Origin of the sequence: Streptomyces griseoflavus (assembly GCF_014649995.1) — a bacterium.
Taxonomy (GTDB): Bacteria; Actinomycetota; Actinomycetes; order Streptomycetales; family Streptomycetaceae; genus Streptomyces; species Streptomyces griseoflavus.
Genome location: NZ_BMUC01000002.1, coordinates 128,497 through 185,461, shown reverse-complemented (window position 1 = coordinate 185,461; position 56,965 = coordinate 128,497). Strand labels below are relative to the sequence as shown.

The following is a 56,965-nucleotide window of genomic DNA, read 5'->3' as shown; positions in this document are numbered from 1 at the left end:
CTCGATGTTGCCGTCCAGGTAGTGCCGCAGTGACAGCGGTACGAGATGGACGGAGGCGATGCCGACCCGGGTGAACGGTACGTGGACGATCTCGTACTCACCGATGGGTTCGTCGACCTCCGGACCGTGCCGCAGGGACGGATCCATGGATTCCAGGCGGCAAACGAAGAAGTGCTGCACTTTGACGCCGGTGGCGCCGCCGTCCTCGCCGATGTGCTCCACGGTGTCGACGAAGCAGGGCACCACGTCGGCGATCTTCGCGCCGAGTTCCTCGTACACCTCACGGTGCAGGGCGTCCACGACGGTCGAGTCCCCGGGCTCCACCCCGCCCCCCGGAGTCACCCAGTACGGATCCATGCCGGGTTTGGTGCGCTTGATCAGAATCAGATGCTCGCCGTCCAGCAGAACGGCTCGGGCGGTGCGCTTGACCACGGGTCGGACGGTCATGGGGAAAATGTGGCCCGGCTTGTTCCACGTGAAACATCGCATGGTGCCCTGGGCCGGTTTCCCGTGCGAGGAACCTGCCTCGGTGGCTCAGCACCAGTCGTCGGCCGCCCGCTCCAGCCACTCGTGAGCCCGTGCGATGTGGGGCATCGCCAGCGTGCCGGTGCGGACCACCAGGAAATAGGTGCGCAGCGGCGGGATCGCCGGCTCGTGCAGAGCGACCACCTCCCTCCGCTCGAGCGCAGCCGTGCACAGGTAGCGGGGTAGCACCGCAAGCCCCGCCCCCGCGGTGACGCAGGCGAGCACCGCGCGTAGATCCGGCACGACAACGGTGCCCGGGGCGGCCGGGCGGGAGTCGAAGACGGATGCCCAGTAGCGGGAGACGAACGGCAGCGACTCATGGACCTCGACCACCGGGATCTGCTCCAGGGCCGAGGGACCGGTCCCCCGGAACATGCCGGAGCCGATCCGTCCGGCCCAGCGCGGAGCGGCCACCAGGACATGCTCCTCGTCGCAGAGCGCAGTAGCCGAGAGCAGGGCCCCGCGTGGACGTGCCGTGCTGATGGCCAGATCGTGGTGTCCGGCGGCGAGCCCGTCCAGTGTCTCCTCCGCGGTTCCGAAAGAGGCGCGCAGGGCGAAACCCTGTCCTTCCTCCCCGGCCAGCTCCGTCAGCGCGGGAAGCGCCCGCTCGGCGGTGAACTCCGGAGGGCCGGCCAGGTGCAGCGTCCGTAAGGAGAAGTCCTCCTCCACCCCGGACTCCGCTATCTCCACCAGGGCGTCGAGATGTGGGGCGGCCTTGTGGGCGAGCTCGTCCCCGATGGTCGTCGGTGTCACACCGCGCGCCTGGCGCAGGAACAGGGGGCGTCCCAGCTGGCGCTCGAGCGTCCGTATCTGGGAGGTGACGGCCGGCTGGGAGAGACCGAGGAGGGCGGCGGCACGAGTGAAGGAGCCGGCCCGGTGCACGGTCACGAAGGTCCGCAGCAAGGCCAGATCCACGGAACACCCTCCTCGGTTCAACCCTCGCCTCAGGACCGGACCAGACCAACGATAAATAAGTCGATAGGTCGCTGCCGCTACTGTGATTGGACACTGACACTGAGTCAACTAGCCTAGACCGCGCGGTTCTTCGCGCGCGGAACCGAGGACGGTCCGAGCCACGAGGGGGGAGGCTCGGACCGTCCGCCGCCGCACGCCGGCTGACCGGCGTCCGACAGCCGGAAACGTCAGACGGCCGATGCGTCCAGGGCGCGCAGCACGTCCGCCACCAGGTCCGCCGGATCCTCGGCGCCCACGGAGAAGCGGACGAACCCCTCCGGCACCGCGTCCCCGCCCCAGCGTCCGCGCCGCTCCGCCGTGGACCGTACGCCGCCGAAACTCGTCGCGTCGTCCACCAGCCGCAGCGCGTCGAGGAAGCGGTCCGCTCGCGCGCGTGAGGGCAGCGTGAAGGACACCACGCACCCGTAGCGCCGCATCTGTTGCGAGGCGGTCTTGTGCGAGGGGTCCTCGGGCAGGCCCGGGTAGCGCAGGTCCGACACTTCCGGCCGCTCCCGCAGCGCCCGGGCGAGCGTCAGTGCGGTGGCGTTCTGCCGGTCGACCCGAAGCTGGAGCGTGGCGATCGAGCGGTGCGCGAGCCAGGCCTCCATGGGCCCGGGGATCGCCCCGGCGATCTTGCGCCAGCGTCGGACGGCGGCCATGGCCTCGCCCTTGCGGCCCGTGACGTACCCCAGGAGCACATCGCCGTGCCCGGTGAGCTGCTTGGTGCCGCTGGCCACCGAGAAGTCGGCGCCGAGCTCCAGCGGCAGCTGGCCGAGCGGTGTGGCGAGGGTGTTGTCCACGGCGACCAGGGCGCCCTGCGCGTGCGCCGCCTCGGCGAGCCGCCGTACGTCGCACACGTCCAGTCCCGGATTGGAGGGTGTCTCGATCCACAGCAGCTTCGCGCCGTCGAGGACCTCGAGCTGGGCATCGCCGCCCGTGGGCGCGGTGCGTACCTCGATGCCGTACGCCTCCAGCTGGGCGCCTACGAGGGGCAGTGCCTGGTAGCCGTCGTCCGGCAGGACGACCGCGTCTCCGGCGCGCAGCTGGGAGAAGAGCACCGAGGAGATCGCGGCCATGCCCGAGGCGAACACCAGCGTCTCGGCATCGTCCCGCCCGGGCGCCTCCAGCTCGCGGATGGCCCGCTCGAGCAGTGTCCAGGTCGGATTCTCGTCCCTGCCGTAGGTGTAGGGACCGGTCGGGTCGCCCGGCAGATGGAAATGGGCCGCGAACACGGGCCCGGGCAGGGTGGGCTCGTGCTTGACCGGTTCGGGCAGCCCGGCCCGCACCGCGCGGGTGCCGTCACCGGCCCCTCCGGGGACGACCGGGCCGTGGCCCGCGCCCGTCGACGTCGCCTCGTTCATGCAGCCTGTCCTTCCACGTGCCCGCGTACCGCGGCGAGCAGCCCGGTGCTCGCCTCCTCCACCATCTCAAGACATGCGTCGAAACCGTCCGAGCCGCCGTAGTAGGGATCCGGCACGTCGAGGTCGTCACCGGCGGCAGGGTCGTACGAACGCAGCAGGCGCACCTTGTCCGCGTCCCGCTCCGTGGGGGCGAGGCGTCGCAGCGCCCTGCGATGGCCCTCGTCGAGCGCGACCACGAGGTCCAGGCGGGTGAACCAGGAGGGGTCGAACTGCCGGGCCGTGTGGCCGGTGCCGTAGCCGTGCTTCCGCAGCACGGTATCCGTGCGGGGATCGGCGCCCTCGCCCTCGTGCCAGCCGCCCGTGCCGGCGCTGTCCACCTCGACCACGCCGTCCAGTCCGGCCTCCGCCACGCGCGCGCGGAAGACGGACTCGGCCATCGGGGAGCGGCAGATGTTGCCGGTGCAGACGAAACAGACGCGGTAGGTCATCGTGATCAGTCCCCGTCGGGCAGCACGACGTTGAGCGCCCAGGAGACGACGGAGATGATCAGACCGCCGAGTACGGCCGTCCAGAAGCCCTCCACGTGGAAGCTCAGGTCGAGCTGGTCGGCGAGCCAGGAGGTGAGCAGCAGCATCAGGGCGTTCACCACCAGGGTGAACAGTCCCAGCGTCAGTATGAGAAGAGGGAGGCTCAGCAGCTTCACGACCGGCTTGACCAGGAAGTTCACCAGGCCGAAGATCAGGGCGACCAGGAGCAGGGTGGCGATCTCCTTGCCCGTGCTGTCGCCGGTGAGGGTGATCTTGTCGAGCAGCCACACCGCGACGGCCAGGGCTCCGGCGTTGGCGATCGTCTTGACTAGGAAATTCATCATGTGTCTGATCGTGACAGACACGATCGGGCTCGAGGCAGGGGCGGGGACCAGGAGATGAAGGCATTCCGGCTGGACGAACTGGAGGCGGAACGCGCCGCCAACGACGGGGCGTACCTGCAGTTCCTGCGGGAGCGGAACATGTCGGTCGGCCTCTACGCCCTGGACGCCGGGGCCCCGGATCCGCAGGGGCCGCACAACCAGGACGAGGTGTACTTCGTCGTCAGCGGGCGGGCGTCGATCACCGTGGGCCTGGAGACCACACAGGTGGCGCGCGGCAGCGTGGTCTACGTGCCGGCGGGGGTGGCCCACAAGTTCCACCACATCAGCGAGGATCTGCGGGTCCTGGTGGTGTTCTCTCCCCCCGAGAGCTGAGCGGGCACCCGCGGGTTCCCTAGGGGATCGGTCAGGGGAGGACAAGGGGTCGGGAGCCCCCGCAGGACCACCCGCCGCCCTAGCATCAAGTGCAGGACATCATGAACAGGTTCCGGCACCCGACCGGCGGAGAGAGAAGGACAAGGGCGATGCGAGAGATCTTCACGGGACTGCCGTGGTGGGTGAAGTGGATCGCGGTGCCGGTCATCGCCCTGGTGGTGTTCGGCGGACTGATAGCGAGCGTGGTCGGTTTCGTGATCGGTCTGCTGTTCAAACTGCTGGTGTTCGTGGCGCTGGTCGGCGGACTGATCTACGTCGTGCGCAAGTTCATGTCGAGTTCCTCGTCGCGCAGCGACTGGTGAGTCGAGGGGGACCGGTGAGGCGGTAACAGGAATCGCCGGTTCCCTCGGGTGGGGGAAGTTTTCTCCACGGGCCGTATGCGCGCGGTGACAGCCCGTTAGAGTCCGGAACTCGACGCGGGGACGGTCCCCGCGAGCGGCGACCCCCCCACCCCGTGTTCCCGCACGGGCTGCCCCCCTCGCGTTTCGGGAGTGACCCTTGGCCATGACTGGCACCTCCGCCCATCTGACCGCGGTCCCCCCGCAGCCCCGCTCCCCGGCGCCACCACCGGCACCGCCCACCGCGACGCTCATCGGTTCCGTGCAGCGGGCCGTGCGCCTGCTGGAGACCGTCGCCGGACACGCGTACGGGGCCCCCGCCAAACAGCTGGCCCGGGAGACCGGACTCGCCCTCCCCACCACGTACCACCTGCTGCGCACCCTCGTCCACGAGGGCTATCTGCGCCGCGACAAGGGGCTGTTCTTCCTGGGGGACGCGGCCGAGCGGCTGAGCGGCAGCGGAGCCCAGCAGAAACGTCGCAGCAAGGTCGTCGACACCCTCGCCCGCTGGCGGGACGCGATCGGCGTCCCCGTGTACTACGCGGTGTACCGCGAGGGTGAGATCGACGTCCTCTGCGTCTCCGACACCCCGGGCAATCCCGCGGTCGAGGAATGGGCCGACTTCCGGGAGACCGGCCACGCCCACGCCATCGGACAGTGCCTGCTCGCCCAGCTCGACGGGGCGGCCCGCCGCGACCACCTGAGCCGCTATCCCGTGCGGCCCGTCACGCCGTACACCGTCCGCGACGACCACGACCTGCTCAGGCGTCTGGACCGCACCCGGCGCATGGAGCTGGTGACGGAACGCCAGGAGTACGCGCTGGGGACGGTGTGTGCGGCCATCCCGATCACCGTCGGCGCCACGGCGGCGTCGATGGCCATCTCCCTGCCCGCACATCAGGCCGACCGGCTCCTCCCCGCGGCCCACCGCCTCCAGGCCGAACTCGGCCGCATGCTGGGGTCGTTCGCGCTGTCTATCAGTATCTGAAAACTCACTCCTTGTGATCTGCCGTGTACGTTCAGCAAGATTTCATGTGGTGTCAGAGTCCGTGCCCGGCCAGTCCGCGGCGAATGACGGGGTAGGCGATGCGCGAATCCGTACAGGCAGAGGTCATGATGAGCTTTCTCGTGTCGGAGGAGCTGTCCTTCCGCATCCCGGTGGAGCTGCGTTACGACACCTGTGATCCCTACGCCGTACGGCTGACCTTCCACCTGCCCGGGGACGCGCCCGTGACCTGGGCCTTCGGCCGTGAGCTGCTCGTCGACGGCGTGGGCCGACCGTGCGGTGAGGGGGATGTACGAGTTTCGCCGGTCGATCCCGACATGCTGGGCGAGGTGCTGATCCGGCTTCAGGTCGGCACCGACCAGGCCCTGTTCCGCTCCTCGACCGCACCGCTCGTGGCGTTCCTCGACCGCACCGACAAGCTGGTACCGCTGGGCCAGGAGGGTGCGCTCGCCGACTTCGACGCCCACCTCGACGACGCGCTGGACCGGATCCTGGCGGAGCAGAGCGCCGGCTGAAGCACTCCACCGGAGGGCCGGGCCGGTGGCGGAACGCTTCAGCGCGGTTCCGCCCCCGGCTCCTGGGTCTCAGCGCTTACGGCGCCTGCCTCTGCCACCGCGTCCCGCGGCCGGCCGGGCATCCGGAACCCGGCCGCGTACCTGTGCGTACTCCTGGCCCTGCGGCTGCGTCTGCGCGGGTGTCCGTTCCGCCGGGCGGTCGGCGGCGACCACCAGCGCGGCCAGCGCCGTGGTGACCGGCACCGAGGCGACCAGGCCGATCGAGCCGATCAGGGTGCGCACGATCTCCTCCGCCACCAGTTCGCTGTTGGCGACCGTTCCTACGCTGCTCTGTGCGATGGAGAACAGCAGCAGCAGGGGCAGGGCGGCGCCCGCGTAGGCGAGGACCAGGGTGTTGACCACGGACGCGATGTGATCGCGGCCGATGCGGATGCCTGCGCGGTACAACCCGCGCCGCCCCAGCGAGGGGTTGGCCTCGTGCAGTTCCCAGACCGCGGACGTCTGTGTGACCGTCACGTCGTCGAGGACACCGAGCGACCCGATGATGACGCCGGCCAGCAGCAGACCGCTCATGTCGATCCCGGGAAACAGCCCGTGGATCAATCCGGTGTTGTCGTCAGTGTTGCCGGTGAGCGCGGCCCAGCCGATGAACACCGACCCCAGCACGCCGATCAGCAGCAACGAGATGAGTGTGCCGAGCACCGCCACCGAGGTGCGCGCGGAAAGCCCGTGGCAGAGGTACAGCGCGAGCAGCATGATCACGCTCGCTCCCACCACCGCCACGACCAAGGGGTTGGAGCCTTGGAGGATGGCCGGCAGGATGAAGAAGTTGAGCACCAGGAAGCTGACCGCGAGGGCGATGAGGGCCATGACACCGCGCAGCCGTCCCACGGCCACGACGGCGAGTGCGAAGACGCCGGCGAGCAGTGCCAGTGGGAAGCGCCGGTTCACGTCGGTGACCGAGTACTGCAGGTCCGCGGGCGCCGAGGGCTCGTAGGCGACCACGACCTCCTGACCTTGTTCCAGCTGACGCGACTGGTCCGGCTGCACGATCTCATGGAACGTACGGCCCTTGTCGTCGCCGGTGTCGACCCGGATCGTCGCCTTCTTGCAGTCGCCCTCGGCCTGTTGCTGGGCGGAGGAGCCCTCGGCGGTGGAGGTGTCACCGGTCGGGACGCCTCCGGAGGCGTTCACGGACTGGCAGCTCACCTCGACCACCTTGGTGACCGTGGCGTGCTCCGTCTGCCGGTCGAAGCCGACACCGGTGCGTTCGTGAGCCGGTGCACCGCCCGGCCACAGCACGGCGAGCGCGATCAGCACCGCCGCGGCGAACGGGATGAGGATCGCCGCGATGACCTTGCGCAGGTGCTGGGAGACGGGCGCCGCCGGGCCGTGGCTGTGGCTGTGCCCATGGCCGTGCGCGTGCCCCTGTCCAGGACCGTGCCCGTGTCCGGCGCCGGCGCCGTGCGGTGGTTCGGGCGGTGGATACGGGGGAGGCTGAGTCGGGGTCACCGCTCGATCATCGCAAGAACGGCGGGGGCCCTCTGTTCACCGCGCCAGGAAGGGCGCTAGCGTGGTGGCACCTTTTGTACACGCGGGAGCTCGGAGCACCGGGCTGAGAGGGCGCTGACCTCCGTCCCAGCGACGTTTCACATGAAACATCACCGAAGTCGAGTGATGTTTCACACGGGAACGTCGGCGGACGGAAACCGCTGCGTCGACCGCTGAACCTGTTACCGGGTAATGCCGGCGTAGGGAGTAGGTCTCATGACCAACAAGGACGCACGCACGCCTGCCTCCACGCAGGACCCGACGGAGACGTCGGCGGACGGGGAGGCCGGGAAGTCCATCGGCTGGCACAAGGCGTACGTCGGCGGTGGCACCCGCGCCGACCTGCGGGTGCCGGTCCGTCAGGTGCACCTCACCAACGGGCGGTCGGTCACGCTGTACGACACATCGGGCCCGTACACCGACCCACTCGTCGACACGGACGTCCGCCGCGGACTCGCTCCGCTGCGGGAGAACTGGATCGTCGCCCGGGGCGACACCGAGGAGTACGCGGGCCGCCCCGTCCGTCCCGAGGACGACGGGATCAAGCACACCTCGCCGCGCGGCGGCCTGCGCAACCTCGACGCCGTCTTCCCCGGCCGGCCGCGCCTGCCACGGCGGGGCCGTGCGGGCGGGGCGGTCACCCAGCTGGCGTACGCGCGCCGTGGTGAGATCACGCCCGAGATGGAGTTCGTGGCGATCCGGGAGAACGTCTCGCCCGAGGTGGTCCGTGAGGAGATCGCCGCGGGCCGGGCGGTGCTGCCGGCCAACGTCAACCACCCGGAGATCGAGCCGATGATCATCGGCAAGCGGTTCCTGGTGAAGGTCAACGCCAACATCGGCAACTCGGCCGTGACGTCCTCCATCGAGGAGGAAGTGGAGAAGATGACCTGGGCGACCCGCTGGGGCGCCGACACCGTCATGGACCTCTCCACCGGCCGCAACATCCACACCACCCGCGAGTGGGTGCTGCGCAACTCGCCCGTCCCCATCGGCACCGTGCCGCTGTACCAGGCCCTGGAGAAGGTCGACGGCCGGGCCGAGGAACTGACCTGGGAGATCTACAAGGACACCGTCATCGAACAGGCCGAGCAGGGCGTGGACTACATGACGGTCCACGCGGGTGTGCGCCTCGCCCACGTACCGCTCACCGCTCACCGCAAGACCGGCATCGTCTCCCGGGGCGGCTCGATCATGGCCGCGTGGTGCCTGGCGCACCACAAGGAGTCGTTCCTGTACGAGAACTTCGAGGAGCTCTGCGAGATCCTCGCCGCGTACGACGTCACCTACTCGCTGGGTGACGGCCTGCGGCCCGGCTCCATCGCGGACGCCAACGACGACGCGCAGTTCGCGGAGCTGCGCACGCTCGGAGAGCTCAACACGGTCGCGAAGCGGCATCACGTACAGACCATGATCGAGGGACCGGGTCATGTCCCGATGCACAAGATCAAGGAGAACATCGACCTCCAGCAGGAGATCTGCGAGGAAGCCCCGTTCTACACGCTCGGCCCGCTGACCACCGACGTCGCGCCCGGGTACGACCACATCACCTCCGGCATCGGCGCCGCGATGATCGCCTGGTGGGGCACCGCCATGCTCTGCTACGTCACCCCCAAGGAGCACCTGGGCCTGCCCGACCGGGACGACGTCAAGACCGGCGTGATCACCTACAAGATCGCCGCTCACGCCGCGGACCTCGCCAAGGGGCACCCCGGCGCGCAGGAGTGGGACGACGCGCTCTCCGACGCCCGCTTCGAGTTCCGGTGGGAGGACCAGTTCAACCTCGCTCTCGACCCGGCCACGGCCCGGGAGTTCCACGACGAGACCCTCCCGGCGGAACCCGCCAAGACGGCCCACTTCTGCTCGATGTGCGGCCCGAAGTTCTGCTCGATGAAGATCAGCCGCGACATCACGGAGCGGTTCGGCGGTGACCAGGGCTCGACCCCTGAGGAGATCGAGGCGGGGATGCTGGAGAAGTCGAAGGAGTTCGCGGCGAGCGGGAACAGGGTGTACCTGCCGATCGCGGACTGAGCGCCCGCTGCGGGAGCGGTGGTCCCGGTGGATGCCGCTCCCGCCGGAGGTCTCCTCGTGTTCGGCGCGGCGGGTGGGCAGACTGGGCTCATGACAGCGAGTCCGATGAGCAAGGGGTCCAATCTTCCCGTCGACGCCTCCGTGGTGCGTGCCGAGCTCACCTGGGGGGCCGGGGCCGGCGTGCCGGACATCGACGCCTCGGCGTTGCTGCTCACGGAGGCGGGGCGGGTGCGGGACGACGGCGACTTCGTCTTCTACAACCAGTCGCGGCACACGTCCGGTGCCGTGACGCACCTGGGCAAGCGCAGTGCGGCCGGTACGTCGACCGACACCCTGGAGGTGAACCTGGGCGCGGTCGAACCGGCCGTCGAACGGATCGCGTTGTGCGCGTCGGCCGACGGCGGGACGTTCGGGCAGGTGCCGGGGTTGGTGCTCCGGCTGCTCGACGCGGGTACGGGGAGCGAGATCGCCCGGTTCGACATGGCCGCCGGGACCGAGACCGCCTTCATCGGCGGTGAGCTGTACCGGCGGCAGGGGAAGTGGAAGTTCCGTGCGGTGGGGCAGGGGTACGCCGCCGGGCTCGCCGGGCTGGCCACGGATTTCGGCATCACCGTCGACGAGCCGGCCCCGGCCGCCCCGACGGCCTCCGTGACCGCGGCCCCGCCGGCCGCTCCTCCCCCGCCCGCCGCCCCGGCGCCTGCGGCCGGCGCCCGGCTCTCCAAGGGCGAGGAGCACCTGCCCGTCGACATGCGCAAGCGGTTGTCGCTGCGCAAGGAACAGGTGGCGGTCAGTCTGCGCAAGCACGGCGCCGCCCATGTCACCGCCCGCGTCGTCCTCGTACTGGACGCCTCCGGGTCCATGTCCTTCCTGTACTCCAAGGGCATCGTGTCCGACGTCGTCGAGCGGATGGCCGCGGTCGCGGCGCAACTGGACGACGACGGGGAGATGCAGGCCTGGACGTTCGCCTCGAATCCGGCCCGGCTGCCCGATCTGCGGCTCGGCGAGCTTCCCGAGTGGCTGCGGCTGCACGTGCGGGTGGGGGAGGTGGGCCTCTTCCGGCGCGGGCGGAAGAAGGGGCTGGACCCCAGCCAGGTCGACATGCGGGACGTCGGGATCCAGAACGAGGAGCAGAAGGTCATCGCCGAGGTGCGCGCGTTCGTGCGCGACCATCCGGCGTCCGCCCCGACGCTCGTGCTGTTCTTCTCGGACGGCGGGGTCTACCGCAACAAGGAGATCGAGCGGGAGCTGCGTGAGGCGGTGGAGGAGCCGGTCTTCTGGCAGTTCGTGGGGCTGGGCAAGTCCAACTACGGCGTGCTGGAACGCTTCGACACGCTCCCCGGACGCCGCGTCGACAACGTCGGCTTCTTCGCCGTCGACGACATCAGCACCGTGCCGGACCCGGAGCTCTACGACCGTCTCCTGTCCGAGTTCCCGCTGTGGATCACTGCCGCGGGGCGTGCGGGCATCCTCTGAGAGCCGGCACGTGGGGAACCTGAGGGGCCCGGGGCGGCCGGTGTCCGGACCGTCCACCGGGCTCGCGCCCCCGGATCGGGGAGCGCAAGCCGACGGACGGGCCACCGGCGGCCCGGGTCACTCCGGCTGGTGCTCCGGGCCCCCGAAGTCCGGGCTCGAGTAGTCCGGACTGGAGTAGCTCGGCCGCGTACCACGGGCCGAGCCCTTGTCAGGGCTGGAGAAGCCCGGACGGCCGTATCCGAGGTGCGGCATGCGACCGGCCGGCGCCGACGGTGCCGTGTGCTGGAGCGTGTCGGCCACCTCCGGGTCGTTGAGGGCGTCCCGCAGGAACGGGACGATTCCCCGCTCCAGCAGGGCGTCCCGCCAGACGTCCCTGGCCCGGGTCACTTCCTCGTCGAGCTCGCGGTACGCGCCGCCGAGGGCCGAGGGCTTGTTGCGCAGCGCGGTGAGCAGCAGTCCCACGGCGGCCACGAGGATGGCGACCGCTGTCACCGCGCCGAACACCCACCCGGTGGTGAGCATGGTGCGGGCGAACGCGGCTTCGGGGTCGAGCATCCGCAGGATGTAACCGACGAGCAGGAAGATCGCGGCGGCCGTCCCGGCCAGGACGGGGGCCAGGACGGCGACCACGGCCACGGCGCCGGCCCCGGCCGTCTCGGCGACCTCGCCCATGGTGGCGGCGAGCCCCGACGCGCCCGTGCCCGGCTCGGCGGAGCCGGAGTCGTGGACGGCCGGGGCGGACGGTGCCGGTGGCCGGCGCAGTTCCTCGCGGACCTTCACGTAGTGCTGGTACTCGGTCGCCGCGGCCGCGGTGATGAGCGCGGTGGCGCTGAGCGCCATCGTGCGCAGCTGTTCCGAGTTGAGCCGCTGTCCGACCGCGGCCAGTTCCGGGTTGTGTGGTGCGGAGCGCAGCGCCTCATCGAGAATCCGCTCGTATTCCTGGCGGTCCTCGTTCAGCAGGTGCTGCGGAACGCTGTTCATGTGCATCCCCCGATGCTCCGTAGGGCTTGGGGCTCGGCATGCTGACGAGCCGTCGGGCAGAAACGGAGGGGAGCCTGCTACGGATAAGCCGATGGTAGAGCGGCGACGGCGCGTGGTGACAGGGGGTTTACCGAAATTGGCGTCCACGCGGTGCGCCGGCGGGCCGTCCGGACACGGCCCGCGGAACGCTCAGTCGCCCAGGGGCAGTTGCTGGACCAGCAGTTTTCCGGCCATGGTGACCCCGCCGTCCATCGCGATGGCGAGTCCGTCGGCGTAGACATGAGGTGCGGCGATCGCCGGAGTGCTGTCGTCCTCGCCGTCCTCCGAGCCGACTTCGCCCAGCAGGTACGGAATGGGGCTGTGGCCGTGAACGACCCGGGTGCCGCCGTACGTGTCCAGCAGGGAGCGCACCGCGTCGGCGCCGCCCTCGTCGCGGAAGGAGAACCGCTTGGTCAGCTTGCGGAACAGGTCCCAGACCTCGTCGGCGTCGTTGCGGGTGAGCGTCTCGCGGACGGTGTCGTTGACCTCCTCGATGGAGCGGCCGTAGTCGAGGTAGGCGGTGGTGTCGGAGTGGAGCAGCAGGTGGCCGTCGACCTCCTCGACGGCGTCGAGACGGGCCATCCACTGCAGGTGGTGGTCCTGGAGGCGGTCCATGTCGGTCTTCTGGCCGCCGTTGAGCAGCCAGGCCGCCTGGAAGGTGGCGGTGCCGGCCCCGGAGTTGACGGGGGTGTCGCCGAACCGCTTGGCGCCGAGCAGCAGCAGCTCGTGGTTGCCCATGAGGGCCTTGCAGTAGCCGCCGGCCGCGGCGGCCTCGGCGGACAGCCGCATCACGAGGTCGATGACGCCGATGCCGTCCGGACCGCGGTCGGTGAAGTCGCCGAGGAACCACAGCCGCGCGGTGCCGGCGCACCACTGGCCCGCCGAGTCGACGAGGCCCTGCTCCCGGAGGGCGGCCAGCAGCTCGTCGAGGTAGCCGTGGACGTCGCCGACCACGTACAGCGGACCCTTGCCGGTGGCGGCCTGCGGGACGGGCGCCGGATCGACGGTCACCTGGACGGTGTCACCCCGATTGATGACGGGGAGGTCCCGCTGGGTGGGGGTGTACCCCTCCGGGTGGGTCTTCTCGGAGGGTGGGACGACGTCACCGGGGTGCGTGCTCTGGGCGTACGGGCCGGTCTCGTGGACGTAAGCGGGCACCCGGAAGTCGCGCAACGTCGCCGTCCGCTCCACCTCGGGTCCCTGACCGGCCCCCTGAGTCATCGACCCCTCCACCATCGCGCCGCTTCTGCACCGCATCGGACTGCCTGGTCGCAGCGGCCCGCGGTGTCGTGGGCCCATCATAGGAATGCGGATCGCTCTGTGTGATGACCCAGGGGTGGTGAATCGGAGCGAGACTCCGGTTGACCGCGGCTTTCGCCCTGTTTGAACCGTTATGCGGCTGCTCCGTGACCGCCCGGGCCGCGCGCTCCCCGCCGTGACCGTTCCTGCCGTGTGTCCTTGCCCGGAGGTCTCCCGGCGGCCGTACCGCCGCCGGTGACCTGCCCACCCCTTCCCGGGGCCGCCCGCACCCTCGGAGGGCCGGAGTGCAGCGTCTTCCGCTTCCCCCCTCCGGAAGCGGGGTGTCCGCACCCCGGGCCCTCCTCGGGTCCCGCCCGGCCCTCGCGCCTCACGACCCCTTCGGCGATCTCGGCGGGCTGACCGTCGTACGGGGCGGGCGGCGCTGCGAGGAGGTGCGCACGATCAACTCGGTCGGTATGACCTGCTCGACCGGATGGTCGGAGTCGACTCCTTCGATGGCGTCGATCAGCAGCTGGACCACCGCCGTGCCGATGCGGCGCGGCTTCAGGGAGAGCGTCGTGACGGGCGGCTCGGTGCTGGCGTAGACGGTGGACTCGCTGCAGCACACGAGCAGCAGGTCGTCCGGGACGCGCAGGCCGTAGCGGCGGGCGGCGGCGAGCAGGTCCGTGCCGTTGGGGTCGAAGAGGCCGTACACGGCGTCGGGGCGGTCGGGGCGGGCGAGCAGCCGGTCGGCGGCGACGGCGCCCGCGCACGGATCGTGCGCCGGGTAGGCCTCGTACACCGGATCCTGGCCCACGCGCTCGCACCAGCGCAGGTAGGCGGTGGTCGACAGGTGGGTGTAGGTGTCGGTGGTCGTGCCGGTGAGCAGGCCGATCCGGCGGGCGCCCGCGTCGGCGAGGTGGTCCAGGATGCCGAGGACGGCGGCCTCGTGGTCGTTGTCGACCCACGCCGTGACCGGCAGTGACCCGGCCGGGCGGCCGTCGGAGACGACCGGTAAGCCCTGGCGGACGAGCTCACTGACCACGGGGTCCTGGTCGGAGGGGTCGATGACGACCGTGCCGTCCAGGGCGACGTTGGACCACACGTCGTGGCGGGAGGTCGCGGGGAGGATGACGAGGGCGTAGCCGCGGGCGAGCGCGGCGGAGGTGGCGGCGCGCGCCATCTCGGCGAAGTACGCGAACTCGGTGAAGGTGAAAGGTTCATCCCCGTAGGTCGTCACGGTCAGTCCGATGAGCCCGGACTTTCCGGTGCGGAGCGTACGGGCGGCGGCCGACGGGCGGTATCCCAGTCTGTCGGCCACCTCGCGGACGTGGCGCCGGGTGGCGTCCGGGAGCCGCCCCTTGCCGTTGAGGGCGTCGGAGACGGTCGTGATGGAGACTCCGGCGGCGGCGGCCACGTCCCTGATGCCCGCCCGACCCGGCCGGCTGCCTCGGCGTGAGGTTTCCGCGCGACTCACCTGGTGCTTCCCTGCTGCTGTCATGGCGAGCCGATAGTAGGGCTCATGCGGTGGGGTAGGGCGGACGCATATGCACTCATTGACAGGCACGTTTCTGCAAGATCATTAACGGGCAAACTCCTTGGAAATAAAGGGTGTTGAACGTTCCAATGGCAGGACCTGACGTGTCGACGCATGCGGACCTGGCGAGGGTCCGATGTTGCGAAGAGGTCTCAACTCACCTGCACGAGGGATGCGCGCCACGGCGCGAACTACCGGCGCGTAGATATATGTGCGGCGCGCCCCTTGCTCGCGCGCCGTTCGTACCCCTTCGGGTGATGTTGCCCCTGTTGCTCCTGTGGCCGATGGGACGGTGACGGGCCGGCTCCCTCAGGAGCCGCCCCACTGCCATCCCTATACGCAGCGGCGCCGAATCCTCATAAGGTGAGCAGTATTGGATGTCGGCGGCGGTCATGGGCCGCCGGTCTTCGCGAGGAGGACTGCGGTGAGCGAGACGAGCCCCAAGCTGCGCGCCGAGCTGGAGGGGATCCCCACGTACAAGCCGGGCAAGCCGGCGGCGGCCGGTGGCCCGGTGGCGTACAAACTGTCCTCCAACGAGAACCCCTATCCGCCGCTGCCGGGCGTGATGGAGACCGTGGCGGCCTCTGCCGCCACCTTCAACCGCTACCCGGACATGGCCTGTACGGGTCTGATGGCCGAGCTGTCCGAACGGTTCGGCGTGCCCGCCTCCCACGTGGCCACCGGCACCGGTTCGGTCGGTGTCGCCCAGCAGCTGCTGCAGGCGACCGCCGGGCCGGGCGACGAGGTGATCTACGCCTGGCGGTCGTTCGAGGCGTACCCGATCATCACTCAGATCAGCGGTGCCACGTCGGTCCAGGTGCCGCTGACCCCGGGCGATGTGCACGACCTGGACGCGATGGCCGACGCGATCACCGACCGGACCCGGCTGATCTTCGTCTGCAACCCGAACAACCCCACCGGCACGGTGGTGCGGCGGGCCGGGCTGGAGCGTTTCCTCGACCGGGTGCCCGGCGACGTCCTGGTGGTCCTCGACGAGGCCTACCGCGAGTTCATCCGCGACACCGAGGTGCCGGACGGGGTCGAGATCTACCGGGAGCGGCCCAACGTCTGTGTCCTGCGGACCTTCTCCAAGGCGTACGGCCTCGCGGGGCTGCGGGTCGGCTTCGCCATCGCGCACGAGCCGGTGGCCGCGGCGCTGCGCAAGACGGCGGTGCCGTTCGGGGTGAGCCAGATCGCCCAGGACGCGGCGATCGCCTCGCTGCGGGCCGAGGACGAGCTGATCGGCCGGGTCGGCTCGCTGGTGTGCGAGCGGAACCGGGTGATGGACGGGCTGCGGGCCCAGGGGTGGACGGTGCCCGAGACGCAGGCCAACTTCGTGTGGCTGCGGCTGGGGGAGGCCACCGTGCCGTTCGCGCAGGCGTGCGAGCAGGCGGGTGTGGTCGTCCGGCCGTTCCCGGGGGAGGGGGTGCGGGTCACGATCGGGGAGACCGAGGCGAACGACATCTTCCTCAAGGTGACGGAGGGCTTCCGCAAGGAGGTCTGACCGGCACGGACGCTGCGATCGGGAAGGCGCCGTGATCGGCGGGCAGGAACTGAACGGCGCGCGCTTCCGGGCGGCCGGCGGGCATCCGCCGGCCGCTCCCGTGTGTGCCCGGACGGGTCCACAAAGGGGTTGACGTCACAGGGGACCCCCCTTCCGGGTCTGAAAAGCGGTAGGTCATAATTGCTTGTGAATGTGAACGCGTTCACAAGCGCATCCCGTTTTCCCGAGATGCGGCGGGACGAACGGGATCAAGCGGTCGCTGTGACCACCGCTGAGTAAGGAGCGACGACGTGGATCTGGCTCTGGCGCCGGAGACCCTGGCGCGATGGCAGTTCGGCATCACCACCGTCTACCACTTCCTCTTCGTTCCCCTGACGATCTCGCTGGCCGCCCTTGTCGCCGGGCTGCAGACCGCCTGGGTGCGCACCGGGAAGGAGAAGTACCTCGGGGCGACGAAGTTCTGGGGGAAGCTCTTCCTGATCAACATCGCGATGGGTGTGGTCACCGGCATCGTGCAGGAGTTCCAGTTCGGCATGAACTGGTCCGACTACTCGCGATTCGTCGGTGACGTCTTCGGCGCCCCGCTCGCCTTCGAGGCCCTGATCGCGTTCTTCTTCGAGTCCACCTTCATCGGCCTGTGGATCTTCGGCTGGGACAAGCTGCCCAAGAAGATCCACCTGGCCTGCATATGGATGGTCTCGATCGGCACCCTGCTGTCGGCGTACTTCATCCTCGCCGCCAACTCCTGGATGCAGCACCCGGTCGGCTACCGGATCAACGAGGAGAAGGGCCGTGCCGAGCTCACCGACTTCTGGCTGGTGCTCACCCAGAACACCACGCTCAACCAGGTCTTCCACAGCTTCTCCGCGGCCTTCCTGACCGGTGGTGCCTTCATGGTGGGCATCGCCGCCTTCCACCTCATGCGCAAGAAGCACATCCCCGTGATGCGGACCTCCCTCCGCCTCGGCCTGGTCACCCTCGCGGTCGGCGGCCTGTTCACCGCGGTCAGCGGCGACACCCTCGGCAAGGTCATGTACGAGCAGCAGCCGATGAAGATGGCCGCCGCCGAAGCCCTGTGGGACGGTGAGGAGCCGGCACCCTTCTCCGTCTTCGCCTACGGGGACGTCGACGAGGGGCACAACAAGGTCGCCCTGGAGATCCCCGGACTGCTCTCCTTCCTCGCCCACAGCGACTTCGAGTCGTACGTGCCCGGCATCAACGACACCAACGAGGCCCTGCAGGAGAAGTACGGTCCCGGCGACTACAAGCCCATCGTGCCCGTCGCCTACTGGGGCTTCCGCTGGATGATCGGCTTCGGCATGGCCTCCTTCTCGCTCGGCCTGCTCGGGCTCTGGCTCACCCGCAAGAGGTTCCTGCTGCCGGCCGCCCACCGCACCGGGGACGACGAGGTCCCGCGCCTGGTGCTGCTGAGGAATCCGCTCGGCTCCCGGCTCACCCGGCTGTACTGGCTGCTGGCGCTGTGGACCATGGCCTTCCCGCTGATCGCCAACGCCTGGGGCTGGATCTTCACCGAGATGGGGCGGCAGCCCTGGGTGGTCTACGGCGTGATGCGGACCGAGGACGCCGTCTCCCCCGGTGTGTCCACGGCCGAGGTCATCACCTCGATGTCCGTCTTCACCCTGCTCTACGCCGTCCTGGCCGTCATCGAGGTCAGGCTGCTCGCCAAGTACGTCAAGGCCGGCCCGCCGGAGCTCAGCGAGTCCGACCTCAACCCGCCCACGAAGCTCGGCGGCGACCTCCGTGACGCCGACAAACCGATGGCCTTCTCGTACTAGGCCGAGGGAGCCCCACTGTCATGGAACTGCACAACGTCTGGTTCGTACTGATCGCCGTCCTGTGGATCGGCTACTTCTTCCTGGAGGGCTTCGACTTCGGGGTCGGCATCCTCACCCGGCTGCTCGCCCGCGACCGTGCCGAGAAGCGGGTGCTGATCAACACCATCGGCCCCGTCTGGGACGGCAACGAGGTGTGGCTGCTCACGGCCGGCGGCGCGACCTTCGCCGCCTTCCCGGAGTGGTACGCCACCCTCTTCTCGGGCTTCTACCTGCCCCTGCTGCTCATCCTGGTCTGCCTGATCGTGCGCGGTGTCGCCTTCGAGTACCGGGCGAAGCGGCCGGAGGAGAACTGGCAGCGCAACTGGGAGACGGCGATCTTCTGGACCTCGCTGCTCCCGGCGTTCCTGTGGGGCGTGGCCTTCGGGAACATCGTCCGCGGCGTGAAGATCGACGCCGACTTCGAGTACGTGGGCACTGTCGGGGACCTGCTCAACCCCTACGCGGTACTGGGCGGCCTGGTCACCCTGACGCTCTTCACCTTCCACGGCGCGGTGTTCACGGCCCTCAAGACGGTCGGTGAGATCCGTGAACGCGCGCGGACGCTCGCCCAGCGCGTGGGTCTGGTCACCGCCGGACTGGCGCTGGTCTTCCTGCTCTGGACCCAGGCCGACAAGGGGGACGGTGCCAGCCTGGTCGCGCTGGCCGTGGCGGTCGGCTCCCTGGTCGCCGCGCTGCTGACGAACCGGGCGGGGCGTGAGGGATGGTCGTTCGCCCTGTCCGGCGTCACCATCGTGGCCGCCGTGGCGATGCTCTTCCTGACGCTGTTCCCGAACGTCATGCCGTCCACGCTCGACCCGGACTGGAGCCTGACCGTCACCAACGCCTCCTCCGGCCCCTACACGCTCAAGATCATGACCTGGCTCGCGGTGATCGCCACGCCGATGGTGATGGCCTACCAGGGCTGGACCTACTGGGTGTTCCGCAAGCGGATCGGTACCCAGCACATCGCCGACCCCGTGCACTGAGGTGTGTTTCACGTGAAACCAATCGATCCGCGACTGCTCCGGTACGCCCGTGCCACCCGGGGCTTCCTGGTGGCGGTCGTCGGCCTGGGCGTCGTCGGCGCGGTGCTGGTCATCGCCCAGGCCATGCTCATCGCCGAGATCGTGGTGGGCGCGTTCGAGGACGGCCTGTCCGCCGGTGAACTCGCCACTCCCCTGCTGCTGCTCGCCGTCGTGGCGGCCGGCCGCGGGCTGGTCGGCTGGCTGACCGAACTGGCGGCGCACCGGGCGAGTGCCGCGGTGAAGTCGGAACTGCGGGGGCGGCTCCTGGACCGGGCGACGGCGCTGGGCCCGGAGTGGCTGGGCGGACAGCGCACCGGATCGCTGGTCGCCCTGGCCACCCGGGGAGTCGACGCGCTCGACGGTTACTTCTCGCGCTACCTGCCCCAGCTGGGGCTCGCGGTGGTCGTGCCGGTGGCGGTGCTGGCGAGGATCGTCACCGAGGAGTGGGTCTCGGCGGCGATCATCGCGGGAACCCTGCCGCTCATCCCGGTCTTCATGGTGCTGATCGGCTGGGTCACCCAGTCCCGGATGGACCGTCAGTGGCTGATGCTGTCCCGGCTGTCCGGCCACTTCCTGGACGTCGTCGCCGGGCTGCCCACGCTCAAGGTGTTCGGGCGGGCCAAGGCCCAGGCGGAGTCGATCCGGCGGATCACCGCCGACTACCGGCGGGCGACCATGCGGACGCTGCGGATCGCCTTCATCTCCTCCTTCGCGCTGGAACTGCTCGCCACGCTCTCGGTGGCGCTGGTCGCCGTGACGATCGGCATGCGGCTCGTGTACGGCCACATGGATCTCTACACCGGCCTGCTCATCCTGATCCTGGCGCCGGAGGCCTATCTGCCGTTGCGGCAGGTCGGTGCCCAGTACCACGCCGCCGCGGAGGGCCTCGGGGCGGCTGAGGACATCTTCTCCGTGCTGGAGACACCCGTTCCCACGACCGGAACAGGAACGGTTCCCCAGGGCGCCGTCTCCTTCGAGGACGTGACGGTCCGGTACGCGGGCCGGTCCACGGATGCCGTGGCGGACGTGTCCTTCACCGTCGCTCCCGGTGAGACGGTCGCCCTCGTCGGTCCGAGCGGTGCCGGAAAGTCGACCCTGCTCAACGTGCTGCTGGGGTTCGTCCGTCCCACGGGGGGCGCGGTGCGGATCGGCGGAGCCGACCTCCGCGGACTCGACCTCGCCCAGTGGCACCGGCACGTCGCCTGGGTGCCCCAGCGTCCGCACCTGTACGCGGGGACGATCGCGGAGAACGTACGGCTGGCCCGGCCCGGCGCGGACGACGACGCCGTGCGGCGCGCCCTGCGGGACGCGGGCGCGCTGGAGTTCGTGGACGCCCTGCCCGAGGGCGCCGACACCGTGCTGGGCGAGGACGGAGCGGGTCTTTCGGCCGGGCAGCGGCAGCGGCTCGCGCTGGCCCGGGCGTTCCTCGCCGACCGGCCCGTTCTCCTGCTCGACGAACCGACGGCCGCGCTGGACGGCGCCACCGAGGCCGAGATCGTGGCGGCGGTACGCCGGCTGGCGGTCGGCCGGACGGTACTCCTCGTCGTGCACCGTCCGGCGCTGCTGGCCGTCGCGGACCGGGTGGTTCGGATCGCGGAACCGGTCTCCACCGGCGGTCACGAGGAGTCCGCGGTCCGGACGGCCGGACCCGTACCGGCCGCCGAGGCCGGCCCCGCACCGGAGGGCGGACCCGCCCGGTCCGACGACGCGGAACCGGTCCGGGGCGGTGTGCTCACCCGGGTCCGTGCCCTGTCCGGCGCACGCCGTGGGCGGATCACCCTCGCGCTGCTGCTGGGCACCCTCGCCCTCGGGAGTGCGGTCGGGCTCATGGCGACGTCCGGCTGGCTCATCTCCCGGGCCTCCCAGCAGCCGCCCGTGCTGTATCTGATGGTGGCCGTGACGGCGACCCGGGCCTTCGGTATCGGCCGGGCCGTGTTCCGGTACGCCGAACGGCTCGTCTCGCACGACGCCGTCCTGCGCATGCTGGCCGACACCCGGGTCGCGGTGTACCGGCGCCTCGAACGGCTGGCGCCCGCCGGACTGCGCGGTGCCCGCCGGGGCGACCTCCTTTCCCGGCTGGTCTCGGACGTGGACGCACTCCAGGACTACTGGCTGCGCTGGATGCTGCCGGCCGGCGCGGCCGTCGCCGTCTCCGCGCTGTCCGTCGGCTTCACCGCATGGCTGCTGCCCGAGGCCGGTGCCGTGCTCGCGGCGGGGCTGCTGGCGGCGGGCGCCGGTGTGCCCCTGCTGACCGGTGCGGTGGCCCGCAGGGCCGAGCGCAGGCTGGCTCCGGCCCGGGGCGTGCTGGCGACCCGGGTGACCGACCTGCTCACCGGCACCGCCGAGCTGACCGTCGCCGGTGCCCTGCCCTCCCGGACCGCCGCGGCACAGCGGGCCGACGCCACGCTCACCCGGATCGACGCGCGCGCGGCCACCGCCACCGCGCTCGGCGACGGGCTGACCGCGCTGATCTCCGGTCTGACCGTCGCGGCGGCCGCGCTCGTCGGCGTCGAGGCGGTGTCCTCCGGCCGGCTGGACGGTGTCGCGCTGGCTGTCGTGATCCTCACCCCGCTCGCCGCGTTCGAGGCTGTTTCGGTGATGCCGCTCGCCGTGCAGTACCGGCAGCGGGTGCGCCGCAGCGCGGAGCGCGTGTACGAGGTACTGGACGCCCCGGCGCCCGTGCGGGAGCCCGGGACGCCGCGCCAGGCGCCCGTCTCGCCGTTCCCCCTGGTGGTCAAGGGGCTGACCGCGCGGCACGCCGGGCAGGAACGGGACGCGCTCGCCGGACTTGACCTGACCGTGGAAGAGGGCCGTCGCATCGCGGTGGTCGGCCCTTCCGGATCGGGCAAGACGACGCTCGCGCAGACGCTGCTGCGGTTCCTGGACCCGGCTGCGGGCTCGTACACGCTGGCCGGAGTGGACGCCCGTGCCCTGGACGGCGACGACGTCCGGCGGCTGGTCGGACTGTGCGCGCAGGACGCGCACCTCTTCAACAGCTCGATCAGGGAGAACCTGCTTCTGGCCAGGAAGGACGCCACCGAGGACGAACTGCGCGACGCGCTCGGCCGGGCCCGGCTGCTGGACTGGGCCGACGGCCTGCCCGACGGGCTCGACACGCTCGTCGGTGAGCACGGGGCGCGGTTGTCCGGCGGGCAGCGGCAGCGGCTGGCACTCGCCCGGGCACTGCTGGCGGACTTCCCCGTCCTGGTGCTGGACGAACCGGCGGAACACCTCGACCTGGCGACCGCCGACGCGCTCACCGCCGATCTGCTGGCCGCCACGGAGGGGCGCACGACGCTGCTCATCACCCACCGGCTGGCCGGTCTCGACGCGGTGGACGAGGTCGTCGTGCTGGAGACGGGGCGGGTGGTGCAGCGCGGACCGTACGCCGAACTCGTCGCCGCCGAGGGACCGTTGCGCGCGATGGCACGGCGGGAGGAGGAGACGGAACTCCTGGTGACGGCCCGTTAGGCGGCGCGCGGGCGCGGACCACGAGGCGTGACGGAGGGTCAACACGGTCGGTGCTTACCACCGTTCGGCGGTATCGGTGGTCCGTCCGGGGGCAGTGCTCGCCCATGTGCACGACGTGAACAGGACCGGAGGCGGGGGCGGGGCCAAGATCGCAGTCATGCGTCTCACCCGCCGCCATCCACGCCTCGTCGCCGTGCTCCTGTGCGCGCTCGCCGTGCTAGCCGCCCGGCCCGCCGACGGCGACGGCTCGCACACCCCCGGCCACGGCTCGGCCTCCGGCGTCGGCGCGGAGGTGGCGCGGCTGTACGAGGAAGCGGCCACCGCGACCGAGCGGTACGAGGCCGGCCTCCGTGCGGCGGAAGGGCAGCGGGCCAGGGCCCGCGAACTCGAGCAGCGGCTCGAGCGGGAGCGGCGGGAGACGGCGGGCCTGCGTCAGGAGCTGGGCCGGATCGCCAGCTCCCAGTACCGGGACGGAGGCGGGCTGCCGCTCACCGCGCACATGCTGCTCGCGGACGACCCGGAGGAGCTGATGCGCGGTCAGCGCGTGGTGCAGAAGGCGGAGGCGACCCTGGACAAGGCCATCGACAGCAGTGAGCGGGCCGAGGCCCGGCTGGCCCGCGACGAGGCCGAGGCCGCCGCGGCGTGGCGGAGGCTGGAGAAGCGGAACACCGAACTCGCCGCTCTGAAGCAGGGCATCGAGGCGAAGCTCGAATCGGCGCGGTGGAAGCTCCAGGGCCAGGCCGACGCCTCGGTCGCGGCCGGTGCCTGCCGCGGCGCGGTCCGGCTGGACCAGCCGGAGACGCGCTTCTCCACCAGCTGGGTGGCGCCGGTGGAGACGTACGAGTTGTCCGCGTCCTACGGCAGCGGAGGCGCACGGTGGGCGAACCGGCACACGGGGCAGGACTTCGCGGTGCCGATCGGCACACCGGTGCGGGCCGTCGGGACGGGCACCGTGGTGAAGGTGTCCTGCGGAGGGCCTTTCGGTGTCGAGATCGTGGTCCAGCACGCGGGCGGGTACTACACCCAGTACGCCCACCTCGCCGCGGTCGCCGTCGACCAGGGCGACCGGGTCACGCCCGGTCAGTGGATCGGTCAGTCCGGCACCAGCGGAAACTCCACCGGACCACACCTGCATTTCGAGGTGCGGGTCACGCCCGAGATGGGGTCGGCGGTGAACCCCGTGTCCTGGCTGACCCGGCACGGGGTGTCGCTCTGAGCGGCTACAGCCGCCCCTCCAGGAGCCGCTCGATCACCACGGCCACCCCGTCGTCGTTGTTGGCGACGGTGTGACCCGACGCGGCGGCGATCACGTCCGGGTGCGCGTTGCCCATCGCGTAGGAACGGCCCGCCCAGCTCAGCATCTCGACGTCGTTCGGCATGTCCCCGAAGGCGACGACCTCCTCGTGCGAGATGCCCCGCTCGGCGCAGCACAGGGCCAGCGTGCTGGCCTTGGACACCTCGGGTCCGCTGATCTCCAGCAGCGCGCTGGGGCTGGAGCGGGTGACGTTGGCGCGGTCGCCGATGGCGAGGCGGGCCAGGGTGAGGAAGGCGTCCGGATCGAGCGTGGGGTGGTGGGCGAGGATCTTGAGCACCGGTTCGCCGGCGGTGGGGGACTCCGGATGCAGCAGGTCCTCGGCGGGCGCGAGGGCGTCCGGGATCTCCATGTGCAGCTTCGGGTAGGCGGGCTCCTGGTGGAAGCCGTAGGTCTGCTCGACGGCGTACACCGTGCCCGGGGCGGCGTCGCGCAGCAGCTGCACGGCGTCCAGCGCGTTCTTGCGGGGCAGCTCCCGCACCTTCACGAAGCGGTGGGCGCCGGGACCGCCGTGCAGGTCGACGACGGCGGCGCCGTTGCCGCAGATGGCGAGGCCGTGGCCGTGGACGTGGTCGCTGACCACGTCCATCCAGCGGGCGGGCCGGCCGGTGACGAAGAAGACCTCGATGCCGGCTTCCTCGGCGGCGGCCAGCGCGGCGACGGTGCGCGGGGACACCGACTTGTCGTCACGCAGCAGGGTGCCGTCGAGGTCGGTGGCGATGAGCCGCGGTGGAAGAGCGGCTGCCTGGGGCTCGGGCTGTCGGGTCGCTGAGATCACGCGGCCATTGTCGCGCATATGCCCGCACGACCGTGCGGGACCGCGCACATCTGAGTGAATACCGTCGTCACTGAGCGTCACGTCGTCGTGGACCCGACAGCGGTCAGCGCAGTTGCGCCGGGGCCTCCATGGCGATCCGTTCGAACACCTTCTGGTCCACGGCGAAGTCCGAGTCGGGGATGGGCCAGTGGATCACGATCTCGGTGAATCCCAGTTCTGCATGGCGCCCCGCGAAGTCGACGAAGGCGCTCAGGGACTGCAGCGGTCGGCTCCGGTCCGGGGTGAAGCCGGTGAGCAGGATCTTGTCCAGTCCGGTCACGTCCCGGCCGAGCTCGGCGCAGGCGTCGGCGAGCTTGTCCGCCTGACGGCGAATGGCCTGAACCGACTGCTCGGGCGTGCCCTTCTCGAACAGCCGCGGATCGCCCGTGGTCACCCAGGCCTGCCCGTGACGGGCCGCGAGCCGCAGTCCGCGCGGGCCGGTCGCCGCCACCGCGAACGGCAGCCGGGGCCGCTGCACACAGCCCGGAATGTTGCGTGCCTCGTGCGCCGCGTAGAAGTCGCCCTCGTACGACACCGAGTCCTCGGAGAGCAGACGGTCGAGCAGCGGGACGAACTCGGCGAAGCGGTCGGCGCGCTCGCGCGGGGTCCATGGCTCCTGGCCCAGTGCGGTGGCGTCGAAACCGGTGCCGCCCGCTCCTATGCCGAGCGTGACCCGCCCGCCGGAGATGTCGTCGAGGGTGACGAGTTCTTTGGCCAGGGTGACCGGGTGCCGGAAGTTCGGAGAGGTCACCAGGGTGCCCAGCCGCATCCGCTCGGTGACCCCCGCGGCGGCGGTGAGGGTGGGGACGGCGCCGAACCACGGGCCGTCCCGGAAGCTGCGCCAGGAGAGATGGTCGTAGGTGTAGCCCGTATGGAAGCCGAGCTCCTCGGCGCGCGTCCAGGCGGTACGGCTGCCCTCGTGCCAGCGGCGGTAGGGGAGGATCACGGTGCTCAGGCGCAGGCTCATGTCACCGAGCCTAAGCGCCGCCACGGGTTTCACGTGAAACGTCCGCCCACGCGCGTCACCGCAGGCGGGAAGGCCGCGTTCTCAGTGGCCGGAGGGGAAACGCAGGTACCGGCTCGGTACGGCCTCGGTCAGCCACACACCGTTCGCACTCAGGTGGAAGACATGGCCGTCCTGGTGCATCGCGCCCGTGTCCACGGAGAGCACGACCGGCCGTCCCCTGCGGGCGCCCACCCGGGCCGCCGTCTCGCGGTCGGCCGAGAGGTGCACGGCGTGCCGGCCCATGGGCCGCAGCCCTTCGGCCCGGATCGCCTCCAGATTGCGGGCGACCGTGCCGTGGTACAGGTACGGCGGCGGAGTGGCCGCGGGAAGTCCGAGATCGACCTCGACGCTGTGTCCCTGGCTGGCGCGGATCCGGTCGCCCTCCACGGCGAAGCGCCGCTTGTCGTTGGTGGCGACGACGTGGTCGAGTTCCTCCCGGGTGAACCGGAACCCGTGCGCGGAGGCCGCGGCGATCAAAGCCTCGATCTCGACCCAGCCGCCCTCGTCGAGGGTGAGTCCGATCCGCTCCGGCTGGTGGCGCAGATGCCGGGAGAGGTACGTGGACACCTTGACCGTGCGTCGTTCGTCCATCCGCTCAGAGTGGGTTCGCTCAGAGTGCATCTGTCCAGAGTGCCGGGAGAGACGCGCGTCACGCGATCGATTTCCCTCCGGAGGTTTGATCCACAGCCAAGTGTGCTTATCCACAGGCGACTTGGCGTCCGCTGTGGACAACGGGACCGCAGCGGAGAGCCCCGGCTGGACGCGTGCCGCCGCGCCGGACGTCTCACACCGGCGGCTTGATCCGCGCGATCCCGCGCAGCGCACCCGGCATCCACCGCGCCAGCGCGTACGCCGCCCGCGCCTCCGGGGTGACCGGCACCACCGCCTCGTCGCGTACCACCGCCCGCAGGATCGCGGTGGCGACCTTCTCCGGCGGATAACCGCGCAGCCGGTACAGACGCGCCGCCCGCTTCCGCAGCCGCCGCTCCTCGTCGGCGTCCACGCCCGCGAACCGCGCGGTGGAGGTGATGGCGGTGTCCACGAACCCCGGGCACACCGCCGTCACGCCGATCCCGCGTCCCGTGAGCTCCGCGCGCAGGCACTCGCTCAGCATCAGCACCGCCGCCTTGGAGGTGCTGTAGGCCGGCAGTGCCCTGGAGGGCTGGAAGGCGGCGGCGGACGCCACATTGACGATGTGGCCGCCTTGGCCGCGCTCGGCCATCCGCCGTCCGAAGAGGCGGCAGCCGTGGATCACACCCCACAGGTTGACGTCGAGGACCTTCCTCCAGTCCTCGGCGGTGGTGTCGAAGAAGGAGCCGCTCAGCCCGATGCCGGCGTTGTTCACCAGGACGTCCGGCACGCCGTACTCGGTGGTGACGCGCTCGGCGAGCTTCTCCATCGCCTGCTCGTCGGACACGTCCGCCGTCTCCGCCCAGGCCGCAGCCGCACCCCGCCGGAGAGCCTCCCCCGCAGTGGAGACCGCGGCGTCCGCGTCCCGGTCGACCGCCAGCACGCGCGCACCCGCCTCGGCGAACGCGAGCGCAGTGGCCCGTCCGATGCCACTGCCCGCCCCCGTGACCAGGACCAGCCGCCCGCCGAACCGGTCGGCGTACCGGCCCGTCGCCTGCACCTGGTCCCGGCCCTCCTCCACGGACGTCACGAAGTCGGAGATCCACGTCGCCAGCCGGTCCGGGCGGCTGCGCGGCACCCAGTGCTTGGCCCGCAGCGTCCGCCGGGTCAGCCGCGGGGCCCAGTGCTCGAGATCGTCGTAGAGCCGCTCCGAGAGGAACGCGTCCTCCAGGGGAGTGATGAGCTGCACGGGCGCGTGCGCGTAGGCGTCGGCGCGCGGGTTGCGCAGCCGGGGACGCACGTTGTCCCGGTAGAGCCAGGTGCCGTGGGCCGCGTCCGACGGCAGGGACGGGGTCGGATAACCGTCGCCGGACACGCCCTCCAGGCGCTCCAGGAGCCGCGGCCAGGCCCTGCCGAGCGGCCCGCGCCACGCCAGTTCCGGCAGCACGGGCGTGTGCAGCAGGTAGATGTACCAGGACTTGGCGCCCTGCCCCAGCAGCCGGCCGACCCGGCGCGGGGTCGGCCGCTTCACCCGGCGGTCGATCCAGTGCCCGAAATGGTCGAGCGAGGGGCCGGATATCGAGGTGAAGGAGGCGATCCGCCCCTCGGCGCGCCGCACCGTCACGAACTCCCAGGACTGCACCGAGCCCCAGTCGTGCCCCACCAGGTGCACCGGGCGGTCCGGGCTCACCGCGTCCACGACCGCCAGGAAGTCGTCGGTCAGCTTCTCCAGCGTGAACCCGCCGCGCAGCGGACGCGGCGCCGTGGACCGGCCGTGGCCCCGGACGTCGTACGCCACGACGTGAAAACGCTCCGCCAGCCGGGACGCGACCGAGGACCACACCTCCTTGCTGTCCGGATAGCCGTGCACCAGGACGACCACCGGCCGCCCGGGCTCACCCAGCTCGGCCACGCACAGCTCGACACCGCCCGTACGCACCCGGCGCTCCCGCGCACCACTCATCCGCGTCACACCGGCGAATGTGGCAGTCGCCGGAGGGCTCGTCAACAGCGCCCCGCATCGCGCGCATGGATCTCAGGCAGGGTCTCCCTTACGGGCCCGTACGACTCCAGGGGGAGCCCAAGACGGCTCTCCGGTCTGACGACCCGAGTGGGACGGGTCACTAACGTCGAGGACGTGACTGTGATCGCGACCGAAAGCCTGAGCAAGCGGTTCCCCCGGGTGACCGCTCTTGACCGGCTCTCCGTGGACGTCGGGCCCGGTGTGACCGGACTCGTCGGAGCCAATGGAGCCGGCAAGTCCACACTGATCAAGATCCTTCTGGGTCTGTCCCCCGCCACCGAGGGCCGCGCCGAGGTGCTCGGCCTCGATGTCGTCACCAAGGGCCCCGCCATCCGCGAGCGGGTCGGCTACATGCCGGAACACGACTGTCTGCCACCGGACGTCTCGGCCACCGAGTTCGTCGTCCACATGGCGCGCATGTCCGGCCTGCCGCCCACCGCCGCGCGGGAGCGCACCGCGGACACCCTGCGCCACGTCGGCCTGTACGAGGAGCGCTACCGCCCCATCGGCGGTTACTCGACCGGCATGAAGCAGCGCGTGAAGCTGGCGCAGGCCCTTGTGCACGACCCCCAGCTGGTCTTCCTGGACGAGCCGACCAACGGCCTCGACCCGGTCGGCCGTGACGAGATGCTCGGCCTGATCCGCCGGATCCACACCGACTTCGGCATCTCCGTCCTGGTCACCTCCCACCTGCTGGGCGAGCTCGAACGCACCTGTGACCACGTCGTCGTCATCGACGGCGGCAAGCTGCTGCGCTCCAGCTCCACCACGGACTTCACCCAGACCACCACCACCCTCGCGATCGAGGTCACCGACACCGACGAGCACCCGGACGGCACCCGCGCGGTGCGCGAGGCGCTCCACGCGCGCGGGGTGAGCGTCACGGACGGCAGCGGACTGCCGGGCGCGGGGCACGTCCTGCTGCTCACCGCCCAGGGCGAGGAGACGTACGACCTGGTCCGCGACGTCATCGCGGACCTCGGCCTCGGACTGGTGCGCATGGAACAGCGCCGGCACCACATCTCCGAGGTCTTCACCGACAGCGACGACCAGCGCGACGAGCAGCGGAAGGAGGCGGTCGGCCATGGCAGCTGAGCAGTCCATGCAGACACCAGCCACTGCACCGGGTGACACCCGTATCCACAACATCGGCTACCGCTCCTACGACGGCCCCCGCCTGGGCCGCGGGTACGCGCGGCTGTCGCTGTACTCGCAGTCCCTGCGCGGCTCCTACGGCCTCGGCCGGTCGGTGAAGTCCAAGGTGCTGCCGATGCTGCTGTTCGTGGTGATGTGTGTGCCCGCCGCCATCATGGTGGCCGTCGCGGTCGCCACCAAGGCCAACGACCTGCCCGTGGACTACACGCGCTACGCGATCGTCATGCAGGCCGTCATCAGCCTGTACGTCGCCTCGCAGGCGCCGACGTCCGTCTCGCGCGACCTGCGTTTCAAGACCGTACCGCTGTACTTCTCGCGTCCCATCGAGACCGCCGACTACGTGCGCGCCAAGTACGCCGCGCTGGCCTCGGCCCTGTTCATCCTCACCGCCGCCCCCCTGCTGGTGCTGTACGTCGGCGCGCTGCTGGCCAAGCTCGACTTCACCGACCAGACCAAGGGATTCGCACAGGGACTCGTCTCCGTGGCACTGCTCTCGCTGCTCTTCGCCGGAATCGGCCTGGTCATCGCGTCGGTCACCCCGCGCCGCGGCTTCGGCATCGCGGCCGTCATCGCCGTCCTGACCATCTCCTACGGGGCGGTCTCCACGCTCCAGGCGATCGCGGACGTCCAGGGCAACGGCGACGCCGGCACCTGGATCGGCCTGTTCTCGCCCATCACCCTCATCGACGGCGTGCAGTCCGCCTTCCTGGGCGCGAGCTCCGCCTTCCCCGGCGGGGTGGGCCCGGACAACGCCGAGGGCGTCGTCTTCGTCCTGTTCACCCTCGGCCTGATCGCCGCCAGCTACGGCCTGCTGGTGCGCCGCTACAAGAAGGTGGGCCTGTGACCACGCTCAGCATCGACCACGTCTCCCGCTGGTTCGGCAACGTGGTCGCCGTCAACGACATCACCATGACCGTCGGCCCCGGAGTCACCGGCCTCCTCGGCCCCAACGGTGCCGGGAAGTCCACCCTCATCAACATGATGGGCGGCTTCCTCGCCCCCTCCACCGGCTCCGTCACCCTCGACGGACAGCAGGTGTGGCGCAACGAGACCATCTACCGGCACATCGGCGTCGTCCCCGAGCGCGAGGCGATGTACGACTTCCTGACCGGCCGTGAATTCGTCGTCGCCAACGCCGAACTGCACGGCCTGGGCGCCAAGGCCGCCCAGAAGGCGCTGGCGACGGTCGAGATGGAGTACGCGCAGGACCGCAAGATCGCCACGTACTCCAAGGGCATGCGGCAGCGCGTGAAGATGGCCTCGGCGCTGGTCCACGAGCCGTCGCTGCTCCTGCTGGACGAGCCCTTCAACGGCATGGACCCGCGCCAGCGCATGCAGCTGATGGACCTGCTGCGGCGCATGGGCGACGAGGGACGCACCGTGCTGTTCTCGTCCCACATCCTCGAAGAGGTCGAGCAGCTCGCCTGGCACATCGAGGTCGTCGTCGCCGGCCGGCACGCGGCCAGTGGCGACTTCCGCAGGATCCGCCGGCTGATGACGGACCGTCCGCACCGCTACCTGGTGCGTTCCAGCGACGACCGCGCGCTCGCGGCCGCGCTGATCGCCGACCCGTCGACGTCCGGCATCGAGGTGGACACGGCGGAGGGCGCCCTGCACATCCAGGCCGTCGACTTCGGCCGCTTCACCTCCCTGCTGCCGAAGGTCGCGCGCGAGCACGGCATCCGGCTGCTCACGGTCTCGCCGTCCGACGAGTCCCTCGAGTCCGTCTTCTCATATCTCGTCGCGGCGTAGGAGGCCCAAGATGTACGACCCCACAGTCGCCCGGCTCACCTACCGGGCCCTGCTCGGCCGCCGCCGGGCCCTCATCCTGGGCGCGCTGCCCCTGCTGCTGATCGCGATCTCGCTGGCGGTGCGCGGCCTCGCCGGCGCCGACGACCAGACGGCCGCCGACGTGCTGGGCGGACTGGCGCTCGCCACCATGGTGCCGATCATCGGCGTCATCGCGGGCACCGGGGCGATCGGGCCCGAGATCGACGACGGCTCGGTCGTGTACCTGCTGTCCAAGCCGATCAAGCGGCCCACGATCATCTACACCAAGCTGATCGTCGCGATCGCCGTCACCATGGTGTTCTCGGCGGTCCCGACCCTGATCGCCGGCTTCGTCCTGAACGGCAACGGCCAGCAGGTTGCCGTCGCCTACACGGTGGCCGCGCTGGTTGCCTCCATCGCCTACGCCGCCCTCTTCCTGCTGCTCGGCACGATCTCGCGGCACGCGGTGGTCTTCGGGCTGGTCTACGCGCTGGTCTGGGAGGCGCTGTTCGGCTCCCTGGTGCCCGGCGCGCGCACGCTGAGCGTCCAGCAGTGGGCGCTGGCCGTGGCGCAGAAGGTCTCCGGCGGCGACCTGGTCACCTCGGACGTGAGCCTGACGACCGCGACGGTCCTGCTCGCCGTGGTCACCGTGCTGGCCACCTGGTACGCCGGGCAGAAGCTGCGTTCGCTGACGCTCGCCGGCGAGGAGTGAGAACGCCCCGCACACCGTCGGGAGTGGCGGCGTCGCCCGGCTGGGCGGCGCCGCCCGCCGTTTTATTCGGTGGCGTCCCGTTCGTCCGGCGGGCAGAGTGAGGACGTCCGCAGCGCCGGAAACCTCCGGCGTCGTGTGCCGGGAGAGGAGCGGGACGATGCCCATGCACGGCAGTGCGTCCGGCTCCCTTCGGGGCAGCCCACGGCGGACTCCGGAGTAATCCCCACTGCTCCGCCGAGTCCGCCCCCTACGGGAGCTGCCCGGGGCGGCCGCTTCGAGCACGCGCGCTCTCGGCGCGTGGGCCGCCCTTCCCGGAGAATCGGCCGCGAGGTGAGGCACCGGCCCGGTTCGGGCCGAGGTCGGGTCACCGGCCCGCGCACGTTCGCTCCGTGCATCCTCCGCGGAACGCCCGGGCGTCAGCCCAGCAACCGCTCCAGCACCACCGCGATGCCGTCCTCCTCGTTGGAGGCCGTCACCTCGTCGGCCACCGCCCGCAGGTCCGGATGGGCGTTGGCCATGGCCACACCGTGTCCGGCCCAGGCGAACATCGGAAGGTCGTTGGGCATGTCGCCGAAGGCGATCGTCCCCGCAGCCTTCGCTCCCAGCCGGCGGGCCGCCAGCGACAGCCCCGTCGCCTTCGACAGGCCGAGCGGGAGCAGTTCGACGATTCCCTCGCCCGCCATGGTGACGGTGACGAAACCCCCCGCGGTGCGGGTGGCGGCCTCGGCGAGCTCGTCGGAGGTCAGCTCCGGATGCTGGATGTACAGCTTGTTCAAGGGCGCCGCCCACACGTCGGCGGCGTCCGTGAACGGGATCGCGGGCAGCGCGCCGTGCACCTCGTAACCGGGACCGACCAGCACCTCGCCGTCCAGCCCGTCGCGGCTGGCCGCCAGGTACAGCGGGCCGACCTCCGCCTCGATCTTGGCCAGTGCCACCCCGGCGAGCTGCCGGTCCAGCGTCACCGACGTCAGCAGCCGGTGGGCTCCGGCGTCGTACACCTGTGCGCCCTGACCGCAGACGGCCAGTCCTGTGTAGCCGAGGTCGTCGAGTATGGGGCGCGTCCAGGGCACCGCGCGGCCGGTGACGACGATGTGGGCGGCGCCCGCCGCGGTGGCCGCGGCGAGCGCGTCACGGGTGCGGGGGGAGACCGAGTGGTCGTCCCGCAGCAGCGTGCCGTCGAGATCGGTGGCGACGAGCCCGTAGGGGAAGGCCGCGCTCACTTGGCGACCGGTTCGAGGAACTCCCGGCCGCCCAGGTACGGACGCAGCACCTCCGGTACGCGGACCGAGCCGTCGGCCTGCTGATGGTTCTCCAGGATCGCCACGATGGTGCGCGGTACGGCGCACAGCGTGCCGTTGAGCGTGGCCAGCGGACGCACCTTCTTGTCCTCGCGGACTCGGATCGACAGCCTGCGGGACTGGAACTCGGTGCAGTCCGAGGTCGAGGTCAGCTCGCGGTACTTGCCCTGGGTGGGGATCCACGCCTCGCAGTCGTACTTACGCGCGGCCGAGGAGCCCAGGTCGCCCGAGGCGACGTCGATCACGCGGAACGGCAGCTCCAGCGAGGTCAGCCACTGCTTCTCCCACTCCAGCAGGCGCTGGTGCTCCGCCTGGGAGTCCTCCGGCGTGACGTACGAGAACATCTCGACCTTGTCGAACTGGTGCACGCGGAAGATGCCCCGGGTGTCCTTGCCGTGCGAGCCGGCCTCGCGGCGGAAGCAGGGCGAGAAGCCCGCGTAGCGCAGCGGCAGCCGGTCGGCGTCGATGATCTCGTCCATGTGGTACGCCGCCAGCGCCACCTCGGAGGTGCCGACCAGGTACAGGTCGTCCTTCTCCAGGTGGTAGACGTCCTGTGCGGCCTGGCCGAGGAAGCCGGTGCCCGCCATGGACTGGGGGCGGACCAGGGCCGGGGTCAGCATCGGCGTGAAGCCGGCCGCGGTGGCCTGGGCGATCGCCGCGTTCACCAGGGCGAGTTCCAGCAGGGCCCCGACGCCGGTCAGGAAGTAGAAGCGCGAGCCGGACACCTTGGCGCCGCGCTCGACGTCGATGGCGCCCAGCATGTGGCCGAGCTCGATGTGGTCCTTGGGCTCAAAGCCCTCCGCGCCGAAGTCGCGGATGCTGCCGTGCGTCTCCAGCGTGACGAAGTCCTCCTCGCCGCCGACGGGCACGTCGGGGTGGACGAGGTTGCTCAGCTTGGACAGCAGGTCCTGCGTCTCGGCGGCGGCGGCGTCCCGGTCGGCGTCGGCGGCCTTCACGTCGGCCTTGAGCTGTTCGGCCTTCCGCAGCAGCTCGGCCTTCTCGTCGCCGGCCGCCTTGGGGATGAGCTTGCCGAGCGACTTCTGCTCGGCGCGCAGCTCGTCGAAGCGGACGCCGGACGACCTGCGCCGTTCGTCGGCAGACAGGAGGGCGTCGACGAGCGCGACGTCCTCTCCACGGGCGCGCTGTGAAGCGCGCACACGGTCGGGGTCCTCACGGAGCAGGCGAAGGTCAATCACGCGGTCAAGGCTACCGGTGCGGGATGACGGCCCACGACTCACTATTGCGGAGGAACACATCACGTTGCGTTATGGGTGAAATGCGCGTTGTGTCCTTTCGGGTCACCTCACAGAGCGCCGCCGCGTGAACGGGTCACTTCGCGCCCTGCGGGTTGACTCGAATCCCTTGCGCGAGGCGGCACTTGGGTGCGGTTGTCCACAGGCGCCCCGTACTCGGAAAAGTTATCCACAGGGTGTGGGGAAGATCTGTGGATGCCGGAATTGATCACTCCAAAACCCGCGGTCCATGCCGGGGATTCCCCGCACAAATCCGCTCCATCTCCACCTTTGAGGGGAAAGGGTTCGCCCCAAAGGGTTGGCCAAAGGAAAAGAATGGACGAAGGGTGATGCTCGGGGTGATGAACGCGATCATGGGCCGAAGAGGGATTTGTCGACCGAACGGCATGTCGGTGTCGACTTGTCCCCAGGTCGAGAAGCGGACCTGTGGATAACTTCTGTGGACAACGGCAGTCGGCAGATCGGACCGGACCTCCGGCCGCCACACCCGGTCTCAGAACCGGCCGTCCTGGCACCGCGCCACCCAGTCCGCCGCCCCGGTGAACTCCTCGTCCGACGTACCGGGGAACGGAGGCCGCACCTCTCCCGGCCGCACGTCCGCACGCGGGTACGAACCGAGATAGCGCACCTGGAGACAGATCCGCTTCAACCCCATCAGCGCCTCGGACATCCGGCGGTCCGAGATGTGGCCCTCGGCATCGACGCAGAAGCAGTAGTTGCCGATTCCGGCGCCGGTGGGCCGGGACTGGAGCAGCATCAGGTTGATGCCGCGCGTGGCGAACTCGCCCAGCAGATCGCGCAGGCCGCCGGGGTGGTCGTCGCGCTGCCACAGCACCACGGAGGTCTTGTCGGCGCCGGTGGGGGCGGCCGGCCGGGCGGGGCGACCCACCAGGACGAACCGGGTCTGCGCGTTCTCCGCGTCGTGGATCCCCGTCTCCAGGGCCTCCAGGCCGTACCGGGCCGCCGCGAACTCTCCGGCGAAGGCCGCGTCGTAGCGGCCCTCCTGGACCAGGCGCGCACCGTCCGCGTTCGAGGCGGCCGATTCCCAGACGGCGTCGGGGAGGTGCGTCTTCAGCCAGTTGCGCACCTGCGGCTGGGCGGCCGGGTGGGCGGTGACCGTCTTGACGTCCGAGAGCTTGGTGCCCGGACGCACCAGCAGCGCGAAGGTGATCGACAGCAGTACCTCGCGATAGATCATCAACGGGGCACCCGCGACGAGCTCGTCGAGGGTGGTGGTGATCCCGCCCTCGACCGAGTTCTCGATGGGGACGAAAGCGGCCTCCGCCTCGCCCACCCGCACCGCGTCGAGCGCGGACTGCACGGACACGTAAGGGATCAGCTCACGGGTCGCCGCCTCGGGAAGGGTACGCAGGGCCACCTCGGTGAAGGTGCCCTCTGGGCCGAGATACGCATAGCTCGCTGGCATGTCCTCACCCTAATGGGCCCTCGCCTACGGCAACTCCCGGAAAGCCCTCAGGGGTGACACGGGGCCGTTCTCACCCCTCCAGCAGAGCCTGACCCACATACTCTCCCTCCGCCGCGCCGCCCGGGACCGCGAACAGCCCGCTCGCCTCGTGACGGATGAACGGAGTCAGCGCGTCCCCCCGGTCCAGCTTGCGCTGCACGGGCACGAAACCGCGCAGCGGGTCCGCCTGCCAGCAGATGAACAGCAGACCCGCGTCCGGGGCCCCGTCCGTGTCGATCCCGTCGTGGTACGAGAACGGGCGGCGGAGCATCGCCGCCCCGCCGTTCTGATCGGGCCGGGTGATCCTCGCGTGGGCGTTGAACGGGACCACCAGAGCGCCCTCGGCGTCGGTCTTCTCCAGGTCCATGGCGGTCGTCTCGGTGCCTCCCGACAGCGGAGCCCCGTCGGACTTCCGGCGCCCGATCACCTGCTCCTGCTCCGAGAGCGACAACTGCTCCCAGTCGTCCAGCAGCATGCGGATACGGCGTACTACGGCGTAGGAGCCGTTCGCCATCCAGGCGGGCTCGCCCTTCTCCGGCACGAAGATCCGCCGGTCGAAGTCGGTGTCGGCCGGCTTGGGATTGCGGGTGCCGTCGACCTGGCCCATCAGGTTGCGGGCGGTCATGGGGTGGGCGGTGGCACCCGGGGACCGGTTGAACCCGTTCATCTGCCAGCGCACCCTGGCCGCCGACCCGGCGTCCTTCTGGACGGCACGCAGGGCGTGGAAGGCCACGAGGGCGTCGTCCGCGCCGATCTGCACCCACAGGTCGCCGTTGCTGCGGGTCTTGTCGAGCCGGTCGGAGGAGAAGTCGGGCAGTGGGTCCAGGGAGACCGGGCGTTGTTTCTCCAACCCGGTACGCCCGAAGAAGCTGTGACCGAAACCGAAGGTGAGGGTCAGCGAGGAGGGCCCGGCGTCACGGGCCACATCGGTATCGCCTTGAGCGGTCGGTTCCCCCGCCATCAGCCGGCGGGCCGTGTCCGACCAGCGGCGCAGCAGAGCGGCCGCCTCCTTGCGGCCGGCGCCGGGGGCGAGGTCGAAGGCGAGGAGATGTCCCCGGGCCTGGAGGGGCTGGGTGATACCGGGCTGGTGTTTCACGTGAAACGACACCCGGCTGTCGCCCACCGACGTCAGCGGAGTGGCTCCGGCGGGCGCCGAGGCGTGTCCCACGGCCCCGCCCGCCGCTCCGAGGACGAGCCCTGTGGCACCTGCCGTGCCGAGGAGCCGGCGGCGGGAGATGCCGTCCTTCGTGGTCCGCTCCGCGGGCTCCTCCTGGAGTGCCTGCGGGGTGCGGACCTGCGGAATGGACTGGTCAGCCATGGTGGTTCAGCCGATCTGCGCGTTCTTCGAGACGGTCACCTGGTCGATGTCGGAGGTGCGCACGGTCACCTCGACCTTCCAGTCGCCCGCCATGGGGAGCTGCACACCGCTCGCCGACCAGTGTCCGGCGGCGACGCGGTCGGGGACGACGGGCAGCGGCCCGATGTCCTGGGCGGAGAGGGTGAAGGCGATGGTCACCTCGGGGATGTCGAGCGGGCGGCTGCCGGCACCCTCCACATAGACGTGCAGGACGTTCTCTCCGACGCGAGCCGGGTCGAGGTCGATCGTGACGACGCCCTTGCCGTTCTCGCCACCGGTGTCGAAGGGCATGTTCAGGGTCGTCGCGCCGGTGCCCTGGCCGGTCGAGGAGGACGCCGAGGAGACGGCACCGGCCGCCTTGGCCTCCTGCTCCGTGCGTCCGGGCTCGGTCTGCGTGAGCACGGTGGTGACGGCGAGCAGGACGACGGCGATGCCCGCCTCGACGAGCACAGAGCGGCGCAGACCCGAACGGTTGGGGTCGGCGTCCCGCAGGCGCTTCTGCCGGGCGCTCTCCACCGCGGCCCGCTGCCGGGCGAGCTGAGCGGCCCGCGCGGATGCCGCCCCGTCGGCCCCGGCCGTCGCCTCCGCGGTGTCCGTGGGCTTCCCGGTCCGTCCGGCAGCGACCACGTCCTCAGGAGCACCGTCCTTACGGGCACCGTCCTCGCGGGCGCCGGACGTGCGGGTGCCGGAACCTTCCACATCGGCTGAGCCCGTGCCCGCCGTCGCGGCGGGCACGGCCCGCTCGGCGGACACGGCTTCCTCGGCGGGCGCGGCCTCCGCCGGGGCCTGGGCCAGCCGTGCCGTCCACCGCCGTGAGACGGAGGCGACGCCGACCAGCACCGCCACGAGCCCGAGCTTGGCGAGGAGCAACTGCCCGTAGCGGGTGTCGGTGAACGCCGACCAGGAGCCGAGCTGCCGCCAGCTCTGGTAGACCCCGGTGACGACCACCGCGATCACGCTGCCGAAGGCGAGCCGCGAGAACCGCCGGACGGCGTCCCGGTCGACCGGCGTCTCGGCGGGCGCCCGGAAGAGCGCGACGAGCAGGGCGGTGAGCCCGCCCAGCCAGGCGGCGACGGCCAGCAGGTGCACCACGTCGACCGGCATGGCGATGCCGGGCTGAAGCCCCTGGGAGGCGTGCTCGGACATCGCCCAGCTCGCGGCGAGTCCGGCCGCCACGACCGTCCCGCCGATCGCGAGGCCGAAGGTCAGATCCCGCTTCTCCTGGTCGTCCCGCTCGTCGTGGGAGCCGAACAGCACGGCGATGAACAGCGCCGCCGCGGCGAGCAGCAGCAGCCGGGAGATCAGCGCCGCGCCCGTCTTGGTCTGGAGCACGTCTCCGAGGAGGGAGAGGTCGAAGATGTCGCCGACCTCGCCCGAGGTGGTGTAGGAGCCGCGCAGGAGCAGCAGCCCGAGCGTGGCCGCGGTGAGCGCCATCCACCCGGAGACGACCAGCCGCTGCACCGCCCGCACCCCGGAACCGCGCGACCAGCAGGCGAGGACGAAGGCGGCACCGCCGGCCATGACGACGAAGCCGGCGTAGGACACGTACCGGCCGAACCCGTACAGCCAGCCGACCGGGCCGTCGTCGGACCCCTGCGCGGAGACCGAGACGGACGTCTCGGACGGTGCGCCGATGGAGAAGGTGAAGGCGCCGGCGACCGGATGGCTGTCCGCCGAGACCACTTGGTAGGCCACGGTGTAGGTGCCGTCGGGCAGCCCGCTGAGCAGTCGCACGGTGTAGGTGTTGCCGCTCGTGTCGGCCGGGTCGCCCTTGTCCACCCGCGTGCCCTTGGGATCGAGCACCCGCACGGCGTCGTCGCTGACCGCGACCGGCTCGGAGAAGGTGAGCGAGACCTGGGTGGGGGCCGTGTCGACCACCGCCCCCTGCCCGGGGTCGCTGCCGGTCAGCGCGGCGTGCGCGGACGCGGGAGCGGCTCCGGCGAGGAGCGCGCCGGTGACGGCCAGGAACAGCAGCACCAGGGTCCGCACGCGGGGGGCGATGGTCTGGGTCACAGGGGTGTCTCCCTCAGTGTCCGGTCTTCGGGTTGTAAGTGGCGGGCTTCACCGGGATCTCGACCGTGACGGGATCGGAGTGGTCGAAGCGCAGTTCGACGGAGACCTTCTGGCCCTGCTTCGGCCGCTGCTTCAGCTGCTCGAACATCAGGTGGTTGCCGCCGCTCTCCAGCACCAGGCTTCCGTTGGCCGGGATGTCGAGTGCCTCGACCTGTCGCATGGCACCGTCCACGGTCTCGTGCACGGTGACCTCGCCGACGTCGCTGGTGACCGAGGTCAGCCGGTCCGCGGTGTCGCCGTCGTTGGTGATGGTGAGGAAGCCGGCGGCCATGTCCGAGACCGGCTGCGGCATGTACGCGGAGCGCACGGACAGGTCCGCCCCGCCGTCGCCGGACCCCGATCCGCCGCACCCGGCCAGCGTCAGGGCACCGGCGGCGGCCAGGGCCGCCACCGCCAGGCGCCTCACGGCTTCGCGCCCTTGATGAGCTTCGGGAGGTCCTTGGTGTAGTCGTCGACGGTGGCGTCCTCGCCGTAGAGGACGTAACCGCCGTCCGTCTCCGGGGAGAAGGCGATGACCTGGGTGCCGTGGTCGGAGACGGTCTTGCCCTGGTCGTCCTTGCGCGGCGGGTCGATGGTGATGCCGAGGGTGCGGGCACCGGCCTGGATGGTGGCGAAGTCGCCGGTCAGGCCGACGACCTGGGAGTCGATGCCCTTGAGCCACGTACCGAGTGCGGCGGAGGTGTCCCGCTCGGGGTCGGTGGTGACGAACACGATCCGCAGCTTGTCCTGCTGGTCCTGGGGCAGCTGCTTCTTGGCCACGGCGAGGTTGTTCATCGTCAGCGGGCAGACGTCGGGGCAGTGCGTGTAGCCGAAGTAGATGAGGGTGGGCCGGCCCGCGGTCTCCGCGCGGAAGTCGTACTCCTTGCCCTGGGTGTCGGTCAGGACGAGGTCGGGCTTCTCGAACGGCTTGTCCAGGACGGTGGCCGCCTTCTCGGCGCCGGGCTCCTCGGACACCACGGCCACGGGGTCGCCGCCGGCGTTGTCGCCGCTGCCGCAGGCGGTGAGGGTGAGGGATGCGGCGGCGAGCAGGGCGGCCGCCGCGAAGGTCTTCTTGCGCATGGATGGTTCCTGGGAGTGAGTGCTGGGGCGCGCACCGGGCCGCCGCGGAGCGGCGGACGGCCCGGTGCGCCGGGTGGGGAGGGGCGGGGTCAGGCGGTGGTGCGCCGGCGCCCGGCGAGCACGCCGTAGGCGACGCCCGCCACGCCGATCACGATGCCGACGACGCCCAGGACACGGGCGGTGGTGTCCGTGCCGCCGGAGTCGCCTTCGTCGGAGGCGGCGGAGGTCCGGGTGGACGCCTTCTCGGCCGAGGCGGAGTCGGAGCCGGACGCCTTGTCGTCGCCGGAGGCGCCGTGGTGGTCCCCGGTGGCGGCGGAGAGGGCGAGCACCGGAGCCGGGTGGTCGGGCTCCTCCTGGCCCTTCTGCGGCACCTCGATCCAGCGGACGACCTCCTTGTTGGAGTACGTCTGCAGGGCCTTGAAGACGAGTTCGTCGGCGTCCTCGGGAAGGGTGCCGACGGACACCGGGAACTTCTGGAAGAAGCCGGGCTCGATGCCCTCGCCCTCGGCGGTCCAGGTGACCTTGGAGACCGCCTCGTTGATCTTCTTGCCGTGCATCTCCAGCGGCTTGTCCAGCTTGGACTTGGTGACCTGGATGTCCCAGCCCTCGACCGGCTGCGGCATCACGGAGGCCAGCGGGTGGTCCGTGGGGAAGCTGATCTCGAGCTTGGTGGTCGAGGCGTCGTCCCGCTCGTTGGGGACCTTGAAGCCGAGGACCGCGTAGCCGCCCTTGGCGGCCTCGGTCTCGGGCTGCACGCCGACGTGCGCGAGGGCGGGGGAGGACAGGGCGAGGACGGTGGCACCGGCGACGGCGACGGTGGCGGCGATACGAGAAGCCTTCACGGCAGAAGCACTCCGCTTCGATGAGGTTTCGCTGACGGTGAGGGACACGCCGGGGTGCGGCCGGCGGGCCGCCTTCACGACGGGGCCCCGGGCGCACACGGGCGACGGACGCGCACGCGCGGGCCGCACGCGGGCGTCCCCTCTCCCCACCGGAAGCCCGGAAACCGGAAGCCCGGAAACCGGAGGCCCGAAAGCCCGGAGGCCCGAAGACCTCGCTGACCCGGAGGTGGCGGAGTGGCGGTCGCCTCGCGTCAGGCGGCGAGAGCGAGTGCGGTGACGGCGGCGGCGGGCGGCCCCCGGCGGATCACCGTGTGCTGGAGTGCGGGGCTCCGGGGCACGGGAGCCGCGGACGGAGCGGTACGGCCCCGTCGCGGAACCTCCCGCGGCGTTCCCGGAAGTCCGGCGCGCAGGGCGCGCACCAGGGCGAGCGCCGCACGGAGCGACCGTACGAGGGCGCCCTCGGCGACACCGTGCGCCGACAGCTCGGTCAGCCGCAGCAGGGCCAGGTCGCCGCGGCGCAGCAGCCATCCGGCGGCCACCGCCGCGAGGACGTGGCCGAGCAGCATCGGCAGCGACGGCAGCAGGGCCGCGGGCGAACCCGGGCCGGCCGCCACGGCGTCCGCCGCGTGCGCGCCCGCCCCGCCGGGATGGATCCGGGCGTCGGTGAGGATCTGCTCGGCCCGCGCGGGGCTGATCCCCGCCGCGGTGGGTCCGCACAGCAGCCGCGCGGCCCGCTCGACCAGCGCGGCGTCGGACAGCGCGGACGACGGGCCCGTGGCGGGTGCGCCGTGCTGTCCCAGCCCGAACAGGGTGTGCAGCGCGGTCTGGCCGAGCGTGAGCGTCGCCGCGATCCCGGCCAGGGAGCGCGCGCGTCCGGCGAGCGGCACGGCGATTGCGACCGCGCCGAGGAATCCCGCGCCCAGCGTCCACAGGGGGACGGCGGCACCGGAGGCGAGGGTGTGGCCTGCCCCGGCCAGCACGACGCAGACCGCGGCGAACACCGCGGCCCGCAGGGTCCGGACGCCTCGTCCGGAGCGCACCGTGTGCGGATGGGGGGCAGACATGGCGGCCTCATCATCGCACCGGCCCCGCGCTCGCCGTACGGCAGGTCCGCAAGATGAGGTACGACCGTAAGATCACTTCTGCCACGAGCCGCACCACATGCACGGTTCGGTACCACGTCACACCCGCCATATGGGCGGCATCACGTCAACTTCACGCTTACAAGTGAGCACTCAGGGCAATACGTAACGGTATGTCGAGCCGCAGCCAGGAGGCTGGAGCATGAGCATCTGGTGGTCACTCCATCTGCGGCGCGATGCCGCCAGTGTGCCGCTCGCCCGGCGCCTGTTGCTCGGCACCATGGAGACCGCGGGCGTCGACCCCGACGTCTCCTACGACCTCTCCGTCGCCCTCAGCGAGGCCTGCGCGAACGCGGTCGAGCACGGTGGGGACGCGGCGCGGGGCCGCACCTCCGAGGCGTACCGGGTGACCGCCTATCTCGACGGGGAGAAGTGCCGCATCGAGGTCACCGACGCGGGTCCCGGATTCCCCGCCGCGGCCGCCGGCGGCCGCCCCCGGCCGCCGGTCCGCCCGGCGCCGTCCGAGGCGGAGAACGGCCGGGGTCTGTGTCTCATCCAGGAACTGGCCGACCATGTGCACTTCGGCAACAAGCCGGGCCGGGGCGGCGCGGTGGTCAGCTTCGACAAGATCCTCAAGTGGCGCGAGGACGCCCCGCTGGTCGCCGTGTAGCCACGGGCTCCCGGTGCGGCGACGGCCGGGCACGCGAGCGCGTACCCGGCCGTGCCGTCGTCGTGCGGTGGGTCAGCCCTTCAGGCCGGCCATCCACGCCTCGACCTCGTCCGACCGCCGGGGCAGCCCTGCGGACAGGTTCCGGTTGCCGTCCTCGGTGACGAGGATGTCGTCCTCGATGCGGACGCCGATGCCCCGGTACTCCTCGGGCACGGTCAGGTCGTCGGCCTGGAAGTACAGGCCCGGCTCGACGGTGAGCACCATGCCGGGCTCCAGGGTGCCGTCGACGTAGGTCTCGGTCCGCGCGGCGGCGCAGTCGTGGACGTCCATGCCGAGCATGTGACCGGTGCCGTGCAGGGTCCAGCGGCGCTGCAGCCCGAGCTCCAGCACCCGCTCGACCGGTCCCTCGACCAGACCCCACTCGACGAGCCGCTCGGCCAGCACGCGCTGCGCGGCGTCGTGGAAGTCCCGGTACTTGGCACCCGGCTTCACGGCCGCGATACCGGCCTCCTGGGCGTCGTACACGGCGTCGTAGATCTTCTTCTGCAGCTCGCTGTAGCGGCCGTTGACCGGCAGCGTGCGGGTGACGTCGGCCGTGTAGTACGTGTGCGTCTCCACGCCCGCGTCGAGCAGCAGCAGGTCGCCCGAGCGGACCGGACCGTCGTTGCGGACCCAGTGCAGCGTGCAGGCGTGCGGGCCGGCGGCGCAGATGGAGCCGTAGCCGACGTCGTTGCCCTCCACGCGGGCGCGCAGGAAGAACGTTCCCTCGATGTAGCGCTCGCTGGTCGCCTCGGCCCTGTCCAGGACCTTCACGACGTCCTCGAAGCCGCGCACGGTGGAGTCGACGGCCTTCTGCAGCTCGCCGATCTCGAAGTCGTCCTTGACCAGCCGCATCTCGGAGAGGAAGACGCGCAGTTCCTCGTCGCGTTCGGCGGTGACCTTGTCGGTCAGCGCCGCCTCGATCCCGGCGTCGTGGCCGCGCACCACACGCACCGGGCCGGTGGCCTCGCGCAGCGCCCCGGCGAGCTCGCGCACGTCGGAGGCGGGGATGCCGTACAGCGTCGCGGACTCGGTGAGGGAGTGGCGGCGGCCGACCCACAGTTCGCCCTGGCCGTCCAGCCAGAACTCGCCGTTCTCGCGGTCGGAGCGGGGCAGGAGGTAGATCGTCGCCCGGTGGCCGTCGGCCGTGGGCTCCATGACGAGGACGCCGTCCTCCGTCTGGTTGCCGGTGAGGTAGGCGTACTCGACCGACGCGCGGAAGGAGTACTCGGTGTCGTTGGAGCGGGTCTTCAGGTTGCCCGCGGGGACGACCAAGCGCTCACCCGGGAAACGGGCGGACAGCGCCGCGCGGCGGGCGGCGGCCTCGGCGGCCTGCGGGATCGGCTCCAGGTCGTGCAGCTCGGTGTCGGCCCAGCCGCTCCTCATGCTCTCGGCCAGTTCGTCGGACACGCCCGGGTACAGGCCGTTCTTGCGCTGCTTGACGGGCTCTTCCTCGGCAGTCTCCGGGGTCTCCGGCAGCTCCTCGGCCACGGTCATCCTCCTCGATACGGCACTGGACCACCCCCATCGTACGGTCGGGCGGAAACGGACGAACCGGCGCAGCACCTCTTACCGGCGACGCGGCACGGAGGGACGGTCCCGCGGCGTCCCGTGCCGTCAGTCGAAGCGAGCCGCCAGCAGCACCACGTCCTCCGCGGAGTCCGCGGTGCCGGACCCCTCCGGCAGCACCGCGCGCAGGACGTGGTCGGCGACGGCGCCGGGGTCACGGCGCAGGGCCGTGGGCACTCCCGCCGCCGCGGCGTGCAGCCGCGCGAAGGCCCGGTCGGTCGGATCGCCGGTGCGGTGCAGCAGGCCGTCGGTGTAGAGCAGCACCGTCTCCCCCGCCTCCGCCTGGACCTCCACGCTCGGCGCCTCCCAGCAGGCGAGCATGCCCAGCGGGGCGGAGACCGAGGTCTCGACGAACTCCGTGCGGCGGTCCCCGAGCAGCAGCGGCGGGCTGTGCCCGGCCCCGGCGAGCGTGATCCGGCGCAGGGCGGGCTCGCAGTAGCCGAACAGGGCGGTGGCCGACCGGGCGGGCTCGGTGAGCCGCAGCAGCAGCTCCAGGTCGGACAGGACGGCGACCGGGTCCTCCCCCTCCATCACGGCGTACGCCCGCAGCGACGCCCGCAGCCGGCCCATCGCCGCGACCGCGCTGGGCCCCGACCCGGTGACGGACCCGACGGCCAGGCCGAGGGCGGCGTCCGGCAGCGGCAGCGCGTCGTACCAGTCGCCGCCGCCGTGCGGGGACGTGCGGTGCCGCGCGGCGAGCCGCACGCCGGGAACCCGGGGGAGGCGGGAGGGCAGCAATTCCTCGGCCATCGTGGCCATGGACACGCGCGTGCGTTCCAGCTCGAGCAGCCGGCCCAGGTACGGGGCGGCCTGACGGAGGTAGAGGCCGACGAGATGGCGCTGCCGTCCCGACGGTTCGGCCGGCTCGTCGTAGAGCCACACCGCCGCGCCCAGGCGTCCGCAGGTCCCGGAGGCCAGGGGGAGGGCGAAGCTGGCGGCGTAGCCGAGGCGGGCGGCGACGTCCCGGTGCCGGGGGTCGAGCCCTTTCTCGGCGAACAGGTCGGGCTCGCTGATGCCGTCGTCGGCACCGGGCAGACCGTCCAGGATCCTGCCGTACGAGAGGGAGCGTCGCGGCACCGTCTCGATGTGGCCGAGGTCCGAGCGGGCCAGGCCGAGGCCGACGGTGGTGGCCGGTCCGAGTCCGTCGGCGGGCTCCAGGGCGACCAGGCCGCGCCGCGCGCCGACCAGCGCGGCTCCCGCCCGGAGCAGTTCCCGGAGCGCTTCGTCGAGGGTGTCCGTGCGGACCAGGCGTTCGGTCAGCTCGTGGAGGGTCGTGAGGTCGGAGACCCAGCCGGCGAGACGGTCCTGGAGCAGCGCGCCCGGCGCGTTCCGGGGGTTTGCCACCGGGGCCGGAGAGGTACTCGTGACGGGCGCGACAGTGTGTGCCGGTGCGGGAACCGTTGAATCGATTCCGGCCACTTTCGGCGGGTGCGGGGCGTTCATGGCGTCCGGCTTTCCGACCGGTACGTACTGCTCGAAAGCATCGCGAACCCCCATGTCATTCTGCGTCGCCGGCAGTGTCTCCACATGTACACGTACTCGTGAGGAGATGTCCAGCATTGTCCTGCTGGGATTCCTGGTGTCCGTGAGACTGAAGGGAACTCCCCGCAGACCCCTTGCCGAAAAGCGAAGTTGGCTTGAAACTGCCTCAGGGGGAGGCATATTGCGGTCGACTGGCCTTGCTCGACGGAAGCGTCACAGCGGTCGTGATGGGTACGTACTCGGTGAAGGCCAGGAGTGGTGGGGAACCGCTCGGGAACCTGGCGACGGACCCGGGCGTCTTAACCACCGACGACCGTGCCCCATCCTCCCGTGGCGGAGGCGAAGAGAACCACGCGCGACAGCAAACGCCAGACTTCGCCACCCCCACGCCACGCCCGTACTTCTGATAGACGCGGTACGGGTGGAGCGGCCGCGGAGGCAGCCCATGCTCGGCCCGGAGGGGTTACCCCTGCCCGGCGCGGGGGTGTGATGCGCCAACAGGTACGCACAGTGAAGTGATCGACACATGACGTGATCTGGACCACGGTGTTGCCAGGCGTGCAACGGAAAGGAACGAGCGCTCATGCGCGAGATCCTCGGAAGGCGACGCAGGCTCCTGTCCCGGCGCGGTGACGGCGGGCCCGAGCTGATCGGCGCGGCCCTGACCTACGCCGCGCAATGGCAGTGGCCCGTACTCCCCGGCGTGGCGGCCGACCCGCAGGGCCGGTCCCGCTGCGGCTGCCCCGACCCCGAGTGCACAGTGCCGGGCGCCCACCCGTTCGATCCCGGTCTCCTCGCCGCCACCACCGACGCGCGCATGGTGCGCTGGTGGTGGGGCAACCGGCCCGCGGCGCCGATCATCCTCGCCACCGGAGGCAGGGCCCCGTGCGCGGTGTCCCTGCCCGCCGTGCCGGCCGCCCGCGCCCTCGCGGCCCTGGACGAGCGCGGTATGCGGCTGGGGCCGGTCGTCGCCTCGCCCGGCCGCTGGTCGATCCTGGTGCAGCCGTACTCCATGGAGCAGCTGGGCGAGCTGCTGTACGCCAAGGACTTCGTCCCCGGCTCCCTCCGTTTCCACGGTGAGGGCGGCTATCTCGCCCTGCCCCCGTCCGAGACCGCGCAGGGCGGAATCCGCTGGGAGCGGGCGCCACTGCCCGGTTCCGCCTCGCCCTGGGTGCCCGGCGTCGAGGCCGTGGTGGACGCCGTGGTCGAGGCCCTCACCCGTACGGGCGTGAGCGCGCCCGAGATGTGACCCGTACCGGCGCGCGTGGCGTCGGCCGGCCGCCCCGGGGCGCTAGGTTCCCGGGGCATGTCGCGTCATGCCGGGGAGCGCGTCCGGGCCGGCCGAAGAGCTTCCCTCACCGCCCTCGCCGGCGTCGTCCTGGGCGCCGTCGCGGCCTGCGCGGTCGCACCGCCCCCAGGGGCGGAGCCCTCAGGCGGCGCCCGCCGGCCGCACGACTCCGGACCCTCCTCGCCCGGTGCCTCCGGGCCCGCCACGGGACGAGGTGCCCCCGGCGACGGCGCGGTGCGGACGCCGGACGCCGCGGACCCGTCACCGCCCGGCCCGCACGGGTCCACCGCCGTCCGCTGTGGTCCCGCGCTCTCCTCCCCCGACGGCATCGAGGCACAGACCTGTGTGGTGGCTCAGGGCGACACCGTCCGCGCGCGGACCTACTACCGCAACGCCAGCGGTGAGGAACGGTCCCTCGCCCTGAGCCTCATGGGGCCGGACGGCAGGACCGTGCTGACGCGCTGCGCCCTGGACGCCGGGGACGAACCCGCCCAGTGCGAGACGCCGCGCGGACGCGGAACCGGAGGTCTCGCGCGGTACACGGCGATCGCGGAGTTCGCGGACCGCGCCGCGGGAGGGCGCCTGCTGCTGCGCTCCGGGAGCAACTGACCTGATCGGTCGGCCGGTTGGCGGTGGAGGCGGCCGGTGCACCGGCGGGGACGAGCGGTGGGCCGGCGGTCGCGCTGCGTGAGCGGCGACCGGCACGCAAAGACCCGGTTGCTGGCGACGGGGGATGCACCAGCAACCGGGCTAATGGAACGGTAACAAGAGATCGGCGGTTCGCAAATTCGAACTCGGCTTTCCGGTCACCGACTGGCTTGTCCGCGAGGGGAGTTGTGCCCGGGCCGCTGACGTGCGACCCGGCGGGTTCCGCCGGCCGGGCCGCCGGCGGAACCCCTCGGTGCGCCGGTGTCTCAGCTGAGGGTGACCTGGCGGTTCGTCAGACCACCGCGGGCACGGCGCTCGTCGGCGGTGAGCGGCGCGTCCGCGGCGAGCGCGCCGGTGAGCCGCTCGGCGAACTCGGCGGCCGGCTTCTCCACGTCGTCGGCACCGACCCCGCTGGGCAGGTCCCAGACCGGCACGGTGAGCCCGTGAGCGCGGAAGGAGCCCACGAGACGGGTGCCCTCACCGAGGGAGGAACGGCCCGCCGCGTGCAGCCGCGCGAGAGCGTCCAGAAGCTGCTCCTCGGGGTACGGCATGACCCACCGCAGGTGGTTCTTCTCGGGGGTCTCGCACCAGTACGCGGAGTCCACGCCCGACAGCTTGACGGTCGGGATGGCCGCGGCGTTGGCCCGCTCCAGGGAGGCGGTCACGTCCGGCGTGGCGTTCTCCGGGTCCGGCACCCAGAACTCGAACCCGCTGTGCACCACCGGCTCGAACGCGCCGTCGGGATCCAGCAGGTCCTGCAGCCGGGGGCCGTCGGCGGGCGCGCGCCGGGCCTGCACCGGCGTGCCCGGGTCGGCGGCGAGCGCGCGCTGCAGGGTGTCGGCCAGATCGCGGCTGATGTCCCCGGAAGAGGTGTCGTTCTGCAGGCCGAGCAGGACCGAGCCGTCGTCGCGGCGCAGCGCGGGCCAGGCCATCGGCAGCACGGTGGCCAGGGTCACCGACGGGACGCCCTCGGGCAGGCCGTCCTTGAGCGTCAGCGCGACGGTGGCGGCCGGCACCAGCTCGCGCAGCGCCACCCAGTCGCACTCGCCGGACAGACCCTCGAACGGGCGGTGCACCAGCTCGGTCACGGCGTGCGCGGCGGCACGGCCGTGGCACGCCTTGTAGCGGCGGCCGCTGCCGCAGGGGCAGGGCTCGCGGGCGCCGACGACCGGGATCTGCCCGTCCGTGAGCTGCGGGCGCTTGGCCTTCGTCTGGGGTCGCTTCTTGGCCATCGTGGGTGTCTCCCGGTTACGGCTCGTCTGGTACGGGCGCGAGCCTAGCCGCTCGCGCCCCGACCGGCGGGAACCTGTGGACAACGGGCCGGGCCGCGGTCGTCCCGCTCCCCGGTCGTCCCGCTCCCCGGTGGAAGCCTGTGCCCCGTGGAGGTCCGCGTCCGTCGAGGTCCTTCCTCGGTGGAGGTCCGTGCCCCGTGGAGGCGTGCCCGGCGAAGACCCGTCCTCAGTCCAGGCCGTCGAAGACGTCCGCGAAGTCCAGCCCGGTGATGCGGGTGACCGGCGGGGCCGTCACGCGTGCCGCGAAGTCCTCGCGCCGGTGCGCGGCTCCCGCGTCCGGGTCGTACACGTCGTCGTGGACGACGACCCACACCGTGACCTCGCCCGGTACCTCGTCGCGCACGCCCCAGTCGTCGGCCAGCGCGGTGATGATGTTCAGCCCCCGGCCGCCGTGCGCCGTGACCGACGGGGTCGCGGGCGCCGGACGGGTCGGACCGCCGCCGTCCGTGACCTCGACGACGAGCCGGCCGCACGGGTCCACCCGCCACGCGGCGCGCACGTCGCCGTCCCCGGCCGGCACGTCGCCGAGTGGCCGGCCGTGCTTGCACGCATTGCTCAGCAGTTCGGAAAGGATCAGTACGGCATCGTCGATGACCGTGTCCGCGACGCCCCCGTCGCGCAACTGCGTGCGCATGCGGTGCCTCGCCTTCCCCACGCCCGCAGGGCCATGGGGAACGGCCATGCTCGACGACGTGGGCACCTCCTGTGCCACCACCAACGCCACCCCCGAGACCTCCTTCGCCCCACGCCACGGAGTGGATGCCCCATCGGCCTGAACCGGAAACCGGCCGAACCATGAGGGGTGACGCACTCGAAACGATCGAACACGCACCGAACGCGCCGGAGCACTCCCCGTAACCGGGTGGCTGGAATTCATCGGTGTGGCCGAGATGTGAGGATGCGCCCGGCCGGAGCCCGAGGTCAAGACATCTGCGGGCGTTTTCTGGGACGGATGGGGCGGAAGTGCCGGGGAACGATCACCGCGCGCTCAGCGGCCGAGCCGGTCGAGCACCGCGCGGGGGCGGTTGGTGATGATGGCGTCCACGCCGAGACGCACGCAGAGGTCCACGTCCCGTGGCTCGTTCACCGTCCACACGTGCACCTCGTGCCCGGACTCCTTGAGGCGCTCGATGTACGCGGGATGGCTGCGCGCGATGCGGATCGACGGCCCCGCGATCCCCACGCCGGCGGGCAGCCGCCCGTCACGCAGGCGCGGTGTGACGAACTGGGTCAGGTAGACCGTCGGCAGGGTCGGCGAGGCGGCGCGCACCCGGTGCAGCGACCGCGCGGAGAAACTCATCACGCGCACCGTCGAGTGCTCGGGCGCTGCGGGGGCGTCGAGCCCGAACCGCTTCAGCAGGAGCAGCAGCCGCTCCTCCACCTGCCCCGCCCACCGCGTGGGGTGCTTGGTCTCGATCGCCAGCTCGACCCGGCGCCCGGCGTCGGAGACGAGTTCCAGCAGCCGTTCGAGGGTGAGGACGGACGTGGCCTCCCGGTCCTCGGGGCGGTGCTCCCAGTCGGGCTCCTCCACGCGCGGCCCGCCGGCGGGGTCACGGCTCTTCCAGGAGCCGAAGTCCAGCGCGGCGAGGTCGGAGAGCTCGAGCGCCGAGACCGCGCCGCGCCCGTTGGACGTACGGTTGACCCGGCGGTCGTGCACGCACACGAGGTGGCCGTCGGCGGTCAGGCGCACGTCGCATTCGAGTGCGTCCGCGCCGTCCTCGATCGCCTTGCGGTACGCGGCAAGGGTGTGCTCGGGGGCGTCCTCGGAGGCCCCGCGGTGTGCGACGACTCGGGTCTGGTGCTGTCGTGCGTGGGTCACCGCGTCATGGTGCCACCGTGACCGGGTAGACGTGTGCCCGGAGTGGCGTGAACGGTGCGGAGGTCCGGTCGGAGGCATCGGGTGGCGCGCCTTACGTGAGTAATGCCCTATATAAAGAATGGCCCCGGACCCACAGGAACGGCTTATGGTGCCCTGACGGCCCGTGGGAAAAGCTGACGTCATACAAAGGGACAAGCACAGCTGCCTCGCACCGGACCCGTGGACGTGCGTGAACGAGCGGGACCGAGTGCGACCGGGAAACAACAGCCGTGGATCGAGGAGAGAAGCTGTGAGCACCGAGAACGAGGGCAACGCGGTACCCCCGGCCCCGTCCGCACCGCCGCCCCCGCCGGTGGATGCTCCCGCTGCTTCGGCGCACCAGGGCCACCCGGGCCCGGGAGGGGCTCCGCATCCTGCCGCACCGCAGGGCTACGGTCCGCACGACGCCCACGCCGGTGACGCGCACCAGGACCCCGCCCCCCGGGGCGGCGCACCGGGCGGCCCGCCGGCCGGCACCGGGGCCCACTCCTCGTCCGCGCCCGACCCCGCCTGGCCCCCGCCCCCGCCGCCGGCCACCCCGTCGTACGGCGACGGCGGGGCCGGACACGGCGGCGGCTGGGGCTCCTCGTACCAGCAGCCGGCGCCGAAGAACGGTGGTGGACGCGGACGCACGGTCGCCGCGGTCCTGGTGGCCGCGCTGGTCGCGGGCGGTCTGGGCGGCGGCCTCGGCTACACCCTGGCCAGGGAGAACGACAGCAACAGCTCGACCACCGTGTCGTCGTCCACCAGCGGCGGCAATGTGAAGCGCGACCCGGGCACGGTCGCCGCCGTGGCGGCCAAGGCGCTGCCCAGCACGGTCACCATCGAGGCCCAGAGCAGCAGCGGCGAGGGCGGCACCGGCACCGGCTTCGTCTTCGACACCCAGGGCCACATCGTCACCAACAGCCACGTGGTGGCCGAAGCCGTCGACGGCGGCAAGGTCTCGGCGACCTTCCCCAACGGCAAGAAGTACGCGGGCGAGGTCGTCGGCCACGCGCAGGGCTACGACGTCGCGGTCATCAAGCTCGACGACGCCCCCTCCGACCTGAAGCCCCTCACCCTCGGCAACTCCGACGACGTGGCCGTCGGAGACTCGACGATCGCCATCGGCGCGCCCTTCGGCCTGTCCAACACGGTGACGACGGGCATCATCAGCGCGAAGAACCGCCCGGTGGCCTCCAGCGACGGCAGCGGCAGCCAGGCCTCGTACATGAGCGCGCTGCAGACCGACGCGTCCATCAACCCGGGCAACTCCGGCGGCCCGCTGCTGGACGCGCAGGGCAACGTCATCGGCATCAACTCCGCGATCCAGTCCACCAGCAACGGCGGCTTCGGCACCGGCCAGGCCGGCTCCATCGGCCTCGGCTTCGCCATTCCGATCAACCAGGCCAAGTACGTCGCCCAGGAACTGATCAAGACGGGCAAGCCGGTGTACGCCAAGATCGGCGCGTCGGTGTCCCTGGAGGAGACCACGGGCGGCGCGAAGATCACCGAACAGGGCGCGGGCGGCTCCGAGCCCGTCGACCCCGGCGGCCCCGCCGACAAGGCCGGCCTCCAGCCCGGCGACGTCATCACCAAGCTCGACGACCGCGTCATCGACTCCGGCCCGACCCTGATCGGCGAGATCTGGACCCACAAGCCGGGCGACAAGGTCACGATCACCTACGAACGCGGCGGCAAGGAGCGCACCACGGAACTCACCCTGGGTTCCCGCGTGGGCGACAGCTGACCACACCCGCACACCCCGAACCCGTTACCCTTGTCCCCGCGCCGCCGATCACCGGCAGGCGCGGGGGAGGCGTGCCCGAGCGGCCGAAGGGAACGGTCTTGAAAACCGTCGTGGCAGCGATGTCACCGTGGGTTCAAATCCCACCGCCTCCGCGCTGAGAGCAGGGGGAACGGCCCCCGACCTGGATGTCCGGTCGGGGGCCGTTCGCGTGTCCGGGTCCTGCGGCTCCCCGAAGTTTCCTGCGGTTGCCCGCCCGATCGGGCGGTCACGCCTCTTCCGGCTCGTCCTGCGCCGTCAGGCCGGCCACCCACAACGGCATCAGCCAGTGGACTACAAGGACCGCGATGAGTACCGGTGCCGCATACGCCGTGGGGGCATGGCCGTCCACCGCACCCGCGGTCAACAGGCTGGCGGCAGTTGCGGCGAGGAGCAGGGTCATCGCCTGGTGGGCGCGGGCCCGCACCCGGGCGCGTTCGGCGGATTGGCGTTCGTCCAGCGCTCGTTCGCGCAGTTCGAGCAGGCCGCGGGTGGCCGCATTGATCGCTCCGGTCGCGATCATCCACGGCAGCAGCAGCGCTGCTATGACGACGAGAGCCCAGACGGGTTGTCCCTCAGCGAGGAAGGAGTAGGTCATGAGCCCGCCGGTGGCCGCAGTCAGCAGTACATGTGCGGCGACGGCCAGGCGCCGACGGGCGGCCGTGGCGTACAGCGGTCGGCTGCGGCGGTCGTTCATGAGCCGCAGCATGCTGCGGTCGTAGCGCGTCAGCGGCCTGGTCGTCATGACGTCTTCCTTCCGTAGATCTCATCCGTGAGCGGCCGGAACGGCTCGAGCGAGAACAGCGCCTCCACCGGCAGTTCGAAGAACTTCGCGATCCTCAGTGCCAGGTCGAGGCTCGGGTTGTACTGCCCCCGCTCGATGTAGCCGATGGTTTGGTAGTGCGCTCCCACCGCCTCGGCCAGGCGCTGCCGCGACACCTTCCGCTCGGCGCGAATCACGGCCAGCCTGTTGTGCACCTGTTCGCTCATGTATAAGAACTACTACATGATGACGGAGAGCTGCAACATCGGCGTGTTTTGCGGACCAAGCCGCGTTGAGCCGTGCAGATCCGGTCGGTCGGGAACCTTTTCCGTGTCCGGCTACTGTGACTGCCCGGTGCCACCCCGTCAGCCCGGTTCCGTGGGTCAGCGCCGGCGGGCTGACTCTTTCCGCGCTCCACATGCTTCCGCGAGGAGGGGACACGGTGCTGCTGCCTCTGGTCGGGGTGCTGCTGCTGGGCGGTGTGGCCACCGCGGGGGCGAGCATCGTGACCGTCGTTCTCATGGTGAACACCGCGCCTCTGGCTCTGCCCAGGCTCTGTGGGGTTCTCGCTCTGTTCTTCGGGTCTTCGGCAGCGGCCGTGTACTGCTACGGGTGGCTCTCCGTCACCCTCGGAGGGCCGTTTCCCGCGCTGTGCGACGACCGGACCGGCTCCGGCGCCGCGTCGGCGGGCGTCGTGCAGGAGTACTGGCCTCTGCGCAGCGCCTGCGTCTACGCCGACGGCGCGACGGTGGAGCACGTCTCCGTGTCGGTCAACGTGCTCGTCTGTCTGACGGCCGGGCTCGCCGTCGTCCTGGCGTGCGCCGGCGTGGTTCTGCGCAGGCGGGTCCAGCCGGTGATGGACGGAAGGGCGAACTCCTGACAACGGTGCAGGACAGCTGCCGGGCCGGGTAGTTGATCGGGAGTCGTTCCGCACGTGCTTCGGTTTCAGGAGGTTCGATGTCCATGGCTGTCCCCGTGGCGTACAAGGGGCTCGAGGTGATGCCGACCTGGTTCGTCGGCGTGCTGGCCGTGCCGGCCGCGGTCGGGATCGTCCTTGCCTGGTGGCGGAGGCGTTGACGGCCGGTGAGGAGCCCACGGCGTGCGGTGGGGTGGGGCAGGGTGGGGGGTCATGGGATCTGATGGCTGGTACCTGACCGGTGACGTCGAGGACTTCCTCGGGCGGGCCGGGGACTTCCTGCGGGCGCGGCCCGGGGCGCACGTCATGCAGTTGACGTGGGCGGAGAGGGTGCGGAGGCGGGGGGCGGAAGCGTTCGGCGGGGCCGTTCTCTTCGGGGTGATGGAGCGGGCGGGCGCGGTGGAGGGGACGTTCTACCGGCTTCCGCCGCGCGGGATGAGCGTCAGCCCGCTGACGGAGGGGCAGGCGGACGGCCTCGCCGATCGTCTGGTGGACGTCCTGCCCTCCCTGCCCTCGGTCAGCGCGGACCACGACAGCGCCACCGCGTTCGCCGGGGCCTGGCGGCGGCGTACCGGCGTGACGCCGAGGATGCGGGACACACGACTGCGGCTGTACCGCCTCGGCGCGCTCACGCCGCCCGATCCGCTGCCCGCCGGGCGGGGGCGGGTCCTGGGCGAGGGTGACGTGGCGGAGGCCATGCACTGGTGCGCGGAGTTCGCCGGGGCCGTGGGAGAGGAGGCGGGCTGGGACGCCGGTACGTGGGAGAGGAGCAGGTTCGCCGACAAGCGGTACACGCTCTGGGAGACGCCGGACGGCACGCCCGTCGCCGTCGCGGGGATGAATCCGCTGATCGGCGGCCAGGTGCAGGTGGACGTCGTCTACACGCCGGCCCACCTGCGCGGCCGGGGGTACGCGGGTGCCGTGACGGCGGAGGTGAGCCGGGCCGCGCTGGAGGCGGGGGCGCGGGACGTGGTGCTGTTCGCGGACCGGGCCAACCCCGCCAGCAACGCCCTGTACCGGCGCCTCGGTTACCGCACGCTCGCCGAGTGGTCGGTGTACGACTTCGTGTGAGGGAGCCGTTCAGGAGGCGGCCCGCAGCAGGCGGAGCTGACCGATCTCCGCGGCGTTCTTCATCAGTTCGGCGTTCACCCAGGCGAGCATGTGCGCCTTGGTGAACGCCGGGTCGTCGGGCCAGGGGAACGGGGCCGTGGTGTCCAGGTCGGCATCGGTCAGGTCGTCGAGCACGGCGAGCCAGTCCAGGCGCAGGCCGCGCAGCCACTCCACCGTCGCCCGGCCCTCGCCGGGCCAGGTGATGTCGGTCCGCTCGCGGGGGGTGTGCCCTCGCGCGTGGTCCAGTGTCACGCTCCACCACCAGCCGATGTGCCAGGTCAGCCAGGCGATGGTCGGTACGGGCACGGGGTCCGGTTCGGTGTCCGCCCAGTCGGGGACCCAGGTGCCCTCGGGGGAGCGGCGCACCGTCCAGCAGAGGGGGCCCGGTTCCCGGAGGAAGTCCTCCGGTTCCAGTCGCTCCAGGTGGTACTCGAACAGCGACCAGGTCAGGTCGAACTGCCAACGGAGCAGCGCGGTGCGGGGCGTGGCGGAGGCGGTCGTCGTCACAGTTCCTCGTCGGTGGCGAGCAGGTCCCAGGAGAGGTCCCGCAGGGCGGGTTCGGCGTCGCACCCCGAGGGGACGTGCGGGGCGGACTGGAACCAGACCACGGTGAGGTGGGAGCGGTACAGGACGCGGTCGTGGGCCGGGTCGACGGCCTCTGAGCTGAAGCTGCCGACGCAGGTCACCGCGGGCAGCACCTCCACCGGACCGAAGGCGCCCGCGTACTGGTCGGGGTACTCGCGCGGGGGCGGGATCAGGTGGACCGGCGCGCGGCGGAAGGTGTGCTCGGCGGTGCGGAGCAGTCCGGCGATCCTGAGGTCGTTGAGGCGCTTGCAGGGGTACCCCTCGAGCAGTCCGGCGTACGTTGCCGACATGCGCAGCTCGGAGAGGTCGACCGAGCGGCCGGAGGAGAGGACGACGCGGGCGAGTGCCATGGTCGGCACCTTAGAACGGTGGTGCATTCAGCGCTTTCGGTTTTCGGAGCGGGCGGGGCGAGACGTTCTCGGAGCGGGCGGGGCGAGGCGGGTCCGGAAGGGGAGGACGGGGCGGAGCCGGAGGGGCGGGGCGGGGTGGGTTCGGAGGGGC

The 56,965-nt window shown here is 71.4% G+C and carries 52 protein-coding genes and 1 tRNA gene (1 of these 53 cut by a window edge); 22 read left to right on the top strand and 31 right to left on the bottom strand.

Annotated elements, in window-relative coordinates; translation table 11 throughout:
- The 5 genes from IE172_RS06655 to IE172_RS06635 all read right to left on the bottom strand — a co-directional run.
- On the bottom strand, positions 1-447 hold the 5' portion of the coding sequence (locus tag IE172_RS06655; RefSeq protein WP_190096156.1) for an NUDIX domain-containing protein. It extends 36 nt beyond the left edge of the window; only the first 447 of its 483 coding nucleotides appear in the window; it begins with the start codon at positions 445-447; its stop codon lies beyond the left edge, outside the window.
- Positions 448-534: 87 nt separating this feature from the next.
- Positions 535-1,440, bottom strand: a complete 906-nt coding sequence (locus IE172_RS06650; RefSeq protein ID WP_190096155.1) for a LysR family transcriptional regulator — start codon at positions 1,438-1,440, stop codon at positions 535-537.
- Positions 1,441-1,667: 227 nt separating this feature from the next.
- Complete coding sequence (locus IE172_RS06645; RefSeq protein WP_190096154.1) at positions 1,668-2,840, bottom strand: cystathionine gamma-lyase; 1,173 nt, start codon at positions 2,838-2,840, stop codon at positions 1,668-1,670.
- Positions 2,837-3,328, bottom strand: a complete 492-nt coding sequence (locus tag IE172_RS06640; RefSeq protein ID WP_190096153.1) for a low molecular weight protein-tyrosine-phosphatase — start codon at positions 3,326-3,328, stop codon at positions 2,837-2,839. Before IE172_RS06640 ends, IE172_RS06645 begins: the two co-directional genes overlap by 4 nt.
- Positions 3,329-3,333: 5 nt before the next feature.
- The gene (locus tag IE172_RS06635; protein WP_190096152.1) at positions 3,334-3,711 is read right to left on the bottom strand and encodes a phage holin family protein; all 378 of its coding nucleotides are present in this window, start codon (positions 3,709-3,711) and stop codon (positions 3,334-3,336) included.
- A gap of 54 nt (positions 3,712-3,765) precedes the next feature.
- On the opposite strand from IE172_RS06635, the gene IE172_RS06630 reads away from it, so the two are divergent.
- The 4 genes from IE172_RS06630 (at position 3,766) to IE172_RS06615 (ending at position 6,002) form a co-directional block, all read left to right on the top strand.
- Complete coding sequence (locus IE172_RS06630; RefSeq protein ID WP_190096151.1) at positions 3,766-4,083, top strand: cupin domain-containing protein; 318 nt, start codon at positions 3,766-3,768, stop codon at positions 4,081-4,083.
- 149 nt (positions 4,084-4,232) lie between these two features.
- Positions 4,233-4,445, top strand: a complete 213-nt coding sequence (locus IE172_RS06625; protein ID WP_007388908.1) for a DUF5326 family protein — start codon at positions 4,233-4,235, stop codon at positions 4,443-4,445.
- A 202-nt stretch (positions 4,446-4,647) separates the two neighbouring features.
- Positions 4,648-5,469, top strand: a complete 822-nt coding sequence (locus IE172_RS06620) for an IclR family transcriptional regulator (protein ID WP_190096150.1) — start codon at positions 4,648-4,650, stop codon at positions 5,467-5,469.
- 98 nt (positions 5,470-5,567) lie between these two features.
- Positions 5,568-6,002, top strand: coding sequence for an SsgA family sporulation/cell division regulator (locus IE172_RS06615; RefSeq protein ID WP_190096149.1), 435 nt, complete (start codon positions 5,568-5,570; stop codon positions 6,000-6,002).
- 69 nt (positions 6,003-6,071) lie between these two features.
- Here IE172_RS06615 and IE172_RS06610 read toward each other — a convergent pair whose 3' ends face one another.
- The gene (locus IE172_RS06610; protein ID WP_190096148.1) at positions 6,072-7,514 is read right to left on the bottom strand and encodes a YibE/F family protein; all 1,443 of its coding nucleotides are present in this window, start codon (positions 7,512-7,514) and stop codon (positions 6,072-6,074) included.
- A gap of 255 nt (positions 7,515-7,769) precedes the next feature.
- Between IE172_RS06610 and thiC the strand changes: the two genes are divergently transcribed.
- Both thiC and IE172_RS06600 read left to right on the top strand, forming a co-directional pair.
- Positions 7,770-9,581: a phosphomethylpyrimidine synthase ThiC gene (gene thiC / locus IE172_RS06605; protein ID WP_190096147.1), complete on the top strand. Its 1,812-nt coding sequence runs from the start codon at positions 7,770-7,772 to the stop codon at positions 9,579-9,581.
- A gap of 90 nt (positions 9,582-9,671) precedes the next feature.
- Positions 9,672-11,054, top strand: coding sequence for a VWA domain-containing protein (locus tag IE172_RS06600; RefSeq protein ID WP_190096146.1), 1,383 nt, complete (start codon positions 9,672-9,674; stop codon positions 11,052-11,054).
- 117 nt (positions 11,055-11,171) lie between these two features.
- On the opposite strand, the gene IE172_RS06595 is transcribed toward IE172_RS06600, so the two are convergent.
- From IE172_RS06595 to IE172_RS06585, 3 genes are all read right to left on the bottom strand, one after another.
- Entirely contained in the window at positions 11,172-12,041 is an 870-nt protein-coding gene (locus tag IE172_RS06595) for a hypothetical protein (protein WP_190096145.1), read from the bottom strand.
- Between the two features lie 183 nt (positions 12,042-12,224).
- The gene (locus IE172_RS06590) at positions 12,225-13,310 is read right to left on the bottom strand and encodes a metallophosphoesterase (RefSeq protein ID WP_268253461.1); all 1,086 of its coding nucleotides are present in this window, start codon (positions 13,308-13,310) and stop codon (positions 12,225-12,227) included.
- A gap of 391 nt (positions 13,311-13,701) precedes the next feature.
- Positions 13,702-14,814 (bottom strand): LacI family DNA-binding transcriptional regulator, encoded by a 1,113-nt coding sequence (locus IE172_RS06585; RefSeq protein WP_190096143.1) that lies wholly within the window; start codon positions 14,812-14,814, stop codon positions 13,702-13,704.
- A 460-nt stretch (positions 14,815-15,274) separates the two neighbouring features.
- Between IE172_RS06585 and hisC the strand changes: the two genes are divergently transcribed.
- The 5 genes from hisC to IE172_RS06560 all read left to right on the top strand — a co-directional run bounded on the left by hisC (position 15,275) and on the right by IE172_RS06560 (position 23,901).
- The gene (hisC, locus tag IE172_RS06580; protein ID WP_190096142.1) at positions 15,275-16,354 is read left to right on the top strand and encodes a histidinol-phosphate transaminase; all 1,080 of its coding nucleotides are present in this window, start codon (positions 15,275-15,277) and stop codon (positions 16,352-16,354) included.
- 290 nt (positions 16,355-16,644) lie between these two features.
- Entirely contained in the window at positions 16,645-18,150 is a 1,506-nt protein-coding gene (locus IE172_RS06575) for a cytochrome ubiquinol oxidase subunit I (protein ID WP_190096141.1), read from the top strand.
- A gap of 20 nt (positions 18,151-18,170) precedes the next feature.
- Positions 18,171-19,175, top strand: coding sequence for a cytochrome d ubiquinol oxidase subunit II (cydB, locus tag IE172_RS06570; protein WP_190096140.1), 1,005 nt, complete (start codon positions 18,171-18,173; stop codon positions 19,173-19,175).
- Positions 19,176-19,187: 12 nt separating this feature from the next.
- Positions 19,188-22,685, top strand: coding sequence for a thiol reductant ABC exporter subunit CydD (cydD, locus tag IE172_RS06565; RefSeq protein ID WP_190096139.1), 3,498 nt, complete (start codon positions 19,188-19,190; stop codon positions 22,683-22,685).
- Between the two features lie 157 nt (positions 22,686-22,842).
- Positions 22,843-23,901 (top strand): M23 family metallopeptidase, encoded by a 1,059-nt coding sequence (locus IE172_RS06560; protein ID WP_190096138.1) that lies wholly within the window; start codon positions 22,843-22,845, stop codon positions 23,899-23,901.
- 4 nt (positions 23,902-23,905) lie between these two features.
- Here the strand turns inward: IE172_RS06560 and IE172_RS06555 are convergent, their stop codons facing one another.
- The 4 genes from IE172_RS06555 to IE172_RS06540 form a co-directional block, all read right to left on the bottom strand.
- On the bottom strand, positions 23,906-24,793 hold the full coding sequence (locus IE172_RS06555) for a Cof-type HAD-IIB family hydrolase (RefSeq protein ID WP_190096137.1): 888 nt from the start codon (positions 24,791-24,793) through the stop codon (positions 23,906-23,908).
- Positions 24,794-24,878: 85 nt separating this feature from the next.
- Positions 24,879-25,781, bottom strand: coding sequence for an LLM class flavin-dependent oxidoreductase (locus IE172_RS06550; RefSeq protein WP_190096136.1), 903 nt, complete (start codon positions 25,779-25,781; stop codon positions 24,879-24,881).
- 81 nt (positions 25,782-25,862) lie between these two features.
- Positions 25,863-26,411 (bottom strand): RNA 2'-phosphotransferase, encoded by a 549-nt coding sequence (locus IE172_RS06545; RefSeq protein WP_190096135.1) that lies wholly within the window; start codon positions 26,409-26,411, stop codon positions 25,863-25,865.
- Between the two features lie 193 nt (positions 26,412-26,604).
- A complete protein-coding gene (locus IE172_RS06540; RefSeq protein ID WP_190096134.1) occupies positions 26,605-28,362 on the bottom strand; it encodes an SDR family oxidoreductase in 1,758 nt (585 codons plus the stop codon).
- Positions 28,363-28,533: 171 nt separating this feature from the next.
- Between IE172_RS06540 and IE172_RS06535 the strand changes: the two genes are divergently transcribed.
- From IE172_RS06535 to IE172_RS06520, 4 genes are read left to right on the top strand one after another with little or no spacing between them, the layout of a single operon-like run.
- Positions 28,534-29,508: an ABC transporter ATP-binding protein gene (locus tag IE172_RS06535; protein WP_190096492.1), complete on the top strand. Its 975-nt coding sequence runs from the start codon at positions 28,534-28,536 to the stop codon at positions 29,506-29,508.
- On the top strand, positions 29,498-30,412 hold the full coding sequence (locus IE172_RS06530; protein ID WP_190096133.1) for an ABC transporter permease: 915 nt from the start codon (positions 29,498-29,500) through the stop codon (positions 30,410-30,412). Before IE172_RS06535 ends, IE172_RS06530 begins: the two co-directional genes overlap by 11 nt.
- Positions 30,409-31,320 (top strand): ABC transporter ATP-binding protein, encoded by a 912-nt coding sequence (locus tag IE172_RS06525; protein ID WP_190096132.1) that lies wholly within the window; start codon positions 30,409-30,411, stop codon positions 31,318-31,320. The genes IE172_RS06530 and IE172_RS06525 overlap by 4 nt, the downstream gene beginning before the upstream one ends.
- Positions 31,321-31,330: 10 nt before the next feature.
- The gene (locus tag IE172_RS06520; RefSeq protein WP_190096131.1) at positions 31,331-32,050 is read left to right on the top strand and encodes an ABC transporter permease subunit; all 720 of its coding nucleotides are present in this window, start codon (positions 31,331-31,333) and stop codon (positions 32,048-32,050) included.
- Positions 32,051-32,466: 416 nt separating this feature from the next.
- Here the strand turns inward: IE172_RS06520 and IE172_RS06515 are convergent, their stop codons facing one another.
- The 9 genes from IE172_RS06515 to IE172_RS06475 form a co-directional block, all read right to left on the bottom strand.
- Positions 32,467-33,270: an HAD family hydrolase gene (locus IE172_RS06515; RefSeq protein ID WP_190096130.1), complete on the bottom strand. Its 804-nt coding sequence runs from the start codon at positions 33,268-33,270 to the stop codon at positions 32,467-32,469.
- On the bottom strand, positions 33,267-34,544 hold the full coding sequence (gene serS, locus IE172_RS06510) for a serine--tRNA ligase (RefSeq protein ID WP_190096129.1): 1,278 nt from the start codon (positions 34,542-34,544) through the stop codon (positions 33,267-33,269). The genes IE172_RS06515 and serS overlap by 4 nt, the downstream gene beginning before the upstream one ends.
- Before the next feature lie 550 nt (positions 34,545-35,094).
- Positions 35,095-36,027, bottom strand: coding sequence for a prephenate dehydratase (gene pheA / locus IE172_RS06505; RefSeq protein ID WP_190096128.1), 933 nt, complete (start codon positions 36,025-36,027; stop codon positions 35,095-35,097).
- Between the two features lie 70 nt (positions 36,028-36,097).
- Positions 36,098-37,384, bottom strand: a complete 1,287-nt coding sequence (gene efeB, locus IE172_RS06500) for an iron uptake transporter deferrochelatase/peroxidase subunit (RefSeq protein ID WP_190096127.1) — start codon at positions 37,382-37,384, stop codon at positions 36,098-36,100.
- A gap of 6 nt (positions 37,385-37,390) precedes the next feature.
- Positions 37,391-39,436 carry a copper resistance CopC/CopD family protein gene (locus IE172_RS06495; protein ID WP_190096126.1) on the bottom strand — a complete coding sequence of 682 codons (2,046 nt, stop codon included), beginning with the start codon at positions 39,434-39,436 and terminating at the stop codon, positions 37,391-37,393.
- Positions 39,437-39,449: 13 nt separating this feature from the next.
- Positions 39,450-39,902: a copper chaperone PCu(A)C gene (locus tag IE172_RS06490; RefSeq protein ID WP_190096125.1), complete on the bottom strand. Its 453-nt coding sequence runs from the start codon at positions 39,900-39,902 to the stop codon at positions 39,450-39,452.
- Positions 39,899-40,555 (bottom strand): SCO family protein, encoded by a 657-nt coding sequence (locus IE172_RS06485; RefSeq protein ID WP_190096124.1) that lies wholly within the window; start codon positions 40,553-40,555, stop codon positions 39,899-39,901. The genes IE172_RS06490 and IE172_RS06485 overlap by 4 nt, the downstream gene beginning before the upstream one ends.
- An 89-nt stretch (positions 40,556-40,644) precedes the next feature.
- Complete coding sequence (locus IE172_RS06480) at positions 40,645-41,397, bottom strand: YcnI family copper-binding membrane protein (RefSeq protein ID WP_190096123.1); 753 nt, start codon at positions 41,395-41,397, stop codon at positions 40,645-40,647.
- Positions 41,398-41,648: 251 nt separating this feature from the next.
- Positions 41,649-42,461 (bottom strand): hypothetical protein, encoded by an 813-nt coding sequence (locus IE172_RS06475; RefSeq protein ID WP_190096122.1) that lies wholly within the window; start codon positions 42,459-42,461, stop codon positions 41,649-41,651.
- A gap of 220 nt (positions 42,462-42,681) precedes the next feature.
- On the opposite strand from IE172_RS06475, the gene IE172_RS06470 reads away from it, so the two are divergent.
- Positions 42,682-43,149 (top strand): ATP-binding protein, encoded by a 468-nt coding sequence (locus tag IE172_RS06470; RefSeq protein ID WP_190096121.1) that lies wholly within the window; start codon positions 42,682-42,684, stop codon positions 43,147-43,149.
- A 72-nt stretch (positions 43,150-43,221) separates the two neighbouring features.
- Here the strand turns inward: IE172_RS06470 and IE172_RS06465 are convergent, their stop codons facing one another.
- Together IE172_RS06465 and IE172_RS06460 are read right to left on the bottom strand one after the other, a co-directional pair.
- A complete protein-coding gene (locus IE172_RS06465; protein WP_190096120.1) occupies positions 43,222-44,679 on the bottom strand; it encodes an aminopeptidase P family protein in 1,458 nt (485 codons plus the stop codon).
- A 126-nt stretch (positions 44,680-44,805) separates the two neighbouring features.
- Positions 44,806-46,317 (bottom strand): PP2C family protein-serine/threonine phosphatase, encoded by a 1,512-nt coding sequence (locus IE172_RS06460; RefSeq protein ID WP_190096119.1) that lies wholly within the window; start codon positions 46,315-46,317, stop codon positions 44,806-44,808.
- 505 nt (positions 46,318-46,822) lie between these two features.
- On the opposite strand from IE172_RS06460, the gene IE172_RS06455 reads away from it, so the two are divergent.
- On the top strand, positions 46,823-47,488 hold the full coding sequence (locus tag IE172_RS06455; RefSeq protein WP_190096118.1) for a bifunctional DNA primase/polymerase: 666 nt from the start codon (positions 46,823-46,825) through the stop codon (positions 47,486-47,488).
- Positions 47,489-47,545: 57 nt separating this feature from the next.
- Positions 47,546-48,136: a hypothetical protein gene (locus IE172_RS06450; RefSeq protein ID WP_190096117.1), complete on the top strand. Its 591-nt coding sequence runs from the start codon at positions 47,546-47,548 to the stop codon at positions 48,134-48,136.
- Positions 48,137-48,441: 305 nt separating this feature from the next.
- Here IE172_RS06450 and IE172_RS06445 read toward each other — a convergent pair whose 3' ends face one another.
- The 3 genes from IE172_RS06445 to IE172_RS06435 form a co-directional block, all read right to left on the bottom strand.
- Positions 48,442-49,407, bottom strand: coding sequence for a DUF5926 family protein (locus IE172_RS06445; RefSeq protein WP_190096116.1), 966 nt, complete (start codon positions 49,405-49,407; stop codon positions 48,442-48,444).
- A gap of 226 nt (positions 49,408-49,633) precedes the next feature.
- A complete protein-coding gene (locus tag IE172_RS06440; RefSeq protein WP_190096115.1) occupies positions 49,634-50,278 on the bottom strand; it encodes an ATP-binding protein in 645 nt (214 codons plus the stop codon).
- A 177-nt stretch (positions 50,279-50,455) separates the two neighbouring features.
- Entirely contained in the window at positions 50,456-51,286 is an 831-nt protein-coding gene (locus IE172_RS06435; protein WP_190096114.1) for a glycerophosphodiester phosphodiesterase, read from the bottom strand.
- A gap of 289 nt (positions 51,287-51,575) precedes the next feature.
- Here IE172_RS06435 and IE172_RS06430 point away from each other — a divergent pair, with 289 nt between their 5' ends.
- Positions 51,576-53,054: a S1C family serine protease gene (locus IE172_RS06430; RefSeq protein WP_190096113.1), complete on the top strand. Its 1,479-nt coding sequence runs from the start codon at positions 51,576-51,578 to the stop codon at positions 53,052-53,054.
- 65 nt (positions 53,055-53,119) lie between these two features.
- A tRNA-Ser gene (locus IE172_RS06425) sits at positions 53,120-53,206 on the top strand.
- Positions 53,207-53,319: 113 nt separating this feature from the next.
- On the opposite strand, the gene IE172_RS06420 is transcribed toward IE172_RS06425, so the two are convergent.
- Both IE172_RS06420 and IE172_RS06415 read right to left on the bottom strand, forming a co-directional pair.
- Positions 53,320-53,835, bottom strand: coding sequence for a hypothetical protein (locus IE172_RS06420; protein WP_190096112.1), 516 nt, complete (start codon positions 53,833-53,835; stop codon positions 53,320-53,322).
- Entirely contained in the window at positions 53,832-54,080 is a 249-nt protein-coding gene (locus IE172_RS06415) for a helix-turn-helix transcriptional regulator (RefSeq protein ID WP_190096111.1), read from the bottom strand. Before IE172_RS06415 ends, IE172_RS06420 begins: the two co-directional genes overlap by 4 nt.
- A 215-nt stretch (positions 54,081-54,295) precedes the next feature.
- Here IE172_RS06415 and IE172_RS06410 point away from each other — a divergent pair, with 215 nt between their 5' ends.
- Both IE172_RS06410 and IE172_RS06405 read left to right on the top strand, forming a co-directional pair.
- Positions 54,296-54,733, top strand: coding sequence for a hypothetical protein (locus tag IE172_RS06410; RefSeq protein ID WP_190096110.1), 438 nt, complete (start codon positions 54,296-54,298; stop codon positions 54,731-54,733).
- A 249-nt stretch (positions 54,734-54,982) separates the two neighbouring features.
- A complete protein-coding gene (locus tag IE172_RS06405) occupies positions 54,983-55,840 on the top strand; it encodes a GNAT family N-acetyltransferase (protein WP_190096109.1) in 858 nt (285 codons plus the stop codon).
- Between the two features lie 9 nt (positions 55,841-55,849).
- Here the strand turns inward: IE172_RS06405 and IE172_RS06400 are convergent, their stop codons facing one another.
- Complete coding sequence (locus IE172_RS06400; protein WP_190096108.1) at positions 55,850-56,386, bottom strand: DinB family protein; 537 nt, start codon at positions 56,384-56,386, stop codon at positions 55,850-55,852.
- Positions 56,383-56,814 (bottom strand): hypothetical protein, encoded by a 432-nt coding sequence (locus IE172_RS06395; protein ID WP_190096107.1) that lies wholly within the window; start codon positions 56,812-56,814, stop codon positions 56,383-56,385. Before IE172_RS06395 ends, IE172_RS06400 begins: the two co-directional genes overlap by 4 nt.
- Between the last annotated feature and the right edge of the window lie 151 nt (positions 56,815-56,965).

Excerpts from the sequence above, each read along its gene's own strand:
- IE172_RS06420 (WP_190096112.1), bottom strand. The coding sequence starts at position 53,835 with ATGACGACCAGGCCGCTGACGCGCTACGACCGCAGCATGCTGCGGCTC.
- IE172_RS06625 (WP_007388908.1), top strand. The coding sequence starts at position 4,233 with ATGCGAGAGATCTTCACGGGACTGCCGTGGTGGGTGAAGTGGATCGCG.
- IE172_RS06405 (WP_190096109.1), top strand. The coding sequence starts at position 54,983 with ATGGGATCTGATGGCTGGTACCTGACCGGTGACGTCGAGGACTTCCTC.
- IE172_RS06600 (WP_190096146.1), top strand. The coding sequence starts at position 9,672 with ATGACAGCGAGTCCGATGAGCAAGGGGTCCAATCTTCCCGTCGACGCC.
- IE172_RS06485 (WP_190096124.1), bottom strand. The coding sequence starts at position 40,555 with ATGCGCAAGAAGACCTTCGCGGCGGCCGCCCTGCTCGCCGCCGCATCC.
- IE172_RS06555 (WP_190096137.1), bottom strand. The coding sequence starts at position 24,793 with ATGCGCGACAATGGCCGCGTGATCTCAGCGACCCGACAGCCCGAGCCC.
- IE172_RS06630 (WP_190096151.1), top strand. The coding sequence starts at position 3,766 with ATGAAGGCATTCCGGCTGGACGAACTGGAGGCGGAACGCGCCGCCAAC.
- efeB (WP_190096127.1), bottom strand. The coding sequence starts at position 37,384 with ATGGCTGACCAGTCCATTCCGCAGGTCCGCACCCCGCAGGCACTCCAG.
- IE172_RS06520 (WP_190096131.1), top strand. The coding sequence starts at position 31,331 with ATGTACGACCCCACAGTCGCCCGGCTCACCTACCGGGCCCTGCTCGGC.
- IE172_RS06460 (WP_190096119.1), bottom strand. The coding sequence starts at position 46,317 with ATGCTGGACATCTCCTCACGAGTACGTGTACATGTGGAGACACTGCCG.
- IE172_RS06415 (WP_190096111.1), bottom strand. The coding sequence starts at position 54,080 with ATGAGCGAACAGGTGCACAACAGGCTGGCCGTGATTCGCGCCGAGCGG.
- IE172_RS06560 (WP_190096138.1), top strand. The coding sequence starts at position 22,843 with ATGCGTCTCACCCGCCGCCATCCACGCCTCGTCGCCGTGCTCCTGTGC.
- IE172_RS06445 (WP_190096116.1), bottom strand. The coding sequence starts at position 49,407 with ATGGCCAAGAAGCGACCCCAGACGAAGGCCAAGCGCCCGCAGCTCACG.
- IE172_RS06450 (WP_190096117.1), top strand. The coding sequence starts at position 47,546 with ATGTCGCGTCATGCCGGGGAGCGCGTCCGGGCCGGCCGAAGAGCTTCC.
- IE172_RS06585 (WP_190096143.1), bottom strand. The coding sequence starts at position 14,814 with ATGACAGCAGCAGGGAAGCACCAGGTGAGTCGCGCGGAAACCTCACGC.
- IE172_RS06530 (WP_190096133.1), top strand. The coding sequence starts at position 29,498 with ATGGCAGCTGAGCAGTCCATGCAGACACCAGCCACTGCACCGGGTGAC.
- IE172_RS06595 (WP_190096145.1), bottom strand. The coding sequence starts at position 12,041 with ATGCACATGAACAGCGTTCCGCAGCACCTGCTGAACGAGGACCGCCAG.
- IE172_RS06645 (WP_190096154.1), bottom strand. The coding sequence starts at position 2,840 with ATGAACGAGGCGACGTCGACGGGCGCGGGCCACGGCCCGGTCGTCCCC.
- IE172_RS06640 (WP_190096153.1), bottom strand. The coding sequence starts at position 3,328 with ATGACCTACCGCGTCTGTTTCGTCTGCACCGGCAACATCTGCCGCTCC.
- IE172_RS06455 (WP_190096118.1), top strand. The coding sequence starts at position 46,823 with ATGCGCGAGATCCTCGGAAGGCGACGCAGGCTCCTGTCCCGGCGCGGT.
- IE172_RS06475 (WP_190096122.1), bottom strand. The coding sequence starts at position 42,461 with ATGTCTGCCCCCCATCCGCACACGGTGCGCTCCGGACGAGGCGTCCGG.
- pheA (WP_190096128.1), bottom strand. The coding sequence starts at position 36,027 with ATGCCAGCGAGCTATGCGTATCTCGGCCCAGAGGGCACCTTCACCGAG.
- IE172_RS06470 (WP_190096121.1), top strand. The coding sequence starts at position 42,682 with ATGAGCATCTGGTGGTCACTCCATCTGCGGCGCGATGCCGCCAGTGTG.
- IE172_RS06635 (WP_190096152.1), bottom strand. The coding sequence starts at position 3,711 with ATGATGAATTTCCTAGTCAAGACGATCGCCAACGCCGGAGCCCTGGCC.
- thiC (WP_190096147.1), top strand. The coding sequence starts at position 7,770 with ATGACCAACAAGGACGCACGCACGCCTGCCTCCACGCAGGACCCGACG.
- IE172_RS06590 (WP_268253461.1), bottom strand. The coding sequence starts at position 13,310 with ATGGTGGAGGGGTCGATGACTCAGGGGGCCGGTCAGGGACCCGAGGTG.
- cydB (WP_190096140.1), top strand. The coding sequence starts at position 18,171 with ATGGAACTGCACAACGTCTGGTTCGTACTGATCGCCGTCCTGTGGATC.
- IE172_RS06395 (WP_190096107.1), bottom strand. The coding sequence starts at position 56,814 with ATGGCACTCGCCCGCGTCGTCCTCTCCTCCGGCCGCTCGGTCGACCTC.
- IE172_RS06545 (WP_190096135.1), bottom strand. The coding sequence starts at position 26,411 with ATGGACGAACGACGCACGGTCAAGGTGTCCACGTACCTCTCCCGGCAT.
- IE172_RS06620 (WP_190096150.1), top strand. The coding sequence starts at position 4,648 with ATGACTGGCACCTCCGCCCATCTGACCGCGGTCCCCCCGCAGCCCCGC.
- IE172_RS06550 (WP_190096136.1), bottom strand. The coding sequence starts at position 25,781 with ATGAGCCTGCGCCTGAGCACCGTGATCCTCCCCTACCGCCGCTGGCAC.
- IE172_RS06615 (WP_190096149.1), top strand. The coding sequence starts at position 5,568 with ATGCGCGAATCCGTACAGGCAGAGGTCATGATGAGCTTTCTCGTGTCG.